Consider the following 57671-nt stretch of genomic DNA (forward strand, 5'->3'; position numbering starts at 1 on the left):
ACCAGCTTCACCAGCAGTAGCAGCTTCAACAGCAGCATTAAGTGATAAGATATTTGTTTGGAAGGCAATTTGGTCAATAATAGTAATAGCTTCATTAATAGAAGAGACTTTAGTATTAATTTCTTCCATAGAAGAAGCAGTTTGAGAAGCAAGAGTTCTACCGTTATTAACAGCAGAGCTAACAGTTCTACCTAAATCAGCCATTTTAGAGGCATTATCTGCATTATTTCTAGTAAGAGAAGTAATTTCTTCTAAAGAAGCAGAAGTTTGTTCTAATGAAGCTGCTTGTTCATTTGCTTTTGTTGAAAGATTATGCATTGAGTTTCTCATGATTGATGAATTCTTCTCTAATCTCTCTCCATTCTCTAGGTTTGTTCTAGCAGAGTTAGCTAGTCTTTCACCAAGTGCATTAGCACTTTCCATTACAGCTCTCATTCTATCTTTAACTCTTGGACTGATTCTAACTTTTACTGTGTAATCACTTTTTGCATATGAATCCATCGTATCACCCAGTCTTGTCATGTCTTTTTCTACTGTATCAAGCATTGTATTAATACCAGTTTTTAAAGTATGAATCATTGGGTTTTTAGTGTCACTTTTTACTCTACACTTATATGTTCCTTGTTCTAACTTATCAAGATTTAAAACTATTTCTCCAAGTACTTTCATATCAATTTTATTGCTATCCTCTGTACTTTTGATAAGTTCATTCCATTCTTTAAACATCTTGTCAACTTTTGCATTACCAGTTGATTCAATATAATTGAATTTGTTTCTTTTATATTGTGCGAGTTCTACAAATTGTTTAAAGTAATTGTCAATTATTTCAAGTTGCTTATTTGATATTGATCCAAACATAATAATCTTCCTTTTAATACGATTATAACTTAAATATCAGTTGTTAATATAAAAAATATGTATATTAATTCTCTTTTAAAAACGTTATATGATATTATTTATTTAAATAAAGCTTCATCACTATTACATAATAATTAACAATAAGTTATCATTAATTTAATAAATTTTACTTTAATATGGTACTAAAAAGGTATTATTTTATATTAAATGTTATATTAAAATATATCTAGTTATAATTGATTATATTATTATAATGGGAATAATTATATGAAAATAATCAAATCAGCTTCACTTGAAACAATAGAAGCACATGAAATAAATGTTGAAGCTACTTTTACAAAAGGGCTTCCTTCTTTTACAATTGTTGGATTAATTTCTACTAGTATTCAAGAATCAAAAGATAGAGTTAAGTCAGCACTTTTAACAAATGAGTTTAAATTTCCACCGCTGAAAATTACTGTAAATCTTGCACCTAGTGAAATAAAGAAAAAAGGTTCTCATTTTGATCTGCCAATTGCTTTACAAATCTGTTTTTATAATAAAACAGATAATCCATTTGAAGAGTATCATATTTTTGGAGAACTTGGACTTGATGGGACAATAAAAGATACTAATTCTATTTTTCCTATTGTTTTATCTTTATCAAAACAAAGAAGAATTAAAAAAGTTTTAGTTTGTAGTGAAACTGCAAAAAAAATATCTAAAATTCCAGAACTAGAAATATATGTAGTTGATACATTAATTGAAGCAATTGATTTCTTTTCACTTAAAAAAGAAAAGAAAAGTTTTATAAGTAACACTTTTGATTATGAAAAAGTTCTATTTGAAAATAAACCATACTACTATATCAACAATTATGATTTAGATTTTACTGATGTTTTAGGTCAAGATTTAGCTAAATACGCTGCATTAATTAGTGCTGCTGGTAGCCATAATTTACTTATGGAAGGAACACCTGGTTGTGGAAAGTCAATGATTGCAAAAAGAATAAAATTTATACTGCCACCCATGGCTTTAGAAGAGATTTTAGAAAAAGCAAAACTAATGGCATTGGATTATAAAGAGATTGATTTTAAACCAATTAGAAGTTTTAGAAGTCCACATAATAGCAGTACAAAATCTTCAATTTTTGGTGGAGGCAGTCAGCAAGCCAAAATAGGGGAGGTTGCTCTTTCAAATAATGGTATTCTATTTTTTGATGAACTTCCACATTTTTCAAAATCTATTTTAGAAGCATTAAGAGAGCCTTTAGAAGACAATAAAATATTAATATCAAGAGTAAATGCAAAAGTTGAGTATGAAACTAAATTTACCTTCATTGCAGCTATGAACCCATGTCCATGTGGAAACCTTTTATCAAGTTTCAAGGAGTGTAGATGTAGTGATTTGGAAATTCAAAGATATAAAAATAGACTTTCAGAACCATTCTTGGATAGAATTGATATGTTTGTAACAATGAATGATAATCTAAATGATAATAGAAATATTGTAAGTTCAAAAGAGTTACATGAAAGCGTAATTGATACATTTTTAAGACAGCTAAAAAGAGGTCAGAATTCTTTAAATGGTAAACTAAATGATAAAGATATAAAAAAATATTGTGTTTTAGATAAAGAATCTCAAGAGATTTTAGAAAAAGCAATTATCAACTTTCAATTATCATATAGAAGTATAAATAAAGTTTTAAAGGTTGCTAGAACAATAGCTGACTTGAATAAAAATGAAAAAATAAGCAAGGGAGATTTATTAAAAAGTTTAAATTTTAGAAAAAGATAAACAGATTATAATTTCTGTGCTATAATAAAATAATAATATTTTAAAGGAGGCTATTATGAAAAGCCTTATTTTAAAACTTATGTTTCTACCACTATTTTTTTTATTTTGTAATGCAACTGAAATTAAAGTAGGTATGTCAGCTGATTTTACAAAATCTGTTTCATATATAGGTGAAAATATGAAAAAAGGAATTGAAACATATTTCTATAAACACAATAAAAACTCAAAAAATCAATACAAACTTATTTCGTATGATGATAACTATAATCCAATTCTTGCAAGCAAATATACTAAAAGATTAATATTTGATGATAAAGTAAATGCTATTTTAGGAAGTGTTGGAACACCTACAGCTAATGTTGTTTTACCAATTATAAAAGAGAATAAAATACCTTTTATTGGAGCTTATAGTGGTGGCAATATTTTAAGAAATAAAGAGAATCAATATGTTTTTAACTTTAGAGCTTCTTATACACAAGAGTCTTATGCTATTACGAAAAAACTATTGTCTTTAGGATTAAGTGTCAAAGATATTGCTGTGTTTTCTCAAAATGATACATATGGAGATAGTGGATATTTTGGAGTATTAAAAGCTATATTAGAAGAAAAAAATGTAAGTAGTAGCTCTTTAGCTCATGAAAGATATACTAAAGATACTTTAAATATTGAACTTGGATTAAGTAAGCTTCTTGATTGGAATAATGATTTTAAAGCAATTATTATTGTTGGGGTTAATAAAGCAACAGCAAAATTTATTGAGTATGCTAAAGAAGATTTTCCGAATGCAAAGTTCTTCTTACTTTCACCTATTAATGTAAAGCAAATAGTAAAGGAACTTCCTTCTTTTAAAGATGACATATATTCAACACAGATTTTACCTGCTTTATCTAATAAAAATAAGTTAAAACTAATAGATGAATTTAAAGTAGATTATGAAAATAAATTTGGTTTAAAAGATTATAATCTAATTTCATTTGAGGGGTATTTAGTAGCAAAACTTTTTATTCTTTCTATTGAAAAAGATGGTATTGATATTTCAAGAGATAGTATCTATAAAGCACTAAGTGATTTAAGAGATTTTGATATTGGACTTGGTTTTAAATCAGATTTTAACAATATGAATTCACAATATAGTAATAAAGTATGGATTAGTAAGGTTAATGACAACTTTGAGTTAGTTTCAATATCAGGTGATGATATATTTAGGAGATAGATATGTTAAGATTATTTCAAAAACTTACAAAAGATTTATCAATAAAAAAGATTGTTATTTTAGGGGTAGTTGTAATGGCTGTAATCATTACAATTTTTGCTCTTACAATGACATATTTATCTTCAACTATTAAATATGACCAAACAACACTGAAAAATATTCTTGATTTAGAAAAGCAAAATCAAAAAGTATTAACATTGATTAAAGATATTAATTACTTAGAAAATAGAATAATTCTAATTGATAATCAAGAAGAATTAAGTGAATATGAGGATAAATTATTAGTTCTTAATAGTGATTTACTAATCACAAAAGATGAAGAGTATTTAAGTGATTATAATAAAGAACTAGAACAAATCTCTTCAAATTTATATGATTTAGTTTCATATCAAGAGAGTTTATATGATTCTAAAAGAATAGTTTTATTTTTTGAGAATGAACTGAAACAGTATAAATCAAAAATTGATAAATCAATAAATATGATTTCAAATGAGACGGAAGCTTTATATGGTAAAGCTTCTTTATTTAGTAAAAGATATACAAGAAAAAATAAAGATAAACTAGATTTAAATCTTATACTAGATTTTGAAAAGATTATGAGTCTTTCAAAAGATTTGGATAGTTCAATTTTAAAACTACCAACTCTTTTATCTACAATCAATAGTACAAAAAGTAAAGACTCTTTACAAAGTATAAGACGAAATAGTTTATCTCAGTTAATTACTCTTTTTGAAAATAGTTTAAGTAGAATTAATATTATTGAAGATTCAAGATTTCAAGAAAATTTAAAAAACATAAATAATGAGTTCTTTCAAATTAGAGATATGATTAAACTTTTTGTTGTTTCAAAACAAAGGTTATTAGAAGAAGAATCAAGATTTGAAAAGATGATACAAAAAAGTGAAAAACTTAATTTAGATGTAATAAATGCTTTTAATAGGGTAAATGGCATATCTGCTCAAATTAAAATTGATATTTTAGAGCACTCAGATAATATCTCTAAAACAACTACTACAACTATAATAGTAGTTGGTTTTGCTTCTTTAATTCTTCTTGTTTTAGCTGCTGCAACATTGATTTATAGAATTAATTTTCCTTTAGAGTTTATAATTGAGTATATAGAAAAAATTGTAAATGAAAAAAAAGATTTATCTTCCAAACTCCCTATCTTTACAAATGATGAATTTGGAAAACTATCAAACTCTTTTAATAATATGACTTCTACTATAGATGATAATATTCATGAAATTGAGTCTTTAAATAAAGAGATAGAAAGCACACAAAAAGAAGTAATATTTACAATGGGTGCTATTGGTGAAAGTAGATCTAAAGAGACTGGAAACCATGTACGAAGGGTAGCTGAGTATTCAAGAATATTAGCATTAAGATATGGTTTAGATAAAAATACAGCAGAACTTCTAAAAGAGGCTTCACCAATGCATGATATAGGTAAAGTTGGTATTCCTGATTCTGTATTAAAAAAACCTGCTAAACTAGATGATGAGCAATGGGAGATAATGAAAACACATGCTCAACTGGGTTATGATATGTTAAAGCACTCAAATAGAGAGATTTTAAAAGCAGCAGCGATTGTTGCCCATGAGCATCATGAAAAATGGGATGGTTCAGGATACCCAAGAGGTTTAAAAGGAAATGAGATTCACATTTATGGACGAATTACTGCTGTTGCTGATGTTTTTGATGCTCTTGGAAGTGATAGATGTTATAAGAAGGCTTGGCCGATTGAAGATATTAGGAAATTTTTTAAAGAGAATCGAGGTTCTCATTTTGATCCAAAATTAGTAGATATTCTTTTTGAAAACTTTGATGAATTTTTAGAAGTTAGGGAAAGATATAAAGATGTGTTTTAGGGGTTTACCACTTTGTAAACACTTTGATGTTAAAATCTTTTTTAAATAAATGGGCTAGATAAGCCTAAGGAGAATATTAATGACAAGATGTGGTTATGTATCTGTAGTTGGAAGACCCAACGCTGGTAAAAGTTCACTTTTAAACTGGTTAGTAGGTGAAAAAATTGCAATGGTATCACATAAAGCAAATGCTACTAGAAGAAGATCAAATATTATTGTAATGCATGAAGATGATCAAATTATTTTTGTTGACACACCAGGAATTCATGAAACTGAAAAACTATTAAATCAATTTATGCTTGATGAAGCTTTAAAAGCAATGGGTGATTGTGATTTAATTTTATTTTTAGCTCCTGTTACAGATAAGCTTACACATTATGAAAACTTTTTAGAAAAAAATAAAAAGAATGTAAAGCATATTCTTCTATTAACTAAAATTGATAATGTTTCAAATGCAGAAGTTTTAGAAAAAATGAAAGAGTATGAAAAATATAGTGATAGATATGAATCTATTATTCCTGTATCAATCAAAAAGCAAACTACCCATAGTGATATTTTAGATGATGTTGTAAAACTTCTTCCTGAACATCCTTATTTATTTGATCCAGAGATTATGACAACTGAGCATTTAAGAGATATTTTTAAAGAGTTTATTAGAGAATCTATTTTTGAGAATATATCTGATGAGATTCCTTATGAAACGGATGTTATTATTGATAGAGTTCAAGAAAAAACAGACTTAGATGTTGTAAAAGCTACAATTGTTGTTCAAAAAGGTACTCAAAAGGGTATGATTATTGGAAAAGGTGCAACAGCAATTAAAAGAATTGGAAAAGATGCTAGATTAAAAATCGAAAAACTTACTGGTAGAAAATGTTACTTAGAACTTTTTGTTTCAATTAAAAAAGGTTGGACTAAAAATAAAAAAGGTCTAAAAGAATTAGGATATGACATAGATAACTAAAAAAGTTATAAATTAAGTTATATTAAAAACTTTATCTATTATAATAACTCATTAAATTATATAAAATGAGTTATTATGAATTCTATTGCATTAAAAAATGATTTTAAAACATTAGAAATTGATTCTACTGAAGAGATAAAAAGAAAAAACCTAAAAGAGTTTGTTTTAACATCATTATATATAAATGAAGAAGAATCTTATGAAAATAAGTCCATCTATGTAAACTACTTATATCTATCAAAAAAATATCAACTTTTTATAACTACTCCAAAATTTAAGAACTTTATTTTTGAGATTTTTGAACCTTTATGTAAAAACTCTAAAAATGTATTGTTTATAAGTAAAGATTTTTTTTGTATTTATGTAAACAAAAAATTCTATTTTTATAAAGAGTTAGAGTATGAACTAACAAGTTTAAAATTAATTGAATTTATAAAAATACAACTTAGTTTAGAAATTCATGAAACAATAAATATAGAAAATAGTTTAGATGAGTTAATCTCATCTTTTAATGAAAAAAAGATGGAGTCTATACTTATTGATATAAATGAGAAAAAAGATAAGAGTCTGATTTTTTTCTTAGTATATATACTCTTTTTGATTTCCTTTTCTATATTTTATGAAAAGTATCAAGAAGCAAAATCTTTTGAGATATATGAAAATCAAAAAAGAATTGAACTTAAAAAGTTAAAAGAGAAAAAAGATGAAATGAAGTTTTACTCTTTTTATGAAAGCTTTATTTCTTTTAAAGAACAGCTAAAAATTAAGAAGTTAAGACTTAGCTATTTTAAGTTTAATAATAAACACTTTGAATTTAAAATAAGCTCAAAAAACAAAAAAGATATTTTGGATTTTTTAGCACTTTATAAAAATAGACTTATTTCAAGTAGTTTAAAATTTGAAGAAAGAGGGTATGTTTTTTATGGAAGCATTAACTCTAGTAAATAAAAAATTTTCAAGTATTTCCTTTAGAGTAAAAGCTCAATTATATTTATTATGTCTACTTTTAGTTGTTTTCTATTTTTCTTTTAATTTTAAAGAGAATATCAAATATACAAATACCTTTCCATCTTTTCAAAATAGTTATACTTTTTCATCTATAGATTTAATCTCTAAAATAGAAACTTATGCAAATTTAAATAAGTTTGATATCTCAAGTATTGATATAAAAAATAAAACCATATCTTTAAATTTTATTTCAAATTTAAAGAAGATAAACGAGTTTATTTTTTTTATTGAAAATCTTGATACTAATTCAAATATTGATTTTTTTGAGTTAACAAAAACAAAAAACAATCATTTTCAATGTGAAGTAAAGATTGATTTTCATAAGACATTTATTAAAACTCTTAAAAGTATAAAGAAAACTCAAAATCTAAAGGTAAGTAAATTGAAGCTTGATGCAATAATAGATAAATATGTTTTTATAAATGATAAATGGAGAGAAGTAGGGCAGAGTTTTGATTCTTATAAGATTATTGATATCCAAAAAAATAGTGTGACATTAATAAAAGATGAAAAAGAGATTAATATAAAGGTTTACCATGAAAAATATTTTAAATGAAAAAATTGATTATAAGTTAGTATCTAGTTTTAATATTGATTATTTGCAAAAGAATATAATTCTTCCTTTTTATGATGATTCATTGAGTATTTATTTATATGTTTGTGAAGAGTCAAATCTAAATACTTGTGTTGACTTTTTTAATAATAAAAATCTTAAGTTTTTAAATGCAAAAAAAGAGGATATTCTATTTTTACTAGATGATTTAGAAGTAAAATTGAAACTTTATTCCTTTGCTTTAAAAAGTCATGAATTTAATGATGTAAGTAGTTCTTCTATGCAAAATTTTTTAGAAGAGATATTAACTTATTCTATAAATAAAAACTCAAGTGATATTCATATTGAAAACTATGAAAACTCAACAATTTTTAGATTCAGGATTGATGGAAACCTAAAAACTTTTTTAGTCTTAGAAATAGGCTTTTTAAAATTGATTTCTTCTTATTTGAAACTAATTTCTAATTTAGATATTACACAAATTAGACTGCCTTTAAATAGTAGATTTTCATTAAAAATAAATAAACAGAAATATGACTTTAGATTATCAACTATGCCAACTTTGAAGTCTGAATCCATTGTAATTAGGGTTTTAGATAGTAAAAATATAAATATAGATATAAAAAGTATTGGTCTATCTTCAAGTACACTTTTAGAAATACAAAAGGCTCTTTGTTTAAAACAAGGTCTTATTTTAGTTACTGGTCCAACTGGAAGTGGCAAGACCACAACTTTATATTCTATGTTAAGTGTTTTAAGTTCTAATGATAGAAAGATTATTACAATTGAAGACCCTATAGAGTATAAATTAGAAGAATTAACTCAAGTTCAAGTAAACAATAAAGTAGGGTTAAATTTTGATTTAATTTTAAAAAATATATTAAGACAAGACCCTGATATTATATTTATTGGAGAAATAAGAGATGAATTATCTTTACAAATAGCAATGCAAGCATCTTTAACAGGACACTTAGTGTTAGCTAGTATTCATGCAAATAGTAGTGTGGAGACTATTAGTAGATTGTATGATTTAAAAGCTGATCCTTTTTTAATTTCAACTACATTAAAACTTGTTTTATCTCAAAGACTTGTTTTGTCATATTGTACATATTGTAAAGTACAAGGTTGTTCGAAATGTAATTTTACAAAATATAAAGGAAGAACAGTTATATCAGAAGCTTTAGCTATAGATGAAAATCTAACATCTATGATATTTAAAAAAGAGAGTATAAATGAGTTTAAAAGCTATTTGAAAAATATAAATTATAAAACTATGTTAGATGATGGAAAACAAAAGGTTGATAAAAATATAACATCTATTCAAGAGCTAATGAAAGTAATTAGTTTATGAAAAAGTTTATAGTTACTTATCAAGAAAATCAACAAATTAAAACAAAAATGATAGAGAGTTTAGATATAAAAAAAGAGGATTTACCAAAAAGTATTATAAGTATAAAACTACATGAAGATAAAAAGAAATTAAATATTTTTAAAAGAAAAATAAAACTTCAAAAAACTCTTCTTATTTCAGTGTTTTACGAACTTGACATAATGCTTCAAGCTAATCTTATGTTAAATGATGCAATTGAAATACTCTTAAAAAACTATAAAGAAGAAAATATACAAAAGTTTTTGCAAGACTTAAAAAAATCACTTTTAGGTTTAGATTCAGTTGATAATATATTTAAAGATTATAGTTTAGACAGCTATATAGTTTCATTTCTAAAATTATGTCAAATAAATGGTAATATAAAGGCAAATATTAATGCTTTATCTATACTTTTGAAAGAAGAAGTAAAATTGAAAAAAGAGTTTTCAAAGGCTATTAGATATCCATTAATCTTACTAATTTCACTTTTTTTTTCAATAAACATTATCTTTTATTTTGTTGTTCCTAAATTTAAAGTAATATTTATAAATAATTATGATGCTTTACCTATTGCTACAAAGATTTTATTTACTGTTCATACAATATATATGTCATATTTCTTTTATATTTTAATATTATTGATTTTAATGATTTTCTTTTCTATATATCTTTTTTATAATAATGAACAACTTCGTTTTCTTATCTCAAAAATCTTGTTTCATAAACTTTTTTTAATTAAAGATTTATACTCTTCAATGCAGTTATATAGATTTTTTTTGGTTATTGATATTATGCTTAATTCAAACTATGAATTTATAAAAGCTCTAAATTCATCAAAAACTTTAATAAGAAATAAATACCTTTTAGATAAAATATCGCTCATTGAAAATCTATTAAAAAATGGTAAGAGTATCAATCTATCTTTTCAAAGGTCAGAATTATTTGATTCTTTAGTATTGAACTTGATTAGTACAGCAGAAGCTTCAAATACACTAACCTTAATATCTAAAGAGATAAAAGATATTTACAAAAATAGATTTGATGAAAAAATGAAAAAGTTTATATCATATATAGAGCCTATATTTTTAATAATCATAGTAAGTTTAGTCTTATGGATAATTTTAGCAATTTTTATACCAATATGGGATATGGGAAATATGATAAAAAACTAAAGGAATATTTATTATGGTTACAAAAGAAGAGTTTGAAGAATCTATAAAAAAAGTATTAGAGTATGTAGGTGAAGACCCTTCTAGAGAAGGTTTAGTTGATACGCCAAGTAGAGTAAGAAAAGCGTATGAGTTTATGTGTGGTGGATACAATCAAGATCCTAAAGAGATTCTTCAAAAAGCTTTATTTACATCATCAAATGATGAAATGGTTGTAGTTAAAGATATAGAGTTTTATTCTCAATGTGAACACCATATGTTACCAATAATCGGAAAAGCTCATGTTGCATATATTCCAAATGGTAAAGTTGTTGGCCTTTCAAAAATTCCTAGAGTTGTTGATGTATTTGCTAGAAGATTACAAATTCAAGAGCAATTAACTGAACAAATATGTGATGCTTTAAATGAACACTTAAAACCAAAAGGTGTTGCGGTAATTATAGATGCAAGACATATGTGTATGGAAATGAGAGGGGTTGAAAAAATCTGTTCAACTACTGTAACATCAGCTTTAAGAGGATTATTTAAATCAAATAAGGCAACTAAAGATGAGTTTTTATCAATTGTAAAAAACTCTTTTCATAAATAGATTTTATAGAAGGAATCTTCCTTCTATAATAGTATAACTTTCGCCAACATTAAGAATGAGAAAAATCCTACAATATCAGTAACTGTTGTTAATAAAACCGTACTTCCAATAGCTGGGTCAATATCCAATCTTTTTAAAATAAGTGGAATTGCTGCCCCAAAGAATCCTGCACTAAACAGATTTATTACCATAGACATTGCAATTACAAGTCCAAGGAGTTTTGTATCAAACCAAAGCCAAGCTATCACACCCATTATAATAGCAAATAAGAAACCATTTATAAGAGATATGACTACTTCTTTCTTTACTGCATCTTTTGCATTTTCAAGTTCAATATCACCTAGTGCTAACTGTCTAACCATAACGGCAAGTGTTTGAGTTCCTGCATTTCCACCCATTGAGGCAACTATTGGCATAAGAACAGCAAGGGCTACATAAGCTTGAATTGTTTCATCAAACATACCGATAACTAAAGAAGCTAAAATAGCAGTTCCAAGATTTAAAAACAGCCAAAAAGCTCTTTTTTTTGCAGTTGTTGAAAGTTTATCTTCATGCTCAAAGTCATCATCAACCCCTGCTAATTGATACATTTGTTCTGTTGCATTCTCTTCAATTACATCTAAGATATCATCGGAAGTAATTCTTCCCATTAAAACACCTTGATAACTTGTAACTGCAACAACAGATAAGTCATATTGTTCAAAATATTTAGCTACATTATCAATATGTTCATGGTCATCTACTTTAAAAGGCTTAAACTTGTTTTCATCAGTTTTTAAAATATCTTCATATTTTTTATTAAAATCAAAAATGATTAAATCTTCAAGTAAAATAGAAGCTATAAGAATTCTATTTTCATCTATGATAAATACTTGGTGGATATTTTCAAGTTCATCAACAGCTTTAGCTTCTTTTAGTCTTTGAATTGAATCACCAATTTTTTCATTGATATTAGCTGAGAAAAGCTCAGTTTGCATATAAGCACCAGCTTCTTCTTCCTCATATTTTTTAAGCCAATCAATATCTTTTTTATCTTCTTCTTCTAAACCATCATAAATTTCTTTTGCTTTTACTTGATCTATTTCTTCAAGTTCTAAGATAAGGTCTGTTTGATCATCTGATTCTAGCTCTTCAACAGCATCAGTAAGTTTTTCAATAGAGAGTTCTTCATATGCAAGTTCTCTTAATTGATCTGGCAATTCAAGTAATACTTCACCTAGTAATTCGTCAGGAACTTTAGTTAAAACAAAAAAGAAGTCTTCTTGACTATCTTTTTCTATTTTTCTTAAGGAGTTGGCTATATCTGTGGGGTGTAAAGAGTCAAAATTCTCTATTAGTTTTTGTGGGTCAGTTATTATAACTTCTTCATGAGGCATGATGACTCCTTAATTATTTTAAATTTTTAGTTCACTTTTATAAGATACTCTATCTAATCTTGTAGCTTTAATATTATCTTTATTTGAAATTTTTGAATCAATTTCACTCATTTTTATTTTAGCATTTGCAATAAATGTTTGTTTTGTTTTTCCTTTAAGACCTTTAGTATCAGCTTTTCTGATAACTTTTAAAGGATTAACAGCTTTTCCATTTTTGTATAAACCTAAATGTAAGTGAGGTCCTGAACTAAGTCCCGTACTTCCAACATATCCAATATGCTGACCTTTTTTTACATTTTGACCTCTTCTAATACCTTTATTAAATCTATTTTGGTGTGCATATAAAGTTTTATATCCATTTCTGTGGTTAATAATAATAGTTTTTCCATAACCACCTCTATTTCCAACAAATTCAACTCTTCCATCACCTGCTGCGTAAATTTTTCTTCCTCTTGGTGCTGCAAAGTCAGTACCTAAGTGAGCTCTATATCTTTTTAGAACAGGGTGATATCTTTTTCTTGTAAAATGACTTGAAATTCTTTTGTATGTAAGTGGTATTCTAAAAAAGTATGTTTTTGTAAAACCTATACCTTTTTCATTGTAATATTTATCATCTTTTTCATTTTTGAATCTATAGTGTTTGTCACCTGCAACTTCAACCATTGCAGCTTTTATATCTGGTAATCCATGTGCTTTACCTAACAATACTTTTTGAGAATATTCAACTGCAACAATATCACCTTTTTGCATTCCTCTAAAATTAACATCATTAAACAATGCTTTTATTTGTGCTGAAATAGCTGCGTTTCCAGTTGCTTTTTGAATATCATAAGATACTGAGTTTGTAATAGGAACAATTACAGTTTCTGTAAATTCAGTATAGTTAATAGGTAATGTTTGAAATTTGTATATTCCATCAATGTCTGCATAAATATGAAGTTGAATCTCTTCTGATACTGGAATTAAAACTTGATTTAAAGTTCCGTCTTCATTTTCATATAAATAAAATCTATCTTCTGCTCTTATCTCAGAACATAACTCTTTGTCTTCTTTTTCTAAATCAAAATATAACTTTTGAGGGATTTTGTACTTTTCTAAAAATGTTAAAAATGTTTCACCTTTTGGCCAAGGCAACTCTTTTACTTCTGCGGCAAATAAAAAATTTATTAAAAATAATAGACTAAGAATGATTTTTTTCACGGACAATTTCACTTTTATTTAAAAATTAGGGGTATCATTATACAATTGCGCAACTTAAAAATTTATATATGGAGTTATTTTTTGTTTAGATTATTATTTTTGTTTTTCTTTTTATTTTTAACAAATATTTTTGCCAATGAGTTAGTTGATTTATACCGATTAAATGGCATTCAAGCTGTGGAAAAACAGTTAGAGAAAGAGCTTAGTAAAAAAGATTATTGGAATGAAGTATTAAAGAATTATGATACACAATTTGGTTATTTAGAAAGTAAAAAATATATTCTATTTTCAAATAAAAAAGATAAGAAATTATACTTGTATGAAAATAAGAATAAAACTTTAAAAAAGTTATTTGAAGATGATGTAATCACAGGAGAAGTTTCTGGTGATAAATATATTGAAGGTGATAAAAAAACTCCAATTGGAGTTTATGATTTAACAAAAAAGAAAACGAAACTTGACCAGTTTTATGGGCCTTTTGCTTTAGTTACGTCATATCCTAATAATTTTGATAAAAGTTTAAATAAAAAAGGTCATGGTATTTGGATTCATGGTATGCCTTTAAATGGTGATAGAGAAGAGTTTACAAGAGGTTGTATTGCTTTAGATAATGAAAAATTAGTTGATTTAGGCAGTAAAATAAATTTAGAAGATTCTGTTTTAATCACTAGTGAAGAAGAGTTTATAAAACCTACAAAAGATGAGTTGTCTACAGTTTTAGCTTCTGTAAATCAATGGAAACTTACATGGAAATACTCTTTAATTGATGAGTACTTAAACTTTTATTCTAATGAGTTCAAAAGATATGATGGTATGAAAATTGATGAATTCTCAAATTATAAAAAAAGAGTTTTTGCTAAGAATGAAGAGAAAATTATTAGGTTTTCAAATATAAATGTTTACATCTATCCTAACTCATTAAATAAAAGACTATTTAGAGTATTTATGGATGAATATTATAAAAGTGATACTTTAAAATTTATTGGTACTAAAGAGCTTATAGTTGAGCTAAATAATGGGGAAATGAGAATTTTATTTGAAGACTAAATCATAGTTTAACTCTTTTTTAGGTATAATCACGCTTACTTAATAACCATATTTTAAGGCGAAAAATGCAAAAAAAAGAGATGAACCTAGAAGAGATGGCACTTGCTCACTCTTTAACACTTGAAGAATTAGATAATATAAAAGAAATCTTAGGAAGAGATCCAAACCATGTTGAGATTGGTATCTTTTCTGCTATGTGGTCTGAACACTGTTCATACAAATCTAGTACAAAATACTTAAAAGGATTCCCAACAAAAGCTCCATGGGTTATCCAAGGTCCAGGTGAAAACGCTGGTGTTATTGACATTGGTGATGGATATGCTGCTGTATTTAAAATGGAATCACACAACCACCCATCATTTATTGAACCATACCAAGGTGCTGCTACTGGTGTTGGTGGAATTATGAGAGACGTATTTACAATGGGTGCTAGACCTGTTGCATCTATGAACTTAATTCAATTTGCTGGAATTGAAGGTGATAGTGAAACTGCTAAGAAACACAGATACCTTTTAAGAGGTGTTGTTGCTGGTATTGGTGGATATGGTAACTGTATGGGTGTTCCAACTATTGGTGGACAAACTAACTTTGAAGAGTGTTACGCAGGAAACAACTTAGTAAATGCATTTAACTTAGGTATTGCAAAAGCTGATGAAATCTTCTATGGTAAAGCAGAAGGTATTGGGAACCCTGTAATGTATGTTGGGTCTAAAACAGGTAGAGATGGATTAGGTGGAGCTGTAATGTCATCTGCTTCATTTGATGAGGATTCTGAATCAAAAAGACCAACTGTTCAAGTTGGAGATCCATTTACTGAAAAACTATTATTAGAAGCTTGTTTAGAACTATTTAAAGAAGATTTAATTATTGGTATTCAAGATATGGGTGCTGCTGGTCTTACTTCATCTTCATTTGAAATGGCAGGTAGATCTGGTTCTGGTATGATTATGCACTTAGATAAAGTTCCTGCAAGAGAAGAAGGAATGACTCCTTATGACTTTATGCTTTCAGAATCACAAGAAAGAATGCTTATTTGTGCTAAAAAAGGTAGTGAGCAAGCTATTATTGATATTTTTGAAAAATGGGAATTAGATGTTGCTGTAATTGGTGAAGTAACAGCTACAGGAAATATGGAATTATTCTGGCATGGTGAAAAATGTGCTGAAGTTCCTGTACAACCAGTATCTGAACAATCTCCAGTATTAGATAGACCAGTTAAAAAACCTGAATATTTAGAAACAATCGAAGATATTACTTTAGATAAAGAGTTATCAAATCAAGAAGTATTTGAAGAATTATTCTCTGATATGGAAGTTGTTGATAAATCATGGGTTTACAACCAGTATGATTCTATGGTACAAACAAATACTGTTAAAGGTCCAGGACAATTAGACGGTTCATCTATTAGAATTAAAGAGAATGGAAAAGCCTTAGCAATGTCTGCTGATTGTAATACAAGACAATGTTACATTAACCCTGAATTAGGTGCTGCTGCAGCTGTAATGGAATCAGGAAGAAATGTAGCTATGACAGGTGCAACTCCAAAAGCTATTACTGATTGTCTTAACTTTGGTAACCCACAAAACCCAGAGGTTATGTGGCAATTTGCTCAAGCTTGTGAAGGTATTAAAAAAGCTTGTGCTGAACTTAACACTCCTGTAATTGGTGGAAATGTATCTTTATACAATGAAACTAATGGTGTAGGTGTTTTCCCAACTCCTGCAATTGCAATGGTTGGTGTAAATGATGATGCAAATAAAGTATTACCATCTGCTTTACAAGAAGAAGGGAATACACTTTACCTATTAGGTGAAACTAAAGGTGAATTTGGTGGATCATTATATATGAAAAAGATGTATGGGCAAGTAGCTGGTACTCACCCAGAAGTTGATTTCAAAAAAGAGCTTGCATTATGGAATACTGTAATTGAAGCAAATAAAGAAGGTTTATTAAAAGCTGCTAAAGATGTTAATGTTGGTGGTATTGCTATTGCATTAGCTAAAATGGCTGTAGTTGGTAAAAAAGGTGTTGAAGCTAATATCTCTTTAGATGATTCAAAAGATATTTTTGCTGAGTCTTTATCAAGAGCTATTGTTGAAGTTAAACCTGAAAATGAAGCTGCATTTGAAGCTGTTGCATCTGCACAAAATATTGCATTTACTAAAATTGGTACTGTTGGTTCTGATAAAATCTCTATCAACGATATCTATAAAGATTTAGACGCAATGTCTGACGTATACTTCAATAGATTTAAAGAAGTTATCGAGCAAGATTTATAATCTAACAAACTTTAAGCCAGACTCTAAATAGAGTCTGGCTTTTTTTATTTCATTAATATTTACAATTTAACAAGGAAGAATTTAAATGAGAGCATTAATATCTGTAAGTGATAAAAGTGGTGTAGAAAACTTTGCAAAAGAGTTAGTATCTTTAGGTTATGAGATTATCTCTACTGGTGGAACTTATAATAAGTTAAAAGAAGCTGGAATTGCAGTAATCGAAGCAAATGAAGTTACAAAATTCCCAGAGTGTTTTGAAGGTAGAGTTAAAACTTTAAACCCATATATTCATGGTGGAATTTTACATAGAAGAGATAAGCAATCACACTTAGACCAAGCAAAAGAGTTAGGTGTTGAAGGTATTGATTTAGTATGTGTTAACTTATACCCATTCAAAGCTACTATTGAAAAAACTGATGATTTTGAAGAAATCATTGAGAACATTGATATTGGTGGACCTGCGATGGTTAGATCTGCTGCTAAAAACTTTGATTCAGTTATTATTGTAACTGATGTTGCTGACTATGATGTAGTTTTAAATAACTTAAAAAATGATACAAATACAGTTGAATTTAGAAGAAATATGATGATTAAAGCTTATGAGCATACAGCTGCTTATGACTCTATGATTGCTAACTACATGAATAAAAGATTCAATGGTGGAATGGGTGAGAAACAATTCATCGTTGGTGAAAAAGTATTTGATACTAGATATGGTGAAAACCCACATCAAAAAGGTGCATTATATGAGTTTGATAAGCACTTATCTGAAAAGTTCATCCCTGTAAAAGGTGAAGCTTCATTTAATAACATGGGTGATATCTCAGGAGCTGCAAAAATTGCTGCTAACTTTGGTGATGACAATGCTGTATGTATTGTAAAACATGGTAACCCATGTGGATTTGCTATTAAAGATACATTATTAGAGTCTTATACTGAAGCTTTAAAATGTGACCCTGTATCTGCATTTGGTGGAGTAGTTGCTGTTAATGGTGTTGTTGATGGACAATTAGCTGCTAAGATGAATGAAATCTTCTTAGAAGTTGTATTTGCTGCTGATTTTACAGAAGAAGCAATTGAAGAGTTCAACAAGAAAAAAAGATTAAAATTATTTAAGCAAGGTACACAAAAACTTGACTTAGCAAATGATGACTTTAACTTTAAGATTGTTGATGGTGGATTTGTTTACCAAGACTCTGATGTAGTAGGTGAGGATGAAGTTAAAAATGCTGAATTAAAAACTGAAAGAGTTGCAACTGAACAAGAGAAAAAAGATATGGAAATTGCTGTAAAAGTTGCAGCAGGTACTAAATCTAACTGTGTTGTTTATGTAAAAGATTCAGCAGTTGTAGCTATTGGTATGGGTATGACTTCTAGAGTTGATGCAGCAAAAGCAGCACTTAGAAAAGCAGAAGATATGGGTATTGATGTTAGTGGTTCAGTTCTAGCTTCTGAAGCATTCTTCCCATTTAGAGACTCTATTGACGCAGCAGCAGCAGCTGGTGTAAAATGTGTAATCGAGCCAGGTGGTTCAGTAAGAGATGACGAAGTTATCGAAGCTGCAAATGAGCACGGTATGGCACTTTACTTTACAGGTGTTAGACACTTCTTACATTAATAGTTAAAGAAAGGTTCTTTTGAATCTTTCTTTTGACAACTCTAAGAGTAAGAAACTCCTCACTCTTAACTATCTAACAATGCTTGAATATTTAAAACTAAACCTCTACTTCTAAATTTTGGTAAAAGATTTAAAAGTGATTCCTCACCATTTATAGAAACATGTTCTTTAATCAATTCTCTTTTTGAATCAGAGTTTAAAATTAGCTCTTCAACTTTCATTACATTGTCTGATTTTACAGCTTGTAAAAGTTGTGTTGAAACGGGAATAAATGTCATATATATCCTTTAAAATTATGTTCGTGGAATAATGACAATTTATTACTTAATAAATATGTATTTTTATGTTACCATTTTGTAACCGTAATTATTTTGTAATTAATGATCAAAGTTTTTATAAAAACACTCTTTTATGTAAGAACTAAACTCTAAAAATAGTTTGCTTTTATATTTATCTCTATGATATATCATAAATAGTTCTCTTTTGAAATCAATATTTTTCATTTCAAGTTCAAATAGTTTTCCTTCTTCAATCTCTTTTTGAATAGCAAGTTTTGAGATACAAGTTATACTATTTTTGTCGTGTAGTAGAATTTTGATTATTTCATCAAAGTTTGATATCTCCATGGCTATATTAATATTTGAGGCATCAGGAATTTTATTTAAAAATATTTCTCTAGTTGCTGAACCCTTTTCTCTTAATATCCAGTTCATTTCATAAAGCTCATCAATAAAGTAGTCTTTTTCTTTTAAACTCTCATTAGCAGTTACAACAATAAGTTCATCATTACTTAGCTTTTCTTTTATGATATGCGGGTCATTAAATTCATTTTCAATAAATCCTATGTCAATACTTGAATCAACGATAGATTGAATAATCTGTTTAGTATTACTTGAAAGTTTTGTGATTTGAACATTGTGTTTAGAAATAAAATCATATACATATAAAGATAAATCAATACAGTTAAAAGTTTTACTTGAAGCGATTTTTAGGTTTCCTTTTAGTTTTTCATTATTAAATAGCTCAGTGCTATATAATAGCTCTAAATATGGACTATATGAGTACTCTTTAAATAATCTTCCTCTTTCATTTAACACAAGCCTTTTCCCAACTCTATCAAATAGTTTTTCATCAAGTTTTTTTTCAAGAGAATTAAGACTTGAAGAAATTGCTGCTTGTGTCATATTTATTTGTTTTGCTAGATTTGATATATGAGAATCTTCACAAAGTTTAAAAAATATATCTAGCTCTTTTATTGTTATCAAATTAAATCCTATAAAATTTTTTTATAATTATAGCAAAATTAATTAATTTTACAAATTAAAAATAAACCTTTATAATTAGGTCAAGATTAAAAGGAGTTTTAATGCTTTATTTAAAAGATTTTGAATTTTATAAGGGAATGTTTTTTATTTTTCTATTTACATTAATTTGTTTTTTTATTTCTAAAATATCATTTTTAGAGAGTTTAGGTTTTTCTATTTTGATAATATCAATAATATTTGGAATGGTACTATCAAATATTTTTACTAAATACAATTTTATAGAATCTAAAAATAGCTTATTATTTAGTACTAAGCAACTACTTAGATTTGCTATTGTTCTTTATGGTTTTAGATTAACATTTCAAGATTTATATGATGTAGGGTTTGATGCATTTTTATATGCTTTGATTATATTAATAAGTACCTTTTTTATTTCATATATAATAGGCGTTAAGTTTTTAAGAATAGATAAACAAATTGCTATTTTAATTGGTGCTGGAAGTTCAATTTGTGGTGCAGCAGCTGTTTTAGCAACAGAAGCAGTTTTGAAAAATAAAGCTTATAAAACTAGTATTGCTATTTCTACTGTAGTTTTATTTGGAACAATCTCAATGTTTTTGTATCCTATGATTTATAATATGAATCTATTATCTTTAGATGAGTATAAAATGGCTATTTTTCTAGGTGGAACACTACATGAAGTAGCACATGTTGTAGGTGCTGCAAATAGTATCAATAGTGAATTAGTAGCAGATAATGCAGTAGTTACTAAAATGATTAGAGTTATGCTTTTAGCACCTTTTTTAATTTTTATTGCTTTAACTTTTGTAAATAAAAAGCAAGAGAAAGTAAAAGTTTTAATTCCTTGGTTTGCCATTTTATTTATAGTAGTTATTATGTTTAACTCTTTAAATCTTTTAAGTTCGGCTACAATTAATATAATTAATGAGATTGATTTATTTTTATTAGCTATGGCTATGTTTGCTTTGGGATATAATACTAAATTAAAAGAGATTATTGATGTTGGAATTAAACCTATTATATTGGCATTTATTCTATTTTTATGGCTTTTTATAGCAGGTTATTTAATAGTAGTTTTTTTATAAATTCATAGGTTAAACCTATGAATTTAGCAAAGAATACCTTCTTTGATTATATTTGATGTATTTTCAACAGCATATTGATGACCATTAATTGCATCTTCATAACTATTGTATCTTTTATTGTATACAGGCTCATGGTAAATTACTTTTCCATCTTCTTTTTTAAAAATCATTGTTTCATATACAAAAACATTGTTGTGTTGATTTAGCCAAGAGTGTCTTACGTGCATTTTAATTGTAGAAATAAAATATCTTTTATCCTCAACAGTTGCTATATGTTTAAGCTCTAAGTCTTGATGTTCCATTGAAAATACTCCTAATTTTTTGTTAATAGTATATTTAAATCGTATGATAAAAAAATGATATGTTATTTATATACTTAATAAATTTTTTTATTTATATTTTTTTGAAAAATTGATACTATTTCCCTAATTTAGGCAGATAAACTAAACATTATTTGTTATAATGCTTTCTTCAAGAAAAAAAGTTGGATTGTATATGTTTAAAAGAGTATTCTATTTTATTTTTATCTTTTTTATTTCTCAAAATATTCTGTTTTCCAAGGAATTGAAGAAAGTTACTATTCAGTTATCTTGGTTTGACCAATTCCAATTTGCTGGGTATTATATGGCAAAAAACAAAGGCTTTTACGAAGAAGCTGGTTTAGATGTGACCATAAAACCTTTTGAGTTTGGTTTAGATATTCCAAATGATGTTGCATCAGAAAAGTTTGATTTTGCTGTAGGTAGAGAAACTTTAATTCTTGATAAATCTAAAGGTGCAGATATTGTAGCTTTATATGCGCTTTTCCAATCAACGCCACTTATTTTAGTAAGTACCAAAGATTCTGGAATTCATAGTATTGAAGATTTTAAAAATAAAACTATAATGACTACTATTGATGATGCTAGTGAAGTATCATTGAAAGCTATGATTAGATCTAAAAATGTTAGACTTGAAGAGCTTAACTTTATAAAACATACTCATAATATAAATGACCTAATTAATAAAAATACAGATGTAATATCAGCATATATTTCAAAATCACCTTTTGAATTACAACAAAAAGGTATAGAATATAATGTATTTGATCCCAAAAAATTTGGATTTGATATGTACAGTGATTTGCTTTTTACTAGCAAATCTATGATTCAAAATGATTTAGATACTGTTATAGCTTTTAAAAATGCTTCTTTAAAAGGTTGGGAATATGCTTATTCTAATATAGAAGAGAGTGTTGAGTTGATTTTAGAGAAATACAACTCTCAAAAACTTTCAAGGGAAGAGCTTATTTATGAAGGTAAAGAGTTAAAGAAACTATCTTATTTTAATACTAAGAAATTAGGACATATCAAAAAAGAGAAACTACAAAGAATTTATGATTTATACAATATTATGGGATTAACAAAAAATGTAATAGATTTTGAAGATTTCATATATTTTGAAGATGATAAACTTTTATTAACTAAAACAGAAAAAGAATACTTAAAAAATAAAGAGTCAATCAAAACTTGTATTATTCAAAATGCTATGCCATATAGTGATTTTAAAAATAATCAGATTTTAGGTGCTACAGCAGATTTTATAAAAGTATTTGAAGAGAAAATAAAAATACCTTTTACATATATAAAAGCTCAAAATATTAATCACAGTTTAGAATTAATCAGAAGCAAAAAGTGTGATATTATACCAACTACACAACTTACGCAAGATAGAAAATCATTTATGAATTTTACAAACTCTTATGTGGATATTCCAACTGTTTTAATGACTAAAGATGATAAACCATTTATTGAGAATTTAGAGAGTCTAAAGAGTGTTAAAGTTGGTATTCCAGAAGGTTTTTCATTATATGAAACTTTAAAACCAAAATACCCTAATATTGATTTTATAAAAGTGCCTAATCTTAATGAAGGTTTAGAACTAGTAAATAATAATGAACTATACGGTGTAATTACTTCAATGGGTAGAGCATGGCATGTAATGCAAAAAGATTTACTATCTCAAATAAAAATTTCTGGTAAGATTGATGAAAAAATCAATTTAAGAGTTGGTGTAAAAAAAGATGATATTACTCTTTATGAAATAATGAGTAAGTTTGTAAATACTTTAGATGAAGAAAAAGTTGAAAAACTTAGTAATAAATGGGTTTATATTCAATATGAAAAAGAGTTTGATTACTCACTTTTATTTAAAATAGTTTTAGTTATTGCTATTTTAATTGCATTATTACTTTATAGACAAAATTTATTAAAAAAACTAAATGAAAAGCTTAATAAAAAAGTTGAAGAAAAAACTCAAGAACTGCAAAAAATAAATGAAACATTAGAGCAAAGAATTAAAGAAGAAGTAGAGGAAAATCTTAAAAAAGATAGACTTCTAGCAAGACAATCTAAAATGGCAGCGATGGGAGAGATGCTTGAAAATATTGCTCACCAATGGAGACAACCATTATCTGTAATTAGTACAGGTGCAAGTGGAATAAAAGTTAAAAAAGAAGTAAATGATTTAGATGATAAATTTTTCTTTGATACTCTTGATTGTATTATAAATTCATCTAATTATTTATCTCATACAATAGATGATTTTAGATATTTCTTTAAGCCTCAAGATGAAAAAGTTTTATTTGATATTGCTGATACTTTAGAGAAAACTATTAATTTATTAAACTCAAAATTTGAACAAGAGAAGATAAGTGTTATAAGAAGTCTTGAGAATGTGGAGATTCTAGGTCATGAGACAGAATTTATTCAAGTATTTATTAATATTTTAAATAATGCGAAAGACGCTTTAGTTTCAAATATTGAAGAAAATAGAGTAATTTTTGTTGAAGTTAAAAAAAGAAAAAATAAAACAGTAGTTAAAATTAGAGATAATGCAGGTGGAATTAAACCAAAAATTATGGATAAAATTTTTGAACCATACTTTACAACTAAGCATAACTCAACAGGTACGGGAATAGGGCTTTATATGTGTGATCAAATCATTTCTAAATATATGAATGGTTTAATTGATGTTACAAATAAAAAGTTTGAATATAAAAATCAGAAACATAAAGGTGCTGAATTTAGTGTAATATTATATGATGATAATTTGGATTAGGATATAATCAATTTAATATTAAATAATAGGATTTTTATTGAATTGGTTAGATATTGACAAAGAACATGTTTGGCATCCTTATAATTCATTGCCTTCAAGAACTAAATTACTTCCCGTTGAGAGAACAGATAAGACTTCAATCTTTTTATCAACTGGAGAAGAACTTATTGATGCTATGAGCTCTTGGTGGAGTGCTATTCATGGCTATAATCACCCACAATTAAATGAAGCTTTAAAAAAACAAGTTGAAATTATGCCCCATATAATGTTTGGTGGTTTAGCACATGAAAATGCAGCTGTTTTATCTAAAAAATTAGTAGATTTAACAGGTTTAAATAGTGTTTTTTTATGTGATAGTGGTTCTGTTTCTGTTGAAGTTGCTTTAAAAACAGCAATACAATATCAAGAAGCTAAAGGATTAAAAAAATATAAGTTTTTAGCTTTACAAAATGCATACCATGGTGATACTCTTGCTGCCATGAGTGTTTGTGACCCAGATAACTCTATGCATTCTATTTATGGCTCATACCTTCCAAAACATGTATTTACAAAAACTCCAAATATTGGTTTTGATGCAGATTGCAAAGAAGCAATTGAAGATTTAGAAAAAAACATGAAATTACACTATAAGGATTTAGCTGGATTTATTTTAGAACCAATTGTTCAAGGTGCAGGTGGAATGAGAATTTATAATCCCACATACCTAAAAAAAGCTAGAGAACTTTGTGATAAATATGATGTATTATTAATTGCTGATGAAATTGCAACAGGTTTTGGTCATACTGGTAAAATGTTCGCGTGTGAGTGGGCAGATATTAAGCCTGATATTATGACAATAGGAAAAGGTCTAACAGGTGGTTATATGACAATGGCTGCTATGTTAACTTCTAAAAAAGTATCAACTACAATAAGTGATTCAAAACTAGGTATTTTGATGCATGGACCAACATTTATGGCAAATCCTCTTGCATGTAGTGTTGCTATTGAGAGTTTGAATCTTTTAGAGCAAACAAATTGGGAAGAAAAGGTTTTAAATATACAAAATATTTTTTCTCAAGAATTAGAAAATGCTAAAGATATAGAGATTATTAAAAGCATTAGAAATATAGGTGCGATTGGTGTAATTGAATTAAAAGATGATTCCCATGCACAATTTATTCAAGATTATTGTGTTTCTAAAGGTGTTTGGATTAGACCTTTTGGAAAGTTGATTTATTCGATTGTAGCTTATACTATAAAAGAAGAAGATTTAAGAAAAATAGTTAAAACTATGATTGAAGCTATTAAGTCTATAAAGAGTTAGATATGAAAAAAGATGATTTAAAACAATTAGTTTCTAATATGCCTGAAACACCAGGTGTATTAGGAAGAGATAGATTTTTTAACTCAGCTGTATTAATTCCCCTTGTTAAGATTAAAGGTGAGTATCATTTATTATTTCAAAAAAGAGCAGCACACATTAGACAAGGTGGAGATATTTGTTTCCCTGGCGGAAAGTTTGAAGAAGGAATTGATGAAAACTTTGAACAAACTGCCTTAAGAGAAACATATGAAGAGTTAGGAATAGAGTCTAAAGATATAAAAATAATTGGGCAATTAGATTCTTATGTTGCTCCAATTGGTGCTGTTATTGAGTCTTTTGTTGCAATTGTTAAAAAAAGAGCTTTAAAAACAATGAATATTGATAAAAATGAAGTTGAAAAGACTTTATTGATTCCATTGAAATTCTTTAAAGAAACAGAAGCTTTAGAGTATACTTTATCACACGAGATACAACCTTTTAAAGTTAATGAAGATGGTGAAAAAGAGATACTTTTCCCTGTCGAAGAGTTAGGTTTGCCAGATACATATAAAAAGCCTTGGGGAAACAAAAGACATAAAATTTGGGTTTATAAATATGATGATGAGGTAATTTGGGGAATTACTTCAGTAATTATTAATGATTTACTAGAAAAATATTAATATCTATACTCTTCATTTAAATAATAGTATTTTTAGATAAAATACTTTTGTTTAAAATAGGAGTATAAATGAGAAACTTTTTTTTAGTATTGATATGTTTGTTTTTTTCGGCTTGTTCTTTAAAAAATGAAAAAGAGATTATTTTAAAAGCCAATGAAGAGAATAAAGAAATTAAAGAAGAAAAAAAAGTAGAAATTCCAAAAAAAGTTAAAGTTGTTATTTGTGAAGAGTTAGCATCTTTTGATGAAAAAGTTAATTGCCTAAGAAAGAAAGCTTTAAATAATGATTTTACTTCTATCAAAAAACTATCTAATATTTATCTACAAAAAAATGATTATAAAAATGCATTAGTCTATTTAGAAAAACTAGAAAAAAACAATGATTTTGATTCTTTAAAACATTTAGGATTAATTTATCATAATGGATTAGGTGTAAATAAAGATTATTCAAAAGCTTTTTTATACTTTTCAAAGTTTTCTTTAAACAAAGAAGATCCTTTAGTTTTAAGAGAATTAGCATACTACTATAAAAGAGGGATTGCTGTAGAGCAAAACTATGAAAAAGCATTTGAACTTTATAAAAAAAGTGCTTTATTAAATGATAGATTTAGTATGTCAGAATTGGGCTACTTTTATGCTAAAGGATATGCAGTTGAAAAAGATTATAAAGAAGCATTTTTATGGTTTGAAAAGTCTGCAAATTTAGGTAGTACTTACTCTATGTCTTGGTTAGGCTATTTATATGAGAATGGATTAGGAATAGAAAAAGATATAAAAAAATCAATTTTTTGGTATGAAAAATCAAATACAAAATACTCAAAACATAAGTTAAAAGATTTAAATAATAAAGGTTAAATATAAATGAATAGTATTATTTTACAAGAACAAAAAATATTTCCGTCAAAAGTTGTATGTATTGGTAGAAATTATACTGAGCATATTGCTGAATTAAATAATGATACACCTGATGAAATGGTTTTTTTTATTAAACCTAACTCAGCTATTTCAGATAGTTTAGTATTTCCAAAGGGGCATAATTCTTGTCACTATGAAGCTGAAATCTCTTTTTTAATTGAAGAAAATAAAATCTCAGCTGTTGCATTTGGATTAGATTTAACATTAAGAGAAGTACAGTCTAAACTAAAAGCAAAAGGTTTACCATGGGAGAGAGCAAAAGCTTTCGATAAATCAGCAGTATTTTCTGATTTTGTTAGTTTTGATGGGGATTTATCAAAATTAGAAATTGAGCTTTTAATAAATGATAATATAGTTCAAAAAGGTGGTGTTCCTTTGATGATAAATAAACCATTTGAGATTATTGATGAGTTTAAAACTTTTGCATCTTTTGAAGATGGAGATATTCTTATGACAGGTACTCCTAAAGGTGTAGGGGAATTTAAAATAGGTGATGTCTTCGAAGGCAAAATAGTTTATGATAATAAAGTAATTATTAGTAAAAAATTTATAGTTTCATAAGGATTTAAAAATGGCATATAATAACCTTACAGATGAAGAAAAAAGAGTAATAGAAAATAAAGGTACAGAATATCCTTTTTCTGGTAAATATAATGATTTTTATGAAGAAGGAGTTTTTACATGTAAGAAGTGTAATGCAGCTTTATATAAATCAGAAGATAAGTTTAGTTCAGGATGCGGATGGCCTAGTTTTGATGATGAAATACAAGGTGCGGTAAAAAGAGTACCTGATGCAGATGGTAGAAGAGTTGAAATTGTTTGTGCTTCATGTGGCGGACATTTAGGACATGTTTTTGAAGGTGAGGGTTTTACTCCTAAAAATACAAGACATTGTGTAAATTCAATATCATTAAATTTTGAGAAGAAATAAATATTAAAGGGTATATCTATTTTTGATATACTCTTCTAAATCATCTTTTTTTAGAGGTTTACTAAAATAGTAACCTTGATTTAAATCACATTTTAGTTTTGTTAAAAGTGATTTTTGCTCAATAGTTTCAATTCCTTCAGCAACTATTTTCATATCAAACTCTTTTGCTATTGAGATTATGGTTTTTATAAGTTTTTCACTACTTTTTTTATCTAAAATATCTTCAACAAAACTTTTATCAATCTTTAATTCATGGATAGGAAGCTTTTTTAATATGCTAAGTGATGAATACCCTGTTCCAAAATCATCTAAAGATATTTTTATTCCTTTGCTTTTAAGAATCTCTAATATTTCAATAACATGGTCTACATTCTCTATAAATAAGCTTTCTGTAATTTCTAATGTAAGTAAATTAGTATCAAAACCATTGTTTTTTATGGCAACAAATAGTTTTTCTAAAAACTCTTTTTCCATAAATTGTTTTGCAGAAATATTGATAGATAATCCTATTGGTAAATCTGTTTTGTTTTGAATCTCTTTTATTTCTTTTAAAGAAGTATTGATTATAAAGTCACCTAGAATATTTATCACACCAGTATCTTCTGCTGATTTTATAAATATTTCAGGGTTAACAAATCCAAGATTCTTATTATTCCATCTAACTAATGCTTCTACGGCATATAATCTATTTTGATTATCCATTTGAGGTTGATACATCATAAAGAATTCATCAGAGTTAATAGAGGCTTTTAATTCATTTTCTAATAGAGCTTTTTTTAGAAACTCACTTTTTATATCTTCTTCAAAAAAAGTGCAAGAGTTTTTTCTTTTTTTTGCATTATACATTGCCATATCGGCATTTATAATCATCTCTCTTAAATCAGTTTTTTTGTCTTTTGTTATAGCAATACCAATACTTACACTTGTGTTAATAGTATATTGATTTATATGAAACTGTTTTGAAATCAGTTCTAATAGTTTTTGTGCAAAAATATCAAGTTTTTCTTTTGAAGTCTCTTTTGTTATGATTAAAAATTCGTCTCCACTATATCTAATAAATTTATCAGTTTTACTATTTATTAAAGTCAAAACTCTGTTTGTAATCATTTTTAATAATTGGTCACCTACTAAATGCCCAAAGTTATCATTTACATTTTTGAAGTTATCTAAATCAAGAAAGATTAAAGAGTATTTATCATCTAAGTTTTTTATATTTTGTAGATAATATCTATTAAAAATACCTGTCAAATTATCATGTGTTGCTTGATAGAATAAAGCTTCTTGTTTTTTCTTCTCTTCTTTATGTATAAGTTTAAATAAATAGTAGATTACTCCTAATATAATCATAAATAAAACTGTTAAGAAAACTGCTTTTTCAATTAACTCTTTTTCTATTTTTTTAAAAGGCATTTGTGTTACAACCCAAAGTTTGTATTTATTTAGGTAAATACTTGAATGAAACACATTTCTTTTATCTTGCGTTTTTATTGTTACTGGAATTTCATTTTCCATTATATAATTAATACTTAAATCATATTTCTCTTGTGTTAGCTCAATACCTTTGTTTACAAGCTCAATAGGTATTTGTAAGTCGTAAATCTCTTTATTAAAAAAATCTTTTTTCTGAGCAAATTGGAAGTATCTATCTTCACTTCTAAATAAAAATGTATCATGCTTTTCATTTGATTTATGGTTATTTACAAAAAAGCCAAAGGCTTTTTGAATATCCAAAAATATTGTAATCTCATATGAGTAGTTATTTTCAATATTTATAGTTTTTGAAAGAGGTACTACTATTTTTTTATGCTCTTTATTATATATAGTTCTTTTTATAATAAGATTTGTATTTTTATTGATATTACTTTTTACAATAGTTATATGTGAAATTGCAGGATTGTTTTTTTTGATTTTATTTGAAAAAAGTTTTGCATTTAAACTTTTTTGTTTTAGATTAGTTGCTATTACATCTATTAGCATATCATATTGATTAAATAAAGATTTAAAACTATTAGCAGTAATAACAGTAATATTCTCTTGTTCTTGTTTATATTTTTCTATTGTTTGATTTGCAAGAGTAAAAATAATTGTTAATAAAATAGTAAAACCTATAAGTGTTATAAAAATAAAAAGTGCCCATAGATTCTTTTTTATTAATTGTGCCATATCAACCTTCTTTAGTTGGTAAATAATCTATTCAAATTAATTATATAAAATTTATATGTGATAATACATGTTATATTATAGTATTTAATGCTAAATATATAATTAAAAGCTTTTTATCAAGCCTTTAAAGCTATCATATTCTATAATTTTACTAAAAAAGGTTACTTATATGGCAATAAAAGACGCATATTTTGCAAGTGGTTGTTTTTGGGGTACAGAGTATTTTTTTGAAAACTTTAAAGGTGTTAAATCAGCTATATCAGGTTATATGGGTGGACATATGCCAAACCCTGATTATAGAAGTGTTTGTACAGGACAAACAGGTCACTTAGAAGTAGTAAAAGTACAATATGATTCTTCAGAGGTTACATTTAAAGAGCTAGCAATACAGTTTTTTGAAACACATGATTTTACTCAAACAAATGGACAAGGTCCAGATATAGGAAGTCAATATTTATCAGCAATTTTTTATAATGATGAAGAAGAAAAAACAATTAGTGAAGAGTTAATTGGTAAATTAACATCAAAGGGATTTCAAGTTGCTACAAGTTTATATGAAGTAGTTCATTTCTATGAAGCAGAAGAGTATCATCAAGACTATTATGAAAGACACCAGAAGGTGCCTTATTGTCACTTTTATAGAAAGATCTTTTAGTGAGTTCCTAATATGTAATAAATAGGTTTTTGATCTAATTGTTGAAGTTTTACATTGTACTTATTTGCCCAGTGTGAAACTTCTTCATGAAACTCTTCAAGAATCTCTTTTGCATCGTTTTCATCACATTTAATTTTTAAGTAATCAGTTTTATTTGATAGTCCAACATATGCATTCATTTTCTTTAAATGGTCATTTAAAGAAAAGATATGTTTTGAAAACTTATCAAAGTTGTTTGTAACAGACATCATTTTTTCAGCTTGCTTCATTGAAGCATCACTTTTTGAATATCCAAGTTGTGATAAAATCACTTCTGCAGATACATCTATTTGCATATTATTTCTCCTTTTATTAATATTTAATCATATCAAATATATTTTAAAATACAAGTAAAAAAGTATATAAAATATATACTTTCTAAAAAGAATTATTTAAATAAAAATAGATACAATTTATTGTTGATATATTAATTATTTAAAAGGCAATAGAATGTCAGTATTATTAGAAATGAGTATGTTTCCTACAGATCAAAGTGAAAGTAAAAGTGAATATGTATCTGAGGTAGTTAAAATTATTAAAAATTCAGGATACCCTTATCAGTTAACAGCAATGGCAACACTTATAGAAACAAATAAAATCTCAGAAGCTTTGCAAGTAGCTCAAAAATGTTATGAAAAACTTGAAGAATTAGGTTGCAATAGAGTTTATGCAACTTTAAAATTTGATATAAGACAAGGATATGAAAATAGATTAGAAACAAAAATCAAATCTATTGAAAATAGAATAGGTGAGGTTTCAAAATAGCCTAAAATAGGCTTTTTTGAACTCCTAACTTTTCTTCACCTAATGCTTTTAGTCTAAAAGTATATCTATGCTCTTCACTTCTTCCATACTCTTTAATTTTTTCTACATGAGCTTTTGTTCCATAACCTTTGTGTTTTTCAAAATCATAATTTGGATATTTAGAAGCTATTTCACACATATATCTATCTCTTGATACTTTAGCTAAAATTGAAGCTGCACTTACTTCTTTTATTGTTGCATCTGCTTTAATTTTATGTTGTAAAGTAGTTATTCCAAAAGATGTATTTCCATCCATTAAAAACTCACTTGCATTTTGTGATAATTTGTCCATTATCTCTAAAATTGACTCTTTTAGGCATGCACTTATACCTTTTTCATCAATCTCTTTTGCACTTTTTAAAACTATGTGATTATTACTATTTTTTATGATTTTATCAAATAATAACTCTCTTTTTTTCTCACTTAAAACTTTTGAATCATTTAAATCTTCTATTTCATTTATAAGTATTACACCAGCTACTGCTAAAGGCCCTGCGATAGGTCCTCTTCCTGCTTCATCAATTCCACATAACATTTTATATCCAATATTTTTTTCTGAATATATCTAAAAAAAAATTATACTTGAATAAATAATTTTAATGTGTTTTATAAATATTTATTTTATTTGTTTAAATTATAATAATTAGATTTTTTACTAAGTAAAAATATTATAATATACATCAAGAAAAATAAGATAGAAGGTTATATCTTGCCTAAAATTAAAAGCTTAAAAAAGAGTATTTTTACTATAGTGATTATTCTTAGTTTATTTTTTTCAAGTGTAATTCTATCAATTACAATTTTCTCATTTTTTAATTTCAAATACGAATATACACAACACTCACAAAAAGAGATTCTTACAAGTGTAAAATTTCAAATCAATGATTTTCTAAATAAAATTGAAAAATTAGCTTCTTATGTAAAACATAATGAAGTTAGTTTAGAATATATTTTAAATACTAATGATGAAATTTCAACCATACTAATTTTAGATTCAAATAAAAAAGTTAAAAAAATATATTCAAAAACTGATATACATTTGGTTTTTTTAGACAAAATAGAAAACAATACAATAAAACTTACTAAGAATAACTGGTCAGACTTAATATACTTTTCTTTTAAAAAAGAACCTTCTATTGCATATAGTTTTAACATAAAAAACGAAACTTTTGTTTTTTTAATATCTTTAAAAAAAATCTCTGCTCTTACTAAAAACTTTAAAAATAGTGATTCAAGTTCAATGATAAGACTGTTTGATTCAAATGGTAAGTTTATAATAAATGATGATTTACCTAAAGAAAAAACAATTGAATTTGATGCTTCAACTAATGAGTATTTTACCAAATTGATAAACATACAAAAGGAGTTTATCTTAACAAAGTTTAATAATATTTGTCTTGGTTCTATTGATTATGGTATGTATACAACTATTGAAAAAACAAATTGGAAACTTGTTTTAAGGGAGAATATTAATCTTTTAGAAAGTTATATTATGAAAGTTGTTATTCCTTTTTGTAGTATCATTTTTCTATTTGTAGTGTTTATGTTTTTTATAATAAACAAATATTTAAAAAGAGTTTTTATTAAATTAAATAGGTTTAAAAAGCAATTTAGAAATATATCAAATGGCGAATATCAAACAAGTGTTGATTATACAGATTTTCATGAACTAAATAGTTTTATTAAATCATTTGATAAAATGAGATTGGAAATAAATAAAAGAGAGAATTTTTTAAAGCAAAATCTTGAAAATTTCAAAAAACTTGTTGATTCAACTATGGAAGGAATTATTATTCACAATAAAGACAAATGTCTAATTGTAAATGAATCAGCAGTTAAGATACTTGGATATAAAGATAAATTAGATTTACAAAATAAAAAAGTTTTCGAAATTGTCCCTACAAAATATAAAAAGCTATTAAATGAGTGTTTTAATAAAGGTTTAGATATTGAAAATGCAAAAGAGTTTAAACTTTTAAAAAAAGATAATTCAAGCATATATGTTCTTGCAAAAGATCAAGGAATTACTTTAGAAAATGAAAGTTTAAGAATTTCTCTTTTTTTAGATATTACAAATTTAAAAGAACAAAATAGATTAATTATGGAACAATCAAAGCTCTCTTCAATCGCTCAAATGTTAACAAATATTGCCCACCATTGGAGACAGCCTTTATCTACAATTAGTGTTTTATCTTCAGGTATGAAACTTGAAAAAGAGTTAAATGTATTAAAAGATGAAGAGTTACTTTTAGGTTTAGATAAAATAAATAAAACAACAAAAGAATTATCATCAATAATTGATAGGTGTTCTAGATATTTTGAACTCTCAAAAAGTTCAGAAAACTTTGATTTGATAAAAAGTTTAAATGCTTCATTTGTATTTATAGAACCAATACTTTTAAAAAATGAAATAACTTTAATTCAAAAACATCAAGAAAAAGAGGTATTTATAGAAGGCTATTCAAATGAACTTTCCCAAGTAGTTTTTAACTTATTGGATAATTCAATTGATGCAATCATAAACTCAAAAGTTGAAGATAAATATATTTTAATTGAGACGAAATTACATAAAAATAAAGTTATATTAAAAATAAATGATTCAGGCTTAGGAATTAAAAAAACAGAAATTGATAAAATATTCGAACCTTATTTTACTACGAAAGAAAAGAAAATAGGTGCTGGTATAGGACTTTATATGGCACACTATATAATAACTAAACATATGAAAGCAAATATCAAAGTTTCTAACAATACATTTACTATAAATAATAAAAGACTTTATGGTTTAGAAGTGGTAATGGAGTTTAAAACAGTAAAAAATTAGTATAAAAAGTATATAATTTATTGTTTTTTTAAAGGATAAAAATGATAGATAATCTTAATGCTAAAAAAGAGTTTTTAATCTCAACCCTTGTTATCATTTCATTATGGTTAATATTCTCTTCATTTGATGCTTTTGAAAGTTTGATAGCTTATCTTGAAACTCATGAAGAGTATGAATTAGATGAACTTTTATTACTTCTTATTATCTCAGGTGTTATCTCTACTATATTTGCAATTAGACGAATATTTGAAGCAAACAGAATCAATAAACAATTATTAGAACTAAATAAAGACTTAGAAAAAAAAGTTCTTAATGCTTTAAAAGAAAAAGAAGAACAACAACAATTACTATTACAACAATCAAAATTAGCTGCTATGGGTGAAATGATAGGAAATATTGCCCATCAGTGGAGACAACCTTTAAATGCTTTAGGTTTAGTTATGCAAAATATAAAAGTTTCATATGAAATGAATGAATTAGATGATGCTTTTATGGAGCGTTCTGTACAAAAAGTAAATCTTTTAACTTCTGAAATGTCAAATACTATAGATGATTTTAGAAATTTTTTTAAACCAAATAAAGACAAGCAAATTTTTAGTTTAGATACAGCTATTAATAAGTCTTTATCTTTAATTGAAGCTACATTTAAACATCATGAAATAACTATTGTAAAAAATATTAATAAAAATATTTATACTAAAGGTTTCCCAAATGAGTTTAATCATTCTTTACTAAATATACTAAATAATGCGAAAGATGCCTTTGAGCAAACAAAAATAGAAGAAAAAATTATAAAAGTAGATGTTTTTAAAGAAGGTGATTTTTCTATTGTAAAAATAGAAGATAATGCGGGTGGAATTAGTAAAAAATTCCAAGATAAAATCTTTGAACCTTATTTTACTACAAAAGAAGAGGGTAAAGGAACTGGTATAGGTCTTTATATGTCAAAAATTATAATAGAGCATAATACTGATGGCAAACTAATTTATAAAGATTTAGGAGAGGGTAGTTCTTTTATTATAAAACTACCTTTGCATGAAAATAAATAATCAAAAGTAAGTATAGTAGATAATCAGTATAAAAACTATATAATATTCTATTTATTTCACAAGGGCTATATATGCAAAATATATCAAGGTTTCTGATAGCTTTTTTTCTGTTTATAATACTAGTAATATATTACTTTTATAAAACAAATCAAAGTGAAACAGTTAAAATAGGGTTTGTAGGAGCATTGACTTCTAAGTACTCTGTTTTAGGTAATGCAATGATGAATGGCGTACTTCTTGCCTTTGATGAGATTGATTATAAAATTAATAATAAAAATATTGAAATTATTTTTAAAGACGATAAAAAAAATCCCCAACTAAATAAGCAAATAGTTAATGAATTTATTGAAAATGATATAAAAATAGTAATAGGTAATGTAACTAGTACGATGTCAAAAGTATCTATGTCTATTATAAATAATCATAAAGATATGTTTATGATATCAGCTGCTTCTGCTAGTAATGAATTTACAGGTAAAGACGACCAGTTTTTCAGGGTTCATGTGGCAAATAATCCTTTAAGATTTGATTCTTTCTCTTCATATATTTTACAAAATCAGTATAATAAAGTTTATGGTTTATATGACCCTGATAATGAGACTTATACAAAAGACTATTTAATTAATTTTGAAAAAAGTTTTGTAAATAAAGGTGGTGAAAAGCTTTTAAGTTTTGAAAGTACTGATATAAACTTAGAGCAACTAGTAAAAAATATTACAACTTCAAATCCAGACTTGATTTTAATGTGTGCAAACTCTGTTGATTCAGCTAGGGTTATTCAATACTTAAGGCTTAAAGGTATTAAGACTAAAATTGCATTAGCAGAATGGGCTATGACAAAGTCATTTTTAGAAAATGCAGGAAAATCTTCTGAAGGGGTTATTTTTAACATTGATTTTGATCCAAGATCTAATAATCCTAAATATAAAAATTTTGTAAAAAACTATAGACATAAATATAATCAAGAACCTTCAATGTACGCAGCTAAAGCTTATGAATTAGCTCAAATAATAATCGAAATGCTAAAAAAAGGTGATGATACTCAAATCAAAGAAAATTTACTAAAGCAAAAAAGTTTTGATGGTTTAATCGATACTATAGTATTTGATGATTTTGGTGATGTAGTTAGGCGTTATTATACATTTGAAGTAAAAAATGGTGAGTTTGTAAAAATAAAATGATTAAAGAAAAAAGTCTAAAAAAAGAGATTTCACAATTATACATAGTTATTTGTGTTTCAATTATTATTGTTATGGGTGTATTTTCTGCATTTAATCTTTATAAAAATAGATTAAATAGTATAGATCACAGTCAAGAACAAGTTTTAACACAAGTAGAGTATGAGATAAACAATTTTATAAATAATACTATTAAAGTAGAGAACTATTTGAAAAAGAACTATTTTACTAATAGTAGTATTATCAATAATATTGTGGAAATTGATAGAAATATTTCAAGTGTTTTAGTATTAAGTAAAGATGGAATCATAGAAAATTTTGCAGCCATACAAAACTTGAATATATATAAAGGCTTTGACTATTCTAATAAAAGATATTTTAAAGAAATACGAAATGAAAATGATACTTTTTGGTCAAGTGTTTTTTTATCAAGTGTTGATGAAGAACCTTCAATCTCTTACAGTTTTATGCATAAAGAAAAAGTTTTTGTTTTTTTAATCAAGTTTACTGATGTTTCAAATTTTATTAAAAGGTTTAAAAATATTGATAAATCTCATATGATTAGAGTTTTTGATAATGATGGAACAATTATTATTAACCCTGATGCAAATGATATGGTATTACAAAGATTTAATGCTAGCTATTCAGGTGTTTATGAAAGTTTAATCAATAAAGTTGAACCCTATGAACAAGTTACTTTTAATCCAATAAAAGGCAATAAAACTCAATATGGAACATATGTAAATATTAAAAAGACAAATTGGAAAGTTGTTGTAAGAGAAGATTACACAAAAGTGATTGATCTTTTAATGAGTACTTTGTATCTCTCTTTTTTATCTATAATAGTCTTTTCATTTCTTTCAATTTACATATCACTAAAATTCTCAAAAAAGATTTTTAGTGTATTTGATAAACTACAAGATACAACTAGACAAATAGCAAATGGTAACTACAGTATAAATCTTGAAAAAAGTAACTATTTGGAGTTTAATAAACTTATAAGCAGTTTTAATAAAATGAAAAAAGAAGTTGATAAAAGAGAAGAGTATTTAGAAGAGTCTTTAGATAGTTTTAAATCTCTTTTTAATTCAACTTTAGAATCTATTGTTTTAACTAAAGATGCAAAGATTATTGATGTTAATGATGTTACTATTGAATTACTAGGAGCAAAAGATAAAAATGATTTTGTAGGTAAAAGTATGATGGATTTTATTTCTCCTGAATATAGGAATTTAGTAAAGAAAAATCTTCAAAAAGATACAGAACCTTATGAGGTTGAACTTATTAAATTAAATAAAGAAAAGATAAATGTATTTGTTCAAGGTAAACTTTTAAACTTTTTAGGTGAAACAGTAAGATTAACAGCTGTTATTGATATTACTGATGTAAAACAAAAAGATAGATTGCTATTCCAACAATCTAAAATGGCATCAATGGGTGAAATGATAGGAAATATTGCTCATCAATGGAGACAACCTTTAAGTGTAATTACAACTTGTGCAAGTGGAATTAGACTTGAAAAAGAGTTAGACTCTTTAACTGATGAAAGGTTAAATGTTAGTATTGAAAACATAATAGAAAACTGTAAATATTTATCTAAAACAATTGATGATTTTAGAAACTTCTTTAAAAAAGATAGAGTACTTGAAGAGTTTGATTTAAATGAATATATAAATAAAGTTTTAAAATTAGTTGGTTCAAGCTTAAAAAACAATGAAATTGATGTTGATTTAAATTTTGAAAAAGACTTATATTTAAAAGGTGTTCCAAGTGAATTTATGCAAGTTATAATAAATTTAATTAACAACTCTAAAGATGCATTTGTTTTAAATAATATTGAAATTAGAAATTTAAAAATTACTACTAAAATAGAAAATAAAAATATCAAAATAGAGATTATTGATAATGCAGGAGGAATTAGCGAATCAATAATTGACAAAATCTTTGAGCCTTATTTTACTACTAAACATAAATCAAAAGGTACAGGTATTGGTCTATATATGTCTCATCAAATTATTACAGAGCATTTTAAAGGTTCGATAAATGTTAAGAATAATGAAACTTTAATCAATGAAAAAGTATATCCTGGTACTAACTTTACTATATTAATTCCAACAGAAATAGAGAATCAAATTTTAGACTATACAATTTAACTTGACAAATATACACTCAAGTGCTATAATTTTGTTAGCAGTTAAATTAAAGGAGTGCTAAATATGAATAAATTATTTGAAAAACTAACAAATCAAATGCATGAGGCTATTGACTCTTCAGTAGCATTGGCTTTACATAATAAGAATCAAGAAATTGAAGTAATACATTTTGTTTGGGCATTATTAACAAATACAAATTCAGTATTAAATCAATTATTAGATAAAATGAATATAGACAAAGCAGCAATTGAACTTGAAGCAAAATCATATGCTTCAAAACTTCCAGCTGTTTCAAGTGTGACAAAAGAGAATATTAAACTATCAAGAAATTTTATATCAAGTATTGAAAATGCAGAAGGCTTAATGGTAAAAAACGGTGATAAGTTTATAGCTGTTGATACTTGGCTTATTTCTAATTTTGAATCACAAGTGTTAAAAGATGTATTAGGAAAATATATAAACTTACTAGATGCAAAAAAGCAATTAGAAGCTATGAGAGCAGGTAGTACAATAGATAGTGCTACAAGTGATGAAAATCTTGAGGCTTTAGAAAAATATGGAATTGACTTAAATAAAAAAGCTATTGATGGAGAACTTGATCCTGTAATTGGTAGAGATGAGCAAATTAATAGAATGATGCAAATTCTAATTAGAAAAACTAAAAATAATCCTATTTTATTAGGAGAGCCAGGAACTGGTAAAACTGCGATAGCAGAAGGTTTAGCTCAAAGAATAGTAAATAAAGATGTTCCAACTTCATTGCAGAATAAAAAAGTAGTAACTTTAGATATGAGTGCTTTAATAGCAGGAGCAAAATATAGAGGTGAGTTTGAAGATAGATTAAAAAAAGTAGTTGATGAGGTTAAAAAAGCAGGAAATATTATTCTGTTTATTGATGAAATTCATACAATTATTGGAGCAGGTGCTAGTGAAGGTAGTATGGATGCTGCAAATATTTTAAAACCTAGTTTAGCAAGGGGTGAACTTCATACAATAGGTGCAACTACACTTAAAGAGTATAGAAAGTATTTTGAAAAAGATGCAGCTATGCAAAGAAGATTTCAACCTGTAAATGTAAATGAACCAAGTGTAAATGAAGCTTTACAGATTTTAAGAGGTATAAAAGAGAAATTAGAAACACACCATAATGTAGTAATTAATGATAGTGCTTTAGTTAGTGCTGCTAAGTTATCTAATCGATATATTACAGATAGATTTTTACCTGATAAAGCTATTGACCTTATTGATGAAGCAGCAGCTGAACTTAAAATGCAAATTGAAAGTGAGCCAATTGCTCTATCTAAAATAAAAAGAGAGATTCAAACAATAAATGTTGAAAAAGAAGCTCTTAAGATGGAAAAATCAAAGAAAAATGAGCAAAGATTAGAAGAGATTGAAAAAGAACTTGCAAATCTAAATGAAGAGAAACAGAGTTTAGAAGTAAGATTTGAGAATGAAAAACAGACTTTTAATGCAACAAGTGAATTAAAAACAAAAATTGATCAGTTAAAAACAAAAGCACAAATTGCAAAAAGAGAATCTAATTTTGAGCAAGCTGCCTCAATTGAGTATGGTGAAATTCCAACATTAGAAGCAAAAATAAAAGAGAATGAAGAAAAATGGCAAAGAATGCAAGAAGAAGGAACTCTTCTTCGAAATTCTGTTGATGAAGAAGCAATTGCTAGTATAGTGTCTAGATGGACAGGAATACCTGTAAATAAAATGCTTGATAGTGAAAAGCAAAAAGTTTTAAAAGTTGAATCGGTTTTAAAAGAAGATGTAATTGGACAAGATGAGGCATTAAAAGCTATTTCAAGAGCTATAAAAAGAAATAAAGCAGGATTAAGTGAAGAATCAAGACCAATAGGCTCTTTTATGTTCTTAGGACCAACTGGTGTTGGTAAAACTGAATCGGCAAAAACTTTAGCTAGATTTTTATTTGATGATGAAAAATCACTTATTAGATTTGATATGAGTGAATATATGGAAAAGCATGCAGTCTCTAGACTTATAGGTGCAGCTCCTGGATATGTTGGGTATGAAGAGGGTGGTCAATTAACTGAAGCTGTTAGAAGAAAACCTTATAGTGTAATACTTTTTGATGAGATTGAAAAAGCACATCCAGATGTATTTAATATTTTATTACAAGTGTTAGATGATGGTAGATTAACAGATAATAAAGGTGTTACAGTTGATTTTAAAAATACAATAATAATTCTAACATCAAATATTGGAAGTTCTAAAATAATTGAAATAAGTGATAAAGATAATAGAAAAAAAGAAGTTTTAGATGAGTTGAAATCTCACTTTAGACCAGAGTTTTTAAATAGATTAGATGACATTGTTATTTTTGAACAATTAAATTTAGAAGCAATTACAAATATTGTAGATATTTTATTTGAAGCTATTAGAAAAAAAGTTGAACAAAAAGAGATAGAAATAATTTTAACACAAAAAGCAAAAGAGTTTATTGCAAAGGTAGGCTTTGACCCTGTATATGGTGCTAGACCTTTAAAAAGAGCAATTTATGAAATTGTTGAGGATAGATTGGCAGATTTAATCTTAGAAGATAAAATAACAGAAGGTTCTGTAGTTACATTTGATATTCAAGATGATGAAATCAAAGTTGATATTAAATAATTAAAATATTATAACAGTATTTATAACTCTTTTTTGCTATAATTTAAAAAAGCAAAAAGAGTTATATTATGTTAAAAGCTGAAAAAGATATTGTAAATTTAATAAAATTTTTACCTGTTGTATTAATAATCCTTTTCTCTTTTTTAATTACAATCTTTTTATATAGTGAAAATCAAAATAGATTTGAAACTGAACTTAAAGATCTTGAAGATAAATATATTAAAATAAACAAAGATGAAATAGAATTTCAAGTTAAAAAAGTAATTGAAACTATTTTATATGAAAAAGAACTCTCATTTAACAGACTTAAAAAAGACATAAAAGTACAAGTTGATAATGCTTATAATATAGCCTTATCAATTTATAAAAATAATCAAGATAAATCAGAAGAAGAAATAAAAAAACTTATAAAAGACTCCTTGCGTGATGTAAGATTCAACGATAGTAGAGGATATTTATTTATTTATGAAATGAATGGAGTAAATATCTTACATCCACTGAAAAGTGAACTTGAAAATAAAAGTTTATGGAACTATCAAGATAAAAAAGGAACTTTTTTACTTCAAGAAATGAATAAAATTTTAAGAACACAAGATTCTACTTATTATAGTTGGTATTGGAATAAACCTAATGACTTAAATAAAGAGTACAAAAAGTTAGGTTACTTTAAAAAGTTTGAACCTTTTAATTGGTTTATAGGAACAGGTGAATATATAATTGATGCGCAAGAACAATTAAAAGAAGATGTTGCAGAATCAATAAGAAATTTACGATATAAAAAAAATGGGTACTTTTTTGCTTTAACTTATAGTGGAGATTATATAAGTTACTATTTAAAAGATTTTATTGGCAAAAATATAAAAGATTTAAGTATCTCAAAAAATGATGAAGAAACACAAAAGAGAATGATTGAATTAGCAAAAGCTAATGGTGGATTTATATCTTATGTGCATAATCAAAAACCTAATGGTTCTTTAGATGTATCAAAGATAAGTTATGTTGCTGGACTTAAAAACTGGGAATGGATTATTGGTACAGGTTTTTATATGGATGATTTACATGAGCAAATCAATGAAAAAAAAGAGTTATTAAAAAAGGCTAATAATAAATCACTAATTAAACTATTAGTAGTAAGCTTTTTTATAACTTTAATTTTACTGGTTATATTTATTTATATTTCATCTATTCTTGAAAATAAGTTTGAATCATATAAAGTTGAGATAAAAAGAAAAATAGATGAAAATATAAAAAAAGATAATATACTAGCCCATCAATCAAAAATGGCAGCTATGGGTGAAATGCTTGGTAATATTGCTCATCAATGGAGACAGCCACTTTCAACTATCTCTACAATGGTAACAGGATTAAAGGTAAAAAAAGAGTTAGGACAAGAGGATTTAGAGTTAGAAAGAACTTCATATGATAAAATAAACAATCAAATTCAATATTTGTCTAGAACTATTGATGATTTTAGAGATTTTTTTAAACCACAAAAAGATTATGAAGAGTTTAATATTAAAAGAACTTTTGAAAAAACATTTGATTTAGTTGATGCACAATTGACAAGTAAATATGTAAATGTTATAAAAGATATTGATGAAGTAAGAATAAATAGTTTAGAAAATGAGCTAATACAGGTATTTATAAATATTATCAACAATGCTCGTGATGAACTTTTAAAATTAAATACAAAGCGTTATATAAAAATTGATTGTAAAAAGAAAAAAGATTTTGTAGAAATTAAATTTTATGATAACGCAGGTGGAATTGAAAGTGAAATCCTAGATAGGATTTTTGAACCATATTTTACAACAAAAGCCGAAGAACAGGGAACAGGAATAGGACTTTTTATGTGTGAAGAAATTATAGTAAAACATTTAAATGGTAAAATAACAGTTGAAAATGACGAGTTTTATATTGATGATATTAAGTATAAAGGGGCAAAATTTACTATTATTTTACCCTTAAACAATAATAAAACTAATGAAGATTTAAGTTAGGTTTAACTATAATCCGCAACTTAATTAGTGAATGTAGAGGAAAACTAACATGAAAAGAACATATCAACCACACAATACTCCTAGAAAGAGAACACATGGTTTTAGAGTTAGAATGTCGACTAAAAACGGTAGAAGAGTTATCAAAGCTAGAAGAGCTAAAGGTAGAAAAAGATTAGCTGTTTAAGCAAACAACATCGACTGAATAGTCAAAGAGATTTTAACAAACTATATAAAAGCGGCAAAAAGTGGCATACAAGCTCTTTTGTCGCTTTTTTTAGTTCTGACACAGAATTAAAAGCTGCTTTTGTTACTTCAAAGAAAGTAGGCAATGCGGTTTTAAGAAATAAGGCTAGACGAAGATTAAGAGCTTTATTTGCTTCATATGAAAATCAAATTCAAACTGGTAAATATATTTTTGTAGCTAAAAATAGCATAAGTGAAAATGATTATCTAAAGTTGAAAAAAGATTTTGATTTTGCTTTTAAAAGATTAAACCTTTTTAAATGAAAATAATTTTTAAATTTTTTATTAGAATCTATCAAAGATATTTAAGTGTAATTTCTTTTGGTTCATGTAGATATTACCCAACATGTTCACAATATGCACTATGGCAACTTGATAACAATACATTTTTTAAGGCTATTTATTTTACAATTACACGCGTATTAAAATGTAATCAGCTTTTTGATGGAGGATTTGATTATCCCATTATTTCAAAAAATAGAATTCAAAAAGTGGATTATGAAAAAATTAAAGTCATTTATTGGTTGATTCCTACAAATGACAATAAATTTATTGTAGTTAAAAATCGGGAGTGGAAAAGTACGAATGAACAACATGAATCAAAATAACGGTATGCAAAAACGAATGTTAATAATGACATTAGTCGTTTTTGTATTTTTTATCGCATATGAGTTTTTAGTGTTAAAGCCTCAAAAAGAGGCAAAAGCTGAACAAGCTAAACAAGAGCAAGTTTCACAAGCAAAATCAACACCAGTTGAAGGTATGCAAGAAACTGATGTAACAGGTAATCCTGTTGATATGACTAAATCTGTAGCTTCTTTATCATCTAAAGCAATTGCTACTCAAGATATTATTTCAGTTATTAAAACTGCAAAAAATATTATTGAAATTGATAGTAAAGGTAGAATTGCTCAAGTAACTCTATTAGATACTATTTATAAAGACGAAGAAGAACATCAAATTAAGCTATTTGAATCTGAGCAATTAAGACCATTAGAAGTAAGATTTGCCGATACAAATATTAATGCAAAAGCATTTAAAGTAAATGCAATTGCTAATAAAAAAGATGTTGATGCTAAAAATCAAAAGCAAGAATTAATTATTACGCAAGACTTAGGTGAAACAGTTTTAACAAAGAAATTTACTTTCTATCCAAATGGACACTATGATTTAACTACAACAACTACAAATGACAAGAAGTTCTTTATTACTAATGGATTTAGACCAAATGTATTAGCAGATATGTATGCTGACCATGGTGCAATGGCTAAATTAAATGATGGAACTTTAACAATTATTGAAGATGGTGATTTAGAAAAAAATCAAAATATTACTGGTGCTAAATTTGTATCTAACTTTGATAGATACTATGCAACTGTAATTTACAATTTTGATAAGTCTTTAGCATTAACATTTATGCCAGATAATGAAGGTAATCCTCAAGGATTTATTCATGGTGGAAGTTCTATTTCTTTTTCTGGTTATGCAGGACCTAAAAACTTTAAAGATTTACAAGCTTTAAATCCAGAATTAACTGATGTAATTGAGTATGGATGGTTTACATTTATTGCAAAACCTATGTTTATTTTACTTCAATTTATTCAATCTTATGTTGGAAACTGGGGTTGGACTATTGTTATTTTAACAATTTTAGTTAAGTTAGTTTTATATCCTTTATCATATAAAGGTATGGTTTCTATGAATACGCTAAAAGAATTAGCTCCAAAAATGAAAGAAATCCAAAATAAATATAAAGATGACAAGCAAAAACAGTCTATGCATATGATGGAATTATATAAGAAACATGGTGCTAACCCAATGGGTGGATGTTTACCATTAATCTTACAAATTCCAGTATTCTTTGCTATCTATAGAGTTTTATTAAATGCAATTGAATTAAAAGGTGCAGAGTGGATTTTCTGGGTACAAGATTTAGCAGAGATGGATCCATATTTTGTATTACCAATTTTAATGGGTGCTTCAATGTACATCCAACAAAGAATTACACCAAATACAATGCAAGATGAGATGCAAAAGAAGATTTTCCAAATGTTACCAATCGTGTTTACATTCTTCTTCTTATGGTTCCCAGCAGGTTTAACTCTATACTGGTTTGTAAATAACGTATTTACAATTGCTCAACAATACTATATTAATAAACTGTTTGAGAAAAAAAGAGCTGCAAAAAAATAGGGACTTACTATGAAAAAATTTGAAGCTAAGTGTTTAGAAGAAGTTTACGAATTAGCAACTGCTGATTTTAACTGTTCTATTACTGATTTAGAGATTGAGATCATCCAACAGCCAAGTAAAGGTTTCCTTGGCTTTGGTAAAAAGAAAGCTATTATTCAGGTTTGTTATAAACAAAATTGTAAAACTTATGAAAAGAGTACTTCAAATAATTCTTTTGAGAAAAAAGATATAAAAATAGAAGAAGTATCTAAGAAGATTGAAGATTGTAATAAACCCGAAGAAAAAGAAGTTAAAGAGGAAGTTTCACCTTCTAATGTAAGAAAGGTTGAATCAAAAGAGAAAATCTTTGATAATTTTTATAATGAAGATGAATCACAAACTCAAGTTTCAAACATTATAGTAAAAAAAGATAAACAAGAGATATTAGATGAAGTAAGAGCTGGAATCAATACATTATTTGGTGATAGTTGTTATGGAATTGAAAATATTAAAATAGAATTTTATGATGAAGAGACTTTATATATTGAATTTACAGGTGAAGACTCAGCTTTATTAATTGGTAAAGAAGGGTATAGATATAAAGCTTTATCATATATTTTATTTAATTGGATAAATGAAAAATATGGTTTAATGCTAAGACTTGAAGTCGCAGAGTTCTTAAAAAATCAAGAAGCTGCAATTCATGCATATTTAGAACCTGTAATTGAAACAATTAAAGAAAAAGGTATGTTTAAAACAAAACCTTTAGATGGTATTTTAGTACATATTGCTCTTAAAAGATTAAGAGATGAGTTCCCTGATAAATATGTTGCTGTAAAAACAAACGTTAGAGGTGACAAATATGTACTTGTAAATGAGTACAGAAGTAAAGAGCAGTAAATTGTTACTAGATGATAATACAATAGTTGCAATAGCAACGGCCAACGGTGTTGGTTCAATCTCAATAGTTAGAATTTCAGGAGCTAATGCTCTTGAAATTGCTTCAAAAATCACAAAAAAAGATAACTTTAAACCTAGACTTGCAACTTTAAGTAGTGTTTATAATCATAATGATGAATTAATTGATGAGTCATTAGTTCTTTATTTTAAAGCACCTTTCTCTTTCACTGGTGAAGATATTGTAGAGTTTCAGTGTCATGGTGGTGTAGCAATTGCAAATATGATTGTAAATGAAGTTTTACATTATGGTGCAAGAATGGCAAACCCCGGTGAGTTTTCAAAGAGAGCTTTTTTAAATAATAAAATTGATTTATCTAAAGCTGAAGCTATTTCAAAAATGATTGAAGCTAGAAGTGAAGATGCTGTTAAACTTTTAGCTAAGCAGTTAAAAGGTGAATTAAGTGATTTTGTAAATGATATTAGAGAAGATTTACTTTTCATGTTAGCTTATACAGAAGTTTCAATTGATTATGCAGAAGAAGATTTACCAAGTGATATTTATGATCAAATAAAATCTAAAATTGATAAAATTCAAACAAAATTAAATGAAACATTAGATGCAAGTAAAAGAAGAGAAGGGATGATTGAAGGCTTTAAAGTTGCAATCATAGGAAAACCAAATGTTGGTAAATCTTCACTTTTAAATAAGCTTCTAAATTTTGATAGAGCAATTATTTCAGATATTGCAGGGACTACAAGAGATACTATTGAGGAATCTGTTAAGATAGGTACTCATATTATAAAAATAGTAGATACAGCGGGTATTAGAAATGCAAGTGATGTAATTGAGCAAATAGGTATTGAAAAATCAATTGAAGCTATTAGTGAAGCTGATATTGTAATTGCTTTATTTGATAATAGTAAAGTTTGTGACGAAGAAGATGAAAAAATCATATCTCTTTTAGAAGAAAATGCTCATAAGCAAATCATAAAAGTTTTAAATAAAACTGATTTAGATAATGCTTTTGATAAAAATAAGATTGAAAACTTTATTGAACTATCTACTAAAAATAGTATTAAGACTTTAGTTAGTTCTATTGAAGCAATTTTAGATAATAATACACATAGTGATGAAATGACTCTTATTTCAAAAAGACAAGTTCAAGCTGTTGAAGATACTTTAAATCATATAAATACATCATTATTTCCACTAGAAAGTGGTGAGTTTGAATTCTTTGCTCATCATATTAAAGAGGCTTTAGAATCAATATCAAATATTACTAGACCATATGAGAATGACCAAATGTTAGATGTAATGTTTGGTGAGTTTTGTTTAGGAAAATAAAATAAAGAGTATTAACTCTTTATTTATATTTTAATTTTCAGGTTTTGTATAAGAAATTAGTCTAGCATTCTCTTTAGAGATATCTATCCATGAATCACAATCAAATTCAACTTCAACCATAGCTCCCATAGTTATCTCTTCTTTAAATCCTACAAGTGTTAATGCTAAAGCAGTTAAAGATGGATTATGTCCTACTAATATCATACTTTCAACTGTATCAAAAGTATAAGTAAGTGTCTCTTGTAGTTCATTAAGGTAAGCCATATATAAAACTTCATTATACATAATTGTTTTTGTATATCTTAAAGTTTTTGCAAAAATTTCTGATGTTTGTCTTGTTCTTACAGCTGGACTTGATACAATTAAATCAGGTCTATATCCTTTATCAAAAAGTTTGTCAGCCATTTTTTGTGCATCTTCTAAGCCTTTGTTGCTTAAAGGTCTATCATAATCATCTTGTCCTGCTTTTTCTACTTCTTTTTGTGCATGTCTTACTATATATAACTTCTTCATTTCTACTCTTTATATAAATTCTTTAAAATTTTAAGGAATATTTGCTTTTTTTGTTATAAAAAATTTTATTAAATTTAAAATATAAGTTATATTAAGAATAACTGTTTTTTATTTATACATTTTTGGATATATAAATATACCTTTTTTAACTTTTTTTCTGTTTATATCTTCCCAGTTGTCTATATCAAATTCAAATTGAACAACGCCAATTGTTGGAATATTATCTTCAATATTTAAATACTTATATGCAAATTCATTAATACAAGGATTATGTGTAAAACAAAATAGTATATTAATATCATTTGAAATTTGTTTAAGCTCTTTTTCTAATGATAAAATACTTGGATGATATAATTCTTTAATAAAAAGTATTTCTTTTTTATAGTTAATGCCTTTTGCAATTTTATTTGCTGTTTTAACTGTTCTTTTTGAAGAACTTGAGATAATTAATTCAGGTTTAATCTCTAATTCATTTAAAACTTTACCCATTAGTTTTGCATCAAATTTGCCTCTTTTGTTTAATGGTCTATCAAAATCATTTAAATCAATATTTGACCAGTCAGATTTTGCGTGTCTGATTAGATATAGTGTTTTCATTTTAATACCTTATATTTTATTAATTAGTTTATCAAAAAATTTATTTTATGTTAAATATTTATTAAAAAATATCTGATAAAATAGCTTAATATAAAAAGGAGTGAATATGGAACAGCTTAAAACAGTTTTTTTATTAACTTTACTTACGGTTGTTTTTGTTTTTATAGGTTATGCTTTTGCAGGTACTAGCGGAATGCTAATTGCTTTTTTAATTGCAGCAGGAATGAATTTTTATGCTTATTATTATTCAGATAAACATATTTTAAAACAGTTTAATGCTACTTTGATAGAAGATGTTAGGCATCCAGTTTATAGAATAACACAAAGGCTAGTTCATAAAGCTAATATTCCTATGCCAAAAGTTTATTTAATACCAGATCATACACCTAATGCTTTTGCAACAGGAAGAGACTATAATAATGCTGCAGTTGCTGTTACAATGGGTTTATATGAAATGTTAAATGATGAAGAATTAGAAGGTGTTATCGCCCATGAATTATCTCATATAAAACACTATGATATTTTAATTGGAACTATTGCTGCTGTTTTTGCAGGTGCAATTGCAATGATTGCTAATATGATGCAGTTTGGTGCAATGTTTGGGAATAATAGACAAAACTCAAATCCTATTTTAATGATAGTAATGGCTATACTACTTCCAATAGCTGCAACTGTTATTCAAATGAGTGTTAGTCGAAGTAGAGAATACTTAGCTGATGAAGGAGCTGCTAGAATGACTGGTAATGCTTCTGGATTACAAAGTGCCTTAAGTAAGCTTGAAAGATATGCACAAAGAGGACATGTTCATAATGCAACAGAACAAACAGCTCATATGTTTATAATTAATCCTTTCTCAGGACAAAAGTCTTCTTTCTCTGATTTCTTTAGAACACATCCTACTACAGAAGATAGAATTGCTAGATTAGAAGAATTAAAAAGGGAACTTTAATATGCAAAGTAATACTCAAATAGATATAGTCTTATCAATAGTATTTGTAGTTTCAGTACTTATATTTATATTTTTTAAATTTATATTACCTTTTATAAACAATAAATATAAATAAGCATAAAAAAAGCATCCCTTGACCAAAGAGATGCTTAAGATTGAAATTATATATAAAAAAGTTTAAAATAGACTTTAGTTATATACTTTTTTTACATTCTCAATTTTTGACGACATGTTAAGTAAAGCCATATCAGCTAAAACTAATGCCATCATAGATTCAGCAACAACACTACCTCTTACAGCAACACATGGGTCATGTCTACCTTTAAGTTCACAATCAACTTCATTATTATGAATATCAACTGTTTCTTGCTTTATAAAAATTGATGGAGTTGATTTAAAGTAAACTTTTACGTTTATATCATCACCATTTGAAATACCACCTAAAATACCACCAGAATGGTTTGTTTTAAAGCCGTCTTTTCTAATTTGGTCATTATTATCGTAACCTTTAACTCTAGATGCAAGAGTACCATCACCTATTTCTACAGCTTTTACAGCGTTTATACTCATCATAGCATTTGCTATTTGTGAATCAAGTTTAAAGTATAAAGGTTCACCTAATCCAACAGGAGTTCCTTTTACATTTACTAAAGCTACACCACCAACAGAGTTGTGTTTATTTTTAGCTGCTAAGATAGCATCTTTTTGTTCTTGTTCCACATTTTTATCTAATGCAAAAATTTCTGAGTTTGAAACATTTGAAAAATCTAACTCTTCTGCTTTTACTCCATCAATCTCACAAATACCACTTTGTACTTTTATACCTAACTCTTTTAACATTAGTTTTGCAATAGCACCTGCTGCAACTCTTGCTGCAGTTTCTCTAGCACTACTTCTTCCTCCACCTCTATAATCTCTAACACCATATTTATTGAAGTAAGTAAAATCAGCATGTCCTGGTCTAAATAAATCTTTTACATTAGAGTAATCTTTAGATTTTTGATTTTCATTAAAAATAACCATTGAAATAGGAGTTCCTGTAGTTACTCCTTCAAATACACCAGAAAGAATTTCTACTTTATCACCTTCTTTTCTAGCTGTCGCATATTTATTTTGTCCTGGTTTTCTTCTATCCATTTCACTTTGAATAAACTCTTCATCTATTTTAATGCCAGCAGGAACACCATCTACTATACAACCTAATGCTTTACCATGAGATTCTCCAAAAGTTGTGAATTTAAATCTATGTCCAAAGCTATTCATTAATTTTTCCCTTTAAGTTTTTCAATTGCAATTTTAGCAACAGCTTGTTGTGCTAATTTTTTACTTTTCCCTTTTGCTTTTCCATAAGTTTCCCCATCAATCCAAATTGATACTTCAAACTCTTTTTTATGATCTGGCCCATATGAACCTTCAATTTTATATTCTGGAATAGAACCAAATTGTGCTTGAGTTATTTCTTGTAAAGCTGTTTTATAATCACTAAATAAAACATCTAAGTTAATTTTGTCATAAGACTCTTCTAAAAGTTTTAGAATAATAGGTTTTAATGTTTCTAAACCTGATTCTAAATATACTGCACCCATAATTGCTTCAAATGCATCAGATAAAATAGAAGCTTTGCTTCTTCCTTTATTTCTTTCTTCTGCTGTTGAAATAAAAATGTAGTCACCTAATTTAATCTCATTTGCAAGTTTAGTGAAACCTGTTTCATTTACTAGTGAAGCTCTTATCTTTGATAATTCACCTTCATTAGATTTAGGAAATTTTTTAAATAAATATTCTCCAACTATTAAGTTTAAAACAGCATCACCTAAAAACTCTAATCTTTCATTATTATATGGTTTTTTATAACTTTTGTGAGTAAGTGCTTCGATTATCAGATTTTTATCTTTAAACTGATAACCCAAACACTTCTCTAATTTTGTATAATCACTCATCTTTTTCCTTCCTTATTGATTATCTCTTAAATTTTCTGCAAAGGTCCTTGCAAGTATATCACATCTTTCATTATGTTCATGGCCATCATGGCCTTTTACCCAACTAGCTCTTATTTTGTGTGGTTTTGAAGCTTCTAAATACTCTTGCCAAAGCTCTACATTTTTCACAGGTTTTTTACTAGCATTTTTCCAGTTATTTCTTATCCAACCTACAAGCCATTCATTTATAGCTTTTACTACATAAGTTGAGTCAGAAATAATATGAACTTCACAAGGCTCTTTCAAGGCTTTTAGTCCTTCAATCACACCTTTTAGTTCCATTTGATTATTTGTAGTGTCTAATTGTCCACCACTCAACTCTTTTTCATTTCCTTTGTACTCTAAAATAGTTCCCCAACCACCAGGTCCAGGGTTACCTAAACTAGAACCATCACTGTAAAGATTGATTTGCTTCATCAAATCCCTTAGTTAAATTATGTTTTACATTAAAAGTTAAAATACTATGACAATGTGGACATCTAGTATCATAAACTGGGTGTACATTTTTACAACTTGAACAAATAAACTCAAAATCTAAAGTAGCATTTGTTTTATGTTCGTGTCTATTTAAAGCAATCAAAATATCAAAAACAAAATCATCACTGTGTTCTAAATTATCAAGATATCCTTTTGCATTATAAAGCTCAACTAGAAATTCATTTCTATGAACTTTTTCAAAATCGATATCGTCAAAATTTAAGTACCACATTAAATCCATGAAGTTCTTAACATCAAATTTGTCTACATTTTCCCAAAAAAATGGTTTGTTAAATTGTAGTAAAAACTCTGCAAAAAGTCTTTGAATATTTGGATTTTCTAGAAAAATTTTATAAAGTAATTCACTTCTTTTCTCATATGAGTAAACTGGATCATTTATAATCATCAATGCATCTAGATAAACTCTATCCCTTTGCATATCTTCATTTAGCTCTTCTAAGCAAGTAGTAACTTCTTTTGCTTTTTCAAACTCATTTAGTTTTTCATATATGATAAGTAGTTTTGTTAAAGCATTTTTATTTCTAGGAGAGAATTTTAAGATTCTTAAGAATATATCTTTTGACCTTTGTAAAAAACCACCTTTAAAATATGTTGAACCAAGTAGTTCTAATACTTCTTCTTTTTTTACTCTATCTTTTACATGTTCTAACAATGTAAGATATACATTTATAGCTTTATTATAATTGCCTTTATGTAAAAATGTTGAGGCTAAAAGTAATATTGAATCAAATGGCAAATTATATGTTTTATAAAGATGAACATAATCTTCTTCTTTTAATTTTCCAAGTTCAAATCTACGAGATAATTTTCTATAGTCTTTTCTTGCAATCTTCTCTTTATAAATCCCATAAGAGTATGTAAAAAATGAGATTAAAAAGATTAGAGCAACAAGTATAATCAAACCAAAAAGAGGGTCTCTATACTCTAAAACTATATTGTCCAACGTATGCCTTTTACCAAACTTTTAATATAAGTAGGTATATTATCATAAAAGTTCCTATAAAATAATAAAAGTGTATAATACCTTATGATAAAAAAAGAATCTATTGATAATTTAAAAAATCACCTTGATGTTGTTGATGTTGTATCACAGTTTTTAGAATTAAAAAAATCAGGAGCAAACTTTAAAGCTTGTTGTCCTTTTCATGGTGAAGAAACTCCTTCTTTTGTTGTAAGCCCTGCTAAACAGATATACCACTGTTTCGGATGTGGAGTAGGTGGGGACTCAATAAAATTTGTAATGGAATATGAAAAATTATCATATCCAGAAGCCCTTGAAAAATTAGCTTCAATGTATAATGTTCATTTAGATTATGATAATGTAAAACAAAAAAAACAAGATGTAAAAATACTTGAAGATGTTAATAAATTTTATCAAAAATTATTTGTAAATAATGGAGTTGCTAAAGATTATATAAAAAATAGAGGTATTTCTGAATTTTCTATAGAGAAATTTGAGATAGGTTATTCTCCTAAATCAAACGATACAATAAATTTTTTAAAATCAAATCATTATAATTTAAATGAGGCAATAGATTTAGGTGTAATTGATACTGGAACAAATGGATTATATTCTAGATTTATTGAAAGAATTACTTTCCCTATATATGCTATAAATGGAAAAATTGTAGGTTTTGGTGGAAGAACTATTACTGGACATAATGCAAAATATGTAAATTCTCCTCAAACTAAACTTTTTAATAAATCAAGACTTTTATATGGTTATCACCTTGCAAAAGAAAATATATATAAAAAGAATAGATTAATTGTTTGTGAAGGTTATCTTGATGTAATTATGCTTCATCAAGCAGGTTTTAATACTGCTGTTGCAACATTAGGAACAGCTTTAACAAAAGAGCATTTACCTTTAATTAGAAGAGGTGAACCAAAAGTAATTTTAGCTTATGATGGAGATAAACCTGGACTTGCAGCAGCATTTAAAGCCTCAGTAATGCTATCTCAAAGTGAATTTGAAGGTGGTGTTGTTATTTTTGGTGAAGGTAAAGACCCTGCTGATATGGTAAAAGATGGGAAAATTGAAGAACTAGATAGAATGTTTGCAAATCCTATTGATTTTATTCCTTTTAGTATTGATTATATTATCTCTAAATATGATATTAATATTGCATCACAAAAACAAAAAGCTTTAATTGAAGCTAATGACTATTTAAAATCATTAGGTATCTTATATCAAGATGAATATAAAAGATATATTGCTCAAAAGTTAAATGTAAGAGAGAATTTAATTAAGGTTTCAACTGATAATGCAAGACCAATGCAAGTTGATTTATCGAAGGTAAATATTCAAGAACTTTGTATAATAAAAGCAATTTTAGAAAATCCAAATAGATTAGACTCTGTTTTAAACTTAGTTGATTCTTCAATGTTTGAAGTACACAAAAATGAGTTTGACCTTGTATTAAATGATATAAATAATATATCTTTAAATGCTATTACCTTAAATGAAAAACTTGAAAACTATGATGATGAGAGGCTTGAAAAAGAGCTATTAATTTTGCTTTATAAATTTTATTCAAAAAAATTAAATGAATTAAAATACGATACAACTCTATCTTTAAAAGAAAAAGGTTCACTTCTTAGAAAAACTCAAGATGCAATTAGACAATTAAAACAAGGTAAGTTAGTTACTTATGATTTATAATTAGTTTTTCTTTTTATTTTTTTACTAGTATAGTTTTTGTAGAATTTCGTATATTGAATAAGAAAAGAGGAAAGAAAAATGAAATTTATAGAAAGTGATAACCTACCTGCAGCGATTGGACCATATTCTCCTGCGATTAAAGTTAATGGAATGATTTATACTTCAGCACAGGTTCCAGTAACTTTAGATGGAACATTAGTTGAAAGAGATATAAAAGTTCAAACAAGACAGGTTTTATCAAATTTAAGAACTTTATTAGAAGATGCTGAAAGTGGTATGAACAATGTTGTTAAAGTATCTATTTATTTAGAAAACATCGAAGACTTTGGTGTTGTTAATGTACTATTTGCAGAGGCATTTGGTGAGCATAAACCTGCAAGAAGTACTATTTCTGCAAAAGGTTTACCAATGAATTCATTAATTATGGTAGATGCAGTTGCAACAGCAAGTGACTATCATTAATTAAAAATAGATGTGACTTAAACAAAGTTTAAAGTAATTTAAGGTAGTATTCCGGTTCGAAAAATAAAGTTAGCATGAATTGTCAACTAGAAGTTAGCACATAGAACTGAATATTATGAGGAAGAAAAATGTACGCAATTATTAAGTGTGGTGGAAAACAGTATAAAGTTTCTGAGGGAGATATCCTAAACATTGATTATACTGGTAAAGCTGCAAAAGAAACTTTAGAAATCACTGACGTTTTAGCTTTAAACGATGGTGAATTAAAAACTGGTGAAGCAGTAGCAAACGTAAAAGTTGAAGCTGAAGTAGTTTTAGATGGTACAGGTGTAAATAGAGATAAAAAAGTTATCATTTACAAAAAAAGAAGAAGAAAAGATTCTAAGTTAAAAAGAGGTTTCAGAAAAAGCTTCACAAAAATTAGAATTACTAAAATTGCTGCTTAAGCAATAATTTCAAGGAGATAATAGTATGGCTCACAAGAAAGGTCAAGGATCTACACAAAATAATAGAGATTCAGCTGGAAAAAGACTTGGTGTTAAGAAATATGGTGGAGAAACAGTAAGAGCTGGTAACATCATTTTAAGACAAAGAGGAACTAAAGTACACGTTGGTGCAAACGTTGGTATTGGAAAAGATCATACAATTTATTCTTTAATTGATGGTGTAGTAAAATTTGAAACTAAAGATAAAAAAAGAAAAAAAGTTTCAGTTTACGCTTCATAATTTCTAAAGAGAAAAATGTTTTAAAGGGTGTATGGCTTCTTTGCCTGCACCCTTTTTTTATTTAAAGTGTGAAATAAAAAGTTAATACAATAGTTAGTTTTTTATTTTGCATATACCGTGGAGGTTTATAATGTTTATAGATAGTGCCAAATTTTCAGTTTCATCGGGTAAAGGTGGACAAGGTTGTACTTCTTTTAGAAGAGAAAAATTTGTTGTTAAAGGTGGTCCTGACGGAGGAGATGGAGGAAAAGGTGGAGATGTTTACTTCTTAGTAGACAACAATACTGATACTTTATCTACTTATAAAGGAAGAAAAGTTTTTAGAGCTGATAATGGAAAACAAGGGATGGGATCAAGAATGACTGGAAAGTCTGCTGATCCATTAGTATTAGTAGTACCTCCTGGAACACAAGTTATTGATGAAGATACTGGTGAGCTTTTATTAGACTTAGTTAATGAAGGTGAAAAGGTTAAGCTTCTTGAAGGTGGAAAAGGTGGATTAGGAAATGTTCACTTTAAAAACTCTAGAAATCAAAGACCTACTTATTCTCAACCAGGATTACCAGGACAAACAAAAAATATTAGATTAGAGTTAAAACTTATTGCAGATGTTGGATTAGTTGGATATCCAAATGTTGGTAAATCAACACTTATTTCAACTACATCAAATGCAAGTCCAGAAGTTGCGAACTATGAGTTTACAACTCTTACACCAAAATTAGGTGTTGTTGAAGTAGGTGAGTACAACTCTTTTGTAATGGCAGATATTCCAGGAATTATCGATGGAGCTGCTGATGGTAGAGGTTTAGGATTAGAGTTCTTAAAACATATTGAAAGAACTAAAACTCTATTATTTTTAATTGATGTTGCAAATTATAGAACAATGATTGATCAATATAATGTATTGAAAGAAGAAGTTGCAAAATTCTCATCTGAATTATCTACAAGAAACT

General features: G+C 26.7%; 54 protein-coding genes (1 of these 54 running past the window's edge). 39 read left to right on the forward strand and 15 right to left on the reverse strand.

Going from position 1 to position 57671, the window contains the following annotated elements; all coding sequences use genetic code 11:
• Positions 1-858 (reverse strand): methyl-accepting chemotaxis protein (locus ACH5BF_RS12055; protein ID WP_423274493.1); only part of this gene is annotated, 858 nt, incomplete at its 3' end.
• Positions 859-1125: 267 nt separating this feature from the next.
• Between ACH5BF_RS12055 and ACH5BF_RS12060 the strand changes: the two genes are divergently transcribed.
• The 9 genes from ACH5BF_RS12060 (at position 1126) to folE (ending at position 11370) form a co-directional block, all read left to right on the forward strand.
• Positions 1126-2634, forward strand: coding sequence for a YifB family Mg chelatase-like AAA ATPase (locus ACH5BF_RS12060; protein WP_423274494.1), 1509 nt, complete (start codon positions 1126-1128; stop codon positions 2632-2634).
• Between the two features lie 55 nt (positions 2635-2689).
• A complete protein-coding gene (locus ACH5BF_RS12065; RefSeq protein ID WP_423274495.1) occupies positions 2690-3847 on the forward strand; it encodes an ABC transporter substrate-binding protein in 1158 nt (385 codons plus the stop codon).
• 2 nt (positions 3848-3849) lie between these two features.
• Positions 3850-5718, forward strand: a complete 1869-nt coding sequence (locus tag ACH5BF_RS12070) for an HD domain-containing phosphohydrolase (RefSeq protein WP_423274497.1) — start codon at positions 3850-3852, stop codon at positions 5716-5718.
• Between the two features lie 79 nt (positions 5719-5797).
• The gene (era, locus tag ACH5BF_RS12075; RefSeq protein WP_423274498.1) at positions 5798-6682 is read left to right on the forward strand and encodes a GTPase Era; all 885 of its coding nucleotides are present in this window, start codon (positions 5798-5800) and stop codon (positions 6680-6682) included.
• A 75-nt stretch (positions 6683-6757) separates the two neighbouring features.
• Positions 6758-7630, forward strand: a complete 873-nt coding sequence (locus ACH5BF_RS12080; RefSeq protein ID WP_423274499.1) for a hypothetical protein — start codon at positions 6758-6760, stop codon at positions 7628-7630.
• On the forward strand, positions 7605-8246 hold the full coding sequence (locus ACH5BF_RS12085; RefSeq protein ID WP_423274500.1) for a hypothetical protein: 642 nt from the start codon (positions 7605-7607) through the stop codon (positions 8244-8246). The genes ACH5BF_RS12080 and ACH5BF_RS12085 overlap by 26 nt, the downstream gene beginning before the upstream one ends.
• On the forward strand, positions 8227-9594 hold the full coding sequence (locus ACH5BF_RS12090) for a GspE/PulE family protein (RefSeq protein ID WP_423274501.1): 1368 nt from the start codon (positions 8227-8229) through the stop codon (positions 9592-9594). Before ACH5BF_RS12085 ends, ACH5BF_RS12090 begins: the two co-directional genes overlap by 20 nt.
• The gene (locus ACH5BF_RS12095) at positions 9591-10784 is read left to right on the forward strand and encodes a type II secretion system F family protein (RefSeq protein WP_423274502.1); all 1194 of its coding nucleotides are present in this window, start codon (positions 9591-9593) and stop codon (positions 10782-10784) included. The genes ACH5BF_RS12090 and ACH5BF_RS12095 overlap by 4 nt, the downstream gene beginning before the upstream one ends.
• Positions 10785-10797: 13 nt before the next feature.
• The gene (gene folE, locus ACH5BF_RS12100) at positions 10798-11370 is read left to right on the forward strand and encodes a GTP cyclohydrolase I FolE (protein WP_423274503.1); all 573 of its coding nucleotides are present in this window, start codon (positions 10798-10800) and stop codon (positions 11368-11370) included.
• A 23-nt stretch (positions 11371-11393) separates the two neighbouring features.
• Here the strand turns inward: folE and mgtE are convergent, their stop codons facing one another.
• Complete coding sequence (gene mgtE / locus ACH5BF_RS12105; RefSeq protein ID WP_423274504.1) at positions 11394-12746, reverse strand: magnesium transporter; 1353 nt, start codon at positions 12744-12746, stop codon at positions 11394-11396.
• Between the two features lie 18 nt (positions 12747-12764).
• Positions 12765-13946 carry a peptidoglycan DD-metalloendopeptidase family protein gene (locus tag ACH5BF_RS12110; protein ID WP_423274505.1) on the reverse strand — a complete coding sequence of 394 codons (1182 nt, stop codon included), beginning with the start codon at positions 13944-13946 and terminating at the stop codon, positions 12765-12767.
• A gap of 81 nt (positions 13947-14027) precedes the next feature.
• Here ACH5BF_RS12110 and ACH5BF_RS12115 point away from each other — a divergent pair, with 81 nt between their 5' ends.
• The 3 genes from ACH5BF_RS12115 (at position 14028) to purH (ending at position 18890) form a co-directional block, all read left to right on the forward strand.
• A complete protein-coding gene (locus tag ACH5BF_RS12115) occupies positions 14028-14993 on the forward strand; it encodes a L,D-transpeptidase family protein (protein WP_423274506.1) in 966 nt (321 codons plus the stop codon).
• Positions 14994-15058: 65 nt separating this feature from the next.
• Positions 15059-17272 (forward strand): phosphoribosylformylglycinamidine synthase subunit PurL, encoded by a 2214-nt coding sequence (purL, locus tag ACH5BF_RS12120; RefSeq protein ID WP_423274507.1) that lies wholly within the window; start codon positions 15059-15061, stop codon positions 17270-17272.
• 85 nt (positions 17273-17357) lie between these two features.
• Entirely contained in the window at positions 17358-18890 is a 1533-nt protein-coding gene (purH, locus tag ACH5BF_RS12125; RefSeq protein WP_423274508.1) for a bifunctional phosphoribosylaminoimidazolecarboxamide formyltransferase/IMP cyclohydrolase, read from the forward strand.
• A gap of 65 nt (positions 18891-18955) precedes the next feature.
• On the opposite strand, the gene ACH5BF_RS12130 is transcribed toward purH, so the two are convergent.
• Both ACH5BF_RS12130 and ACH5BF_RS12135 read right to left on the reverse strand, forming a co-directional pair.
• Complete coding sequence (locus ACH5BF_RS12130) at positions 18956-19168, reverse strand: hypothetical protein (RefSeq protein ID WP_423274509.1); 213 nt, start codon at positions 19166-19168, stop codon at positions 18956-18958.
• A gap of 99 nt (positions 19169-19267) precedes the next feature.
• The gene (locus ACH5BF_RS12135) at positions 19268-20155 is read right to left on the reverse strand and encodes a LysR substrate-binding domain-containing protein (protein WP_423274510.1); all 888 of its coding nucleotides are present in this window, start codon (positions 20153-20155) and stop codon (positions 19268-19270) included.
• 101 nt (positions 20156-20256) lie between these two features.
• Between ACH5BF_RS12135 and ACH5BF_RS12140 the strand changes: the two genes are divergently transcribed.
• The gene (locus tag ACH5BF_RS12140) at positions 20257-21261 is read left to right on the forward strand and encodes a YeiH family protein (protein WP_423274511.1); all 1005 of its coding nucleotides are present in this window, start codon (positions 20257-20259) and stop codon (positions 21259-21261) included.
• Positions 21262-21284: 23 nt separating this feature from the next.
• Here the strand turns inward: ACH5BF_RS12140 and ACH5BF_RS12145 are convergent, their stop codons facing one another.
• Positions 21285-21563, reverse strand: coding sequence for a hypothetical protein (locus ACH5BF_RS12145; RefSeq protein WP_423274512.1), 279 nt, complete (start codon positions 21561-21563; stop codon positions 21285-21287).
• A 262-nt stretch (positions 21564-21825) separates the two neighbouring features.
• Here ACH5BF_RS12145 and ACH5BF_RS12150 point away from each other — a divergent pair, with 262 nt between their 5' ends.
• From ACH5BF_RS12150 to ACH5BF_RS12175, 6 genes are all read left to right on the forward strand, one after another.
• Positions 21826-24360, forward strand: a complete 2535-nt coding sequence (locus ACH5BF_RS12150; RefSeq protein WP_423274513.1) for an ABC transporter substrate-binding protein — start codon at positions 21826-21828, stop codon at positions 24358-24360.
• A 37-nt stretch (positions 24361-24397) separates the two neighbouring features.
• Complete coding sequence (gene bioA / locus ACH5BF_RS12155) at positions 24398-25663, forward strand: adenosylmethionine--8-amino-7-oxononanoate transaminase (RefSeq protein ID WP_423274514.1); 1266 nt, start codon at positions 24398-24400, stop codon at positions 25661-25663.
• Between the two features lie 2 nt (positions 25664-25665).
• The gene (locus ACH5BF_RS12160) at positions 25666-26322 is read left to right on the forward strand and encodes an NUDIX hydrolase (RefSeq protein WP_423274515.1); all 657 of its coding nucleotides are present in this window, start codon (positions 25666-25668) and stop codon (positions 26320-26322) included.
• 68 nt (positions 26323-26390) lie between these two features.
• Positions 26391-27176 (forward strand): tetratricopeptide repeat protein, encoded by a 786-nt coding sequence (locus ACH5BF_RS12165; protein WP_423274516.1) that lies wholly within the window; start codon positions 26391-26393, stop codon positions 27174-27176.
• Positions 27177-27182: 6 nt separating this feature from the next.
• Complete coding sequence (locus tag ACH5BF_RS12170; protein WP_423274517.1) at positions 27183-27797, forward strand: fumarylacetoacetate hydrolase family protein; 615 nt, start codon at positions 27183-27185, stop codon at positions 27795-27797.
• 10 nt (positions 27798-27807) lie between these two features.
• Positions 27808-28167: a methionine-R-sulfoxide reductase gene (locus tag ACH5BF_RS12175; protein ID WP_423274518.1), complete on the forward strand. Its 360-nt coding sequence runs from the start codon at positions 27808-27810 to the stop codon at positions 28165-28167.
• Between the two features lie 3 nt (positions 28168-28170).
• Here ACH5BF_RS12175 and ACH5BF_RS12180 read toward each other — a convergent pair whose 3' ends face one another.
• Positions 28171-30330 (reverse strand): putative bifunctional diguanylate cyclase/phosphodiesterase, encoded by a 2160-nt coding sequence (locus ACH5BF_RS12180; RefSeq protein ID WP_423274519.1) that lies wholly within the window; start codon positions 30328-30330, stop codon positions 28171-28173.
• A gap of 169 nt (positions 30331-30499) precedes the next feature.
• Between ACH5BF_RS12180 and msrA the strand changes: the two genes are divergently transcribed.
• Positions 30500-30985 carry a peptide-methionine (S)-S-oxide reductase MsrA gene (msrA, locus tag ACH5BF_RS12185; RefSeq protein WP_423274520.1) on the forward strand — a complete coding sequence of 162 codons (486 nt, stop codon included), beginning with the start codon at positions 30500-30502 and terminating at the stop codon, positions 30983-30985.
• Here msrA and ACH5BF_RS12190 read toward each other — a convergent pair.
• Positions 30982-31320, reverse strand: a complete 339-nt coding sequence (locus ACH5BF_RS12190; protein ID WP_423274521.1) for a hypothetical protein — start codon at positions 31318-31320, stop codon at positions 30982-30984. The two genes, msrA and ACH5BF_RS12190, sit on opposite strands and share 4 nt — an antisense overlap.
• A gap of 154 nt (positions 31321-31474) precedes the next feature.
• Here ACH5BF_RS12190 and ACH5BF_RS12195 point away from each other — a divergent pair, with 154 nt between their 5' ends.
• Positions 31475-31789, forward strand: a complete 315-nt coding sequence (locus ACH5BF_RS12195; protein ID WP_423274522.1) for an MTH1187 family thiamine-binding protein — start codon at positions 31475-31477, stop codon at positions 31787-31789.
• A gap of 1 nt (position 31790) precedes the next feature.
• Here ACH5BF_RS12195 and rnhB read toward each other — a convergent pair whose 3' ends face one another.
• A complete protein-coding gene (rnhB, locus tag ACH5BF_RS12200) occupies positions 31791-32363 on the reverse strand; it encodes a ribonuclease HII (RefSeq protein ID WP_423274523.1) in 573 nt (190 codons plus the stop codon).
• A 174-nt stretch (positions 32364-32537) separates the two neighbouring features.
• Between rnhB and ACH5BF_RS12205 the strand changes: the two genes are divergently transcribed.
• The 12 genes from ACH5BF_RS12205 to mnmE all read left to right on the forward strand — a co-directional run bounded on the left by ACH5BF_RS12205 (position 32538) and on the right by mnmE (position 48332).
• Positions 32538-34652, forward strand: a complete 2115-nt coding sequence (locus ACH5BF_RS12205) for an ATP-binding protein (RefSeq protein ID WP_423274524.1) — start codon at positions 32538-32540, stop codon at positions 34650-34652.
• A gap of 41 nt (positions 34653-34693) precedes the next feature.
• Positions 34694-35701 carry a sensor histidine kinase gene (locus ACH5BF_RS12210; RefSeq protein ID WP_423274525.1) on the forward strand — a complete coding sequence of 336 codons (1008 nt, stop codon included), beginning with the start codon at positions 34694-34696 and terminating at the stop codon, positions 35699-35701.
• 71 nt (positions 35702-35772) lie between these two features.
• The gene (locus ACH5BF_RS12215; RefSeq protein WP_423274526.1) at positions 35773-36882 is read left to right on the forward strand and encodes an ABC transporter substrate-binding protein; all 1110 of its coding nucleotides are present in this window, start codon (positions 35773-35775) and stop codon (positions 36880-36882) included.
• Positions 36879-39032 carry an ATP-binding protein gene (locus ACH5BF_RS12220; RefSeq protein ID WP_423274528.1) on the forward strand — a complete coding sequence of 718 codons (2154 nt, stop codon included), beginning with the start codon at positions 36879-36881 and terminating at the stop codon, positions 39030-39032. Before ACH5BF_RS12215 ends, ACH5BF_RS12220 begins: the two co-directional genes overlap by 4 nt.
• 63 nt (positions 39033-39095) lie before the next feature.
• Positions 39096-41672 (forward strand): ATP-dependent Clp protease ATP-binding subunit, encoded by a 2577-nt coding sequence (locus tag ACH5BF_RS12225; protein WP_423274529.1) that lies wholly within the window; start codon positions 39096-39098, stop codon positions 41670-41672.
• A 68-nt stretch (positions 41673-41740) separates the two neighbouring features.
• The gene (locus ACH5BF_RS12230; protein WP_423274530.1) at positions 41741-43672 is read left to right on the forward strand and encodes a sensor histidine kinase; all 1932 of its coding nucleotides are present in this window, start codon (positions 41741-41743) and stop codon (positions 43670-43672) included.
• A gap of 49 nt (positions 43673-43721) precedes the next feature.
• Positions 43722-43856, forward strand: a complete 135-nt coding sequence (gene rpmH / locus ACH5BF_RS12235) for a 50S ribosomal protein L34 (protein ID WP_130233902.1) — start codon at positions 43722-43724, stop codon at positions 43854-43856.
• Positions 43844-44179 (forward strand): ribonuclease P protein component, encoded by a 336-nt coding sequence (rnpA, locus tag ACH5BF_RS12240; protein ID WP_423274576.1) that lies wholly within the window; start codon positions 43844-43846, stop codon positions 44177-44179. Before rpmH ends, rnpA begins: the two co-directional genes overlap by 13 nt.
• Positions 44176-44523, forward strand: coding sequence for a membrane protein insertion efficiency factor YidD (gene yidD, locus ACH5BF_RS12245; RefSeq protein ID WP_423274531.1), 348 nt, complete (start codon positions 44176-44178; stop codon positions 44521-44523). Before rnpA ends, yidD begins: the two co-directional genes overlap by 4 nt.
• Positions 44501-46108 (forward strand): membrane protein insertase YidC, encoded by a 1608-nt coding sequence (gene yidC, locus ACH5BF_RS12250; RefSeq protein WP_423274532.1) that lies wholly within the window; start codon positions 44501-44503, stop codon positions 46106-46108. The genes yidD and yidC overlap by 23 nt, the downstream gene beginning before the upstream one ends.
• Positions 46109-46117: 9 nt before the next feature.
• Positions 46118-46987, forward strand: coding sequence for a Jag N-terminal domain-containing protein (locus tag ACH5BF_RS12255; protein WP_423274533.1), 870 nt, complete (start codon positions 46118-46120; stop codon positions 46985-46987).
• Between the two features lies 1 nt (position 46988).
• Positions 46989-48332 (forward strand): tRNA uridine-5-carboxymethylaminomethyl(34) synthesis GTPase MnmE, encoded by a 1344-nt coding sequence (mnmE, locus tag ACH5BF_RS12260; protein ID WP_423274534.1) that lies wholly within the window; start codon positions 46989-46991, stop codon positions 48330-48332.
• A 30-nt stretch (positions 48333-48362) separates the two neighbouring features.
• On the opposite strand, the gene ACH5BF_RS12265 is transcribed toward mnmE, so the two are convergent.
• Together ACH5BF_RS12265 and ACH5BF_RS12270 are read right to left on the reverse strand one after the other, a co-directional pair.
• Positions 48363-48845 carry a SixA phosphatase family protein gene (locus ACH5BF_RS12265; RefSeq protein WP_423274535.1) on the reverse strand — a complete coding sequence of 161 codons (483 nt, stop codon included), beginning with the start codon at positions 48843-48845 and terminating at the stop codon, positions 48363-48365.
• Between the two features lie 108 nt (positions 48846-48953).
• Positions 48954-49442 carry a SixA phosphatase family protein gene (locus ACH5BF_RS12270; RefSeq protein WP_423274536.1) on the reverse strand — a complete coding sequence of 163 codons (489 nt, stop codon included), beginning with the start codon at positions 49440-49442 and terminating at the stop codon, positions 48954-48956.
• Between the two features lie 106 nt (positions 49443-49548).
• Between ACH5BF_RS12270 and htpX the strand changes: the two genes are divergently transcribed.
• Complete coding sequence (gene htpX, locus ACH5BF_RS12275) at positions 49549-50391, forward strand: zinc metalloprotease HtpX (RefSeq protein ID WP_423274537.1); 843 nt, start codon at positions 49549-49551, stop codon at positions 50389-50391.
• A 189-nt stretch (positions 50392-50580) separates the two neighbouring features.
• Here htpX and aroC read toward each other — a convergent pair whose 3' ends face one another.
• The 4 genes from aroC to ACH5BF_RS12295 are packed head-to-tail and all read right to left on the reverse strand — an operon-like array spanning position 50581 to position 53811.
• On the reverse strand, positions 50581-51654 hold the full coding sequence (gene aroC, locus ACH5BF_RS12280; RefSeq protein ID WP_423274538.1) for a chorismate synthase: 1074 nt from the start codon (positions 51652-51654) through the stop codon (positions 50581-50583).
• The gene (rnc, locus tag ACH5BF_RS12285; RefSeq protein WP_423274539.1) at positions 51654-52331 is read right to left on the reverse strand and encodes a ribonuclease III; all 678 of its coding nucleotides are present in this window, start codon (positions 52329-52331) and stop codon (positions 51654-51656) included. The genes aroC and rnc overlap by 1 nt, the downstream gene beginning before the upstream one ends.
• A 12-nt stretch (positions 52332-52343) precedes the next feature.
• On the reverse strand, positions 52344-52787 hold the full coding sequence (gene rnhA, locus ACH5BF_RS12290; protein WP_423274540.1) for a ribonuclease HI: 444 nt from the start codon (positions 52785-52787) through the stop codon (positions 52344-52346).
• Positions 52762-53811 carry a tetratricopeptide repeat protein gene (locus ACH5BF_RS12295; protein ID WP_423274542.1) on the reverse strand — a complete coding sequence of 350 codons (1050 nt, stop codon included), beginning with the start codon at positions 53809-53811 and terminating at the stop codon, positions 52762-52764. The genes rnhA and ACH5BF_RS12295 overlap by 26 nt, the downstream gene beginning before the upstream one ends.
• An 84-nt stretch (positions 53812-53895) precedes the next feature.
• On the opposite strand from ACH5BF_RS12295, the gene dnaG reads away from it, so the two are divergent.
• The 5 genes from dnaG to obgE form a co-directional block, all read left to right on the forward strand.
• Positions 53896-55530, forward strand: coding sequence for a DNA primase (gene dnaG, locus ACH5BF_RS12300; protein ID WP_423274543.1), 1635 nt, complete (start codon positions 53896-53898; stop codon positions 55528-55530).
• A 78-nt stretch (positions 55531-55608) separates the two neighbouring features.
• A complete protein-coding gene (locus ACH5BF_RS12305; RefSeq protein WP_423274544.1) occupies positions 55609-55992 on the forward strand; it encodes a Rid family detoxifying hydrolase in 384 nt (127 codons plus the stop codon).
• Between the two features lie 128 nt (positions 55993-56120).
• The gene (gene rplU / locus ACH5BF_RS12310; protein ID WP_423274545.1) at positions 56121-56438 is read left to right on the forward strand and encodes a 50S ribosomal protein L21; all 318 of its coding nucleotides are present in this window, start codon (positions 56121-56123) and stop codon (positions 56436-56438) included.
• Between the two features lie 25 nt (positions 56439-56463).
• Positions 56464-56718: a 50S ribosomal protein L27 gene (rpmA, locus tag ACH5BF_RS12315; protein ID WP_404305331.1), complete on the forward strand. Its 255-nt coding sequence runs from the start codon at positions 56464-56466 to the stop codon at positions 56716-56718.
• 130 nt (positions 56719-56848) lie between these two features.
• Positions 56849-57671, forward strand: partial view of a GTPase ObgE gene (gene obgE, locus ACH5BF_RS12320; RefSeq protein ID WP_423274546.1) — the 5' portion only. The gene runs 269 nt beyond the window's last position; 823 of the gene's 1092 nt are visible here — the first part of the coding sequence; the start codon lies at positions 56849-56851; its stop codon lies off the right edge, out of view.

The sequence above is a fragment of the Arcobacter pernae genome, assembly GCF_049472135.1.
Classification (GTDB): Bacteria; Campylobacterota; Campylobacteria; order Campylobacterales; family Arcobacteraceae; genus Arcobacter_B.

Bases quoted from the DNA above. Each gene is read 5' to 3' on its own strand.
- rnhB (WP_423274523.1), bottom strand. From the start codon at position 32,363: ATGTTATGTGGAATTGATGAAGCAGGAAGAGGACCTATCGCAGGGCCT.
- htpX (WP_423274537.1), top strand. From the start codon at position 49,549: ATGGAACAGCTTAAAACAGTTTTTTTATTAACTTTACTTACGGTTGTT.
- ACH5BF_RS12140 (WP_423274511.1), top strand. From the start codon at position 20,257: ATGCTTTATTTAAAAGATTTTGAATTTTATAAGGGAATGTTTTTTATT.
- msrA (WP_423274520.1), top strand. From the start codon at position 30,500: ATGGCAATAAAAGACGCATATTTTGCAAGTGGTTGTTTTTGGGGTACA.
- rnc (WP_423274539.1), bottom strand. From the start codon at position 52,331: ATGAGTGATTATACAAAATTAGAGAAGTGTTTGGGTTATCAGTTTAAA.
- ACH5BF_RS12255 (WP_423274533.1), top strand. From the start codon at position 46,118: ATGAAAAAATTTGAAGCTAAGTGTTTAGAAGAAGTTTACGAATTAGCA.
- ACH5BF_RS12160 (WP_423274515.1), top strand. From the start codon at position 25,666: ATGAAAAAAGATGATTTAAAACAATTAGTTTCTAATATGCCTGAAACA.
- ACH5BF_RS12065 (WP_423274495.1), top strand. From the start codon at position 2,690: ATGAAAAGCCTTATTTTAAAACTTATGTTTCTACCACTATTTTTTTTA.
- ACH5BF_RS12210 (WP_423274525.1), top strand. From the start codon at position 34,694: ATGATAGATAATCTTAATGCTAAAAAAGAGTTTTTAATCTCAACCCTT.
- aroC (WP_423274538.1), bottom strand. From the start codon at position 51,654: ATGAATAGCTTTGGACATAGATTTAAATTCACAACTTTTGGAGAATCT.
- ACH5BF_RS12230 (WP_423274530.1), top strand. From the start codon at position 41,741: ATGTTAAAAGCTGAAAAAGATATTGTAAATTTAATAAAATTTTTACCT.
- ACH5BF_RS12180 (WP_423274519.1), bottom strand. From the start codon at position 30,330: ATGGCACAATTAATAAAAAAGAATCTATGGGCACTTTTTATTTTTATA.
- yidC (WP_423274532.1), top strand. From the start codon at position 44,501: ATGAACAACATGAATCAAAATAACGGTATGCAAAAACGAATGTTAATA.
- purL (WP_423274507.1), top strand. From the start codon at position 15,059: ATGCAAAAAAAAGAGATGAACCTAGAAGAGATGGCACTTGCTCACTCT.
- ACH5BF_RS12080 (WP_423274499.1), top strand. From the start codon at position 6,758: ATGAATTCTATTGCATTAAAAAATGATTTTAAAACATTAGAAATTGAT.
- ACH5BF_RS12060 (WP_423274494.1), top strand. From the start codon at position 1,126: ATGAAAATAATCAAATCAGCTTCACTTGAAACAATAGAAGCACATGAA.
- era (WP_423274498.1), top strand. From the start codon at position 5,798: ATGACAAGATGTGGTTATGTATCTGTAGTTGGAAGACCCAACGCTGGT.
- ACH5BF_RS12145 (WP_423274512.1), bottom strand. From the start codon at position 21,563: ATGGAACATCAAGACTTAGAGCTTAAACATATAGCAACTGTTGAGGAT.
- ACH5BF_RS12305 (WP_423274544.1), top strand. From the start codon at position 55,609: ATGAAATTTATAGAAAGTGATAACCTACCTGCAGCGATTGGACCATAT.
- dnaG (WP_423274543.1), top strand. From the start codon at position 53,896: ATGATAAAAAAAGAATCTATTGATAATTTAAAAAATCACCTTGATGTT.
- ACH5BF_RS12130 (WP_423274509.1), bottom strand. From the start codon at position 19,168: ATGACATTTATTCCCGTTTCAACACAACTTTTACAAGCTGTAAAATCA.
- ACH5BF_RS12265 (WP_423274535.1), bottom strand. From the start codon at position 48,845: ATGAAGAAGTTATATATAGTAAGACATGCACAAAAAGAAGTAGAAAAA.
- ACH5BF_RS12165 (WP_423274516.1), top strand. From the start codon at position 26,391: ATGAGAAACTTTTTTTTAGTATTGATATGTTTGTTTTTTTCGGCTTGT.
- mgtE (WP_423274504.1), bottom strand. From the start codon at position 12,746: ATGCCTCATGAAGAAGTTATAATAACTGACCCACAAAAACTAATAGAG.
- ACH5BF_RS12175 (WP_423274518.1), top strand. From the start codon at position 27,808: ATGGCATATAATAACCTTACAGATGAAGAAAAAAGAGTAATAGAAAAT.
- rnhA (WP_423274540.1), bottom strand. From the start codon at position 52,787: ATGAAGCAAATCAATCTTTACAGTGATGGTTCTAGTTTAGGTAACCCT.
- ACH5BF_RS12085 (WP_423274500.1), top strand. From the start codon at position 7,605: ATGGAAGCATTAACTCTAGTAAATAAAAAATTTTCAAGTATTTCCTTT.
- ACH5BF_RS12170 (WP_423274517.1), top strand. From the start codon at position 27,183: ATGAATAGTATTATTTTACAAGAACAAAAAATATTTCCGTCAAAAGTT.
- folE (WP_423274503.1), top strand. From the start codon at position 10,798: ATGGTTACAAAAGAAGAGTTTGAAGAATCTATAAAAAAAGTATTAGAG.
- ACH5BF_RS12190 (WP_423274521.1), bottom strand. From the start codon at position 31,320: ATGCAAATAGATGTATCTGCAGAAGTGATTTTATCACAACTTGGATAT.
- ACH5BF_RS12090 (WP_423274501.1), top strand. From the start codon at position 8,227: ATGAAAAATATTTTAAATGAAAAAATTGATTATAAGTTAGTATCTAGT.
- rpmH (WP_130233902.1), top strand. From the start codon at position 43,722: ATGAAAAGAACATATCAACCACACAATACTCCTAGAAAGAGAACACAT.
- rplU (WP_423274545.1), top strand. From the start codon at position 56,121: ATGTACGCAATTATTAAGTGTGGTGGAAAACAGTATAAAGTTTCTGAG.
- ACH5BF_RS12225 (WP_423274529.1), top strand. From the start codon at position 39,096: ATGAATAAATTATTTGAAAAACTAACAAATCAAATGCATGAGGCTATT.
- purH (WP_423274508.1), top strand. From the start codon at position 17,358: ATGAGAGCATTAATATCTGTAAGTGATAAAAGTGGTGTAGAAAACTTT.
- ACH5BF_RS12220 (WP_423274528.1), top strand. From the start codon at position 36,879: ATGATTAAAGAAAAAAGTCTAAAAAAAGAGATTTCACAATTATACATA.
- yidD (WP_423274531.1), top strand. From the start codon at position 44,176: ATGAAAATAATTTTTAAATTTTTTATTAGAATCTATCAAAGATATTTA.
- ACH5BF_RS12195 (WP_423274522.1), top strand. From the start codon at position 31,475: ATGTCAGTATTATTAGAAATGAGTATGTTTCCTACAGATCAAAGTGAA.
- ACH5BF_RS12270 (WP_423274536.1), bottom strand. From the start codon at position 49,442: ATGAAAACACTATATCTAATCAGACACGCAAAATCTGACTGGTCAAAT.
- rpmA (WP_404305331.1), top strand. From the start codon at position 56,464: ATGGCTCACAAGAAAGGTCAAGGATCTACACAAAATAATAGAGATTCA.
- ACH5BF_RS12070 (WP_423274497.1), top strand. From the start codon at position 3,850: ATGTTAAGATTATTTCAAAAACTTACAAAAGATTTATCAATAAAAAAG.
- ACH5BF_RS12215 (WP_423274526.1), top strand. From the start codon at position 35,773: ATGCAAAATATATCAAGGTTTCTGATAGCTTTTTTTCTGTTTATAATA.
- ACH5BF_RS12095 (WP_423274502.1), top strand. From the start codon at position 9,591: ATGAAAAAGTTTATAGTTACTTATCAAGAAAATCAACAAATTAAAACA.